The sequence below is a fragment of the Congzhengia sp. genome (assembly GCF_037235575.1).
GTDB classification, from domain to species: Bacteria; Bacillota; Clostridia; order UBA1381; family UBA9506; genus Congzhengia; species Congzhengia minquanensis.
This window is the reverse complement of the sequence record NZ_JAXUNN010000030.1, coordinates 172,565-225,744: the sequence shown is the minus strand read 5'-3', so window position 1 is coordinate 225,744 and position 53,180 is coordinate 172,565. Positions and strand designations below refer to the sequence as shown.

The window sequence follows — 53,180 nt, the reverse complement described above, 5'->3', positions numbered from 1 at the left end:
GAATTCTTTTCTCAAAGAATCTTCAAGCCTGCACTGTTCATTTTTCAAGGTTCTGTGTGTTACCTCTTTTTTGTCTTTTCTTGAGGCGACTTTTATAATTATACTCGGATTTTACGTTGTTTGCAACTATTTTAACGTCGATTTAACGCGATTTTTAAAATATATGGCATATTATCTTTTATTTTCTCTCTTTTTCGCTATATTTACTTCTTTTTTCTCGGTTTTCATAAACAGCACAAAAAAACACTTCTTTTAGTATTTTCCGTTCGCTTTGCCACTATATATTGATAAAAATTATACTCTAATATGAAGCCAGTCTCCCTTTTTAACTTTTCTTGAATATAAAAATGCCCGGGAGAAGAAATCCAGACTGAGACCGATTGCCATTGCAACATGACCGTTTCCGGTTATTTTCGCCAGTATCCATGTGCCGAAAATTCTACCGCCCCAAAGGGCTACAGCACTGGTTATGGCAGTATATCGCACATCGCCGGCCCCCTTTAGCACGCCAGTCATCGCCTGCATATATCCTACCGCAAACGATTCCACTGCAAAAAGCCGCACAAAAAAGACAGCTTCTTGAATCACTTCTGTTTCATTTGTATATAGCTTAACTAACAATGGTGCGCCGAAGAAAAATAGTACGCCAATAACGCTGAAAACCGACCATATGATGAACTTGTTTGCCTTTACGATTTCTTCTGCATCGTCTAAACTGTTTGATCCCAGTGCCTGAGAAATCAGCGCTGTGGTGGCCACAGAAATGGCCTGAGACGGAACACAAATGATTCCGTTCAGGTTCGCCCCGATTTGATATCCCGCCTGAAAAACCGTTCCAAAAGTTATCAGTACGGTCTGCAGCATTACAAATCCACCCTGGAACAAGAACTGTTCCACAGCCGACGGAACTGCAACATGAATGATGCGCAGAATGGTTTCCTTTTTCAGTTTTAAGTTCCAGCGGCGGGGAAGAATTGGTTTTTTGGTCGCGAATATGTAAATTGTCAGGCAGATAACGGCAATATACCGCACAGAAACAAAGGCAATTCCGGCGCCAGTTAGCCCCATAGCCGGTATATTCAGCCATGATACGCCGTAAATGAGAATTGGTGTTAAAATGACATTTGAAATATTTAACGAAGCGGTGCCCACCAGCGAAGTTTTATTGTCCCCTGTTCCCCGCTGTGCCGATCCGACGATTGTGGTGAATGCCGTAGCTGGCATGCTGGCCATGCAATATGGCATATACAAATACATATGATCTAAAACCGACTGTTCTGCACCGCCGAAAAACAAACCGATAATTTGTTTTTTCAGCACCAGAAGAATAATCATAATGGTGACACTAATCATGATGTTGAGCTTTAGCGACTGATCAAACACGTCTTTTACACCATCTTTATCTCCTGCGCCCCAAATCCGTCCGACGACAATTGTTGAGCCAACAGACAGCCCCACATACATACATTGCAGCCACCCCACCAAATTTGCGCACATGGTTGCTGCGGTAAGCTCGGCTTTGCCCAATCTGCCTACGATGGCGGTGGAAATAATGCCGGCGACAACGAGCAAAAATTGCTCGATTAGGCAAGGTATTGCGATTTTAATTAGTTCCGCTGTTTTTACCGGTGCGTTTCGTTTCATGATAAACTCCGCTTCCCTTTCCCGGACACAAAAGATCCGTCAAACAGGTCGTTTCATTGCGCTGCCCAAATCATACGCTACCTATTTTACTACGCAAACCATACTTTGTCAACCCATTCCTGCGTATCCGCACTAAAAGTGATATTTTTCATCAAAGGTTCCACATTGTCTAAATCTCTCCAAACCATTACTTTGGCGGAATCTGGCGTGGCAGAAAGGTTTTTCACCTGAACGTTTACGTCCTTTGCGTTTGCCGCATCCGTTATGGAAATACCCACGAGTTCCGGTCCGCTGTACAGTGCTGTGACAACCTTACCGGTTACAGCGGTTTCAAAGCCAACGCAAACCTGAGCTGAATGGCTTGTTTCATCAACAGTTACAGAACTGCGTTTTGTAAAGCTTAGGCCGTTAAATCTGAGCGTTCCGGCAACACTTTCCTTCCGCACCGTCACAGTATGCGTTCCGGCAGTAAGGAACAGCGGTTCGGGAGCATTGAATTTTGTAACTGTGGAGGCACTCGTTGGACGATATATTACTTCGGGATTGCTGTCCACCGTTACCCGCACACCCGAGGAAGCATTAGAATGATAAAAACCAAAATCATATAATCCGTCCTCAGGAACTGTAACGGAATATGTCCAGCCCTGGTTACCGCTTGCACTGTCTAAAACCACGTTGCGGACTACAAAATCTTCATAGCCCTTGGCGGTTTTATCCATCTGCGCCCCCTGGGTATATTGATGTGCAAACCACCATCCGTCTGTCGTAACATTTGAAGAAATGAAGTCCCACGCAGGAATTACCCGCTCGCCGCTTGATACGTCTGCATATAACGGACCATCTACCCGACGGAGTTCAATTTGGCTGGAAAGATTGGCCGTATAACCCTCTAAGCTTTCTAAAATAAAGGTATGCTGTCCGGCATCAAGCTGCATTGGAACCGCAAGCTTTTTATCCTGCGCCGATTTCGCCGGTTCTGTGCTGTTCGACCCTGTGGCATAATACCATTTGTTGGTCACGTCAACACCATCAAAATATGCTTTATAGCTGCACTGCAATATAGTTGCATTTACATAAACAGTGTAATAGCCCTGGTCTGCAATATCAAATGTGATTAGGTAACAGGATGACGGATTCAATGTTCCTGCAGCTGCCTCAAGACTTCCGCTGCCGCTTAGCAACAGCCCGTTTGTCAAATCTGTTTTTGTTCTTGCTGCGCCTGCGGCAATTTGAACTGGCTCCTTGTGTTCACACAGGTTCAACTGGCCCAACACCACGCCGTCGGTTAGGGACTGAATGGTTAAAACGTGTGTTCCGGCAGTAAAGGATTTGCTTTCAAAAAGCACTCCCAGCTGCGAAAGAAGAACCGTTTCCGCCGCAGCGTCGTCTATTTTAACCGAAACCTGTGCGCCTTCCGGAATTGTTCCGCTGAGCAGTCTTAAATCAGCGGCAATTTCTGTGGTTTCAATGTTCCAAGATATGCTTTGCCCGTTATCGAGAGCCATTCCGTCTGCCCCGATAAGTCCGGTAAAATCGGAAGCAAGATTGGGAACAACCGTTGCCGGAAGCTCTGTTGCGTCCACAATGCCGGTTCCGGCACTTGCGGGTTCCGCCAACAGATATTTCAAATACATCCCACAGCCGTTTCCACTCTTATTGGTAACGGTCAGTGTCTGCTTGCCAGTGCCTAAATAAATTGCAGGCGTAGAAAGTGTATCGTTTTTTACCGCCGCTGTAGCACTGTAGGTATCGGAACCAAACCCTGCGCCGTTAATTGCGAAAAACAGCTTTCCTGTGAGATCTTCAGGTTCCCAATGGCCAGCGGCAATGTCAAATTTATAGTACCCAGGTGTTTGTACGTCAAGCGTATAGGAAGCATAGCTGCCATTATTGTTCATATAAACACCAATAAGGGTGCCTTCAGACGGAGAAGCAAGCTCCTGGCTTCTGTAATCGCCTACAAGGGTGTAGCCCTCAGATGGGATCACTGTACCGGTTGTGTCGTCGCTGTTTAAATGCGTTAACGTTAAGTTTGAATCTGTAATATATTGCGGCGGAATTGCTGTTTTTCCATCTATGGGAATTTCTGTTCTTAAAACGTCAACGAAATCTGCCGTAAGCTCGGTGTCTGGTGTAATAGAAAGCTCATAGGCAACACCGACCTCTAACATCACCGGCTGTGTTTTGCTATCGCCAATTTTAGCATATTTACTATTCTGGTCGTCAGCCCAGGTGCCTTTGTAAATTTCTGTGGTTTCCAATGTGGACTGGTTTCTTACCGTGGCAGATATCTTACCTGAAAATGTTTTTGGATGCTGCGTTGCAAAGATATAGGATCCGGTAACCGGAACGGTAAATTCAAAGTCCCTGGTCGCTCCCGCTGCAATTGCTTTTGCAGACGCATCTGATTCTATTCTTGTCAGGTTATTGTCCACAGTGACAACCTTGTCGTTATACTCTGTCAATTCCTCAATGGTGAAATGATAGAAATAAGACCCCAGGGTATTCATTTTATATGTAATTTCGTGGGGGCCTTCGGTCAGCGCCATATTAACAATGTGCCACTCGCGGGTTCCATCATCTGTAGTTCCGCCGTTTCCCTTTACTATAATCGTATCGCTCTTTGTGTAGACCTGTTCCCCGTCTAAAGCCAACACCATAGAGCCCGTTCGGTTGTTTGTACTTTCATCTGCTTTTGCATTATAAGAATAGAAACGCTGATCCACCATAACAGCGTAGTTTCCGGCTTTTTGAACATTTAGCTTATAAGTAACGGTCACACCGCCGTTTACGTGGATGTAACGGTCGTCCGTCCGCTTTGCTGTAAATGAATCGCTGTTGTAATCCGACACATACGTATAACCGGGCACTTTTGTGTTTGCGTTGTTAATCATGCCGTTGACATGTCCGGACGAACCAACATTCGCATATGCATTGTAATCGGAAGGATAAATGGCTTGCTTAGATCCATCTACGGAAATGGTGGTGCATCTGATATCAATGTAATTTATAACAGCATCTGCAACAGTTGGCGTAATTGCAATGGTACATTCTCCCGCTGGAAGTGTTGCTGAGACAGATGCTCCGCCTGCTGCGCCTACACGGATATAGCTGTAATTGTTTCCGCTCTGTTCTGATGTTTTGCCCGTGTTGAACAAAACGGTTTCCCCGCCCGCTGTTGGGGTAAAGGTAACAGTGTAGTCGTTTTTAGCTGCTGTTTGTGAAAAGAATACCACATAATCACCGGCTTCGGGAACCGTGAATATAAACTCCCGGGCCGTATCTTTTGTAAAAGATGTGTTTGTCGGAATAATTCTCACTGCGTTTCCAGCCGTTTCAATTTTACATTCGTCTGCTGCTGCGGCCATTGGTATGAGCAGTGACATTAAAATAACAGAAACAGCTAAAAAGGATGATAAACATTTTTGCATTGTCCTCATTTTTGTCTCCCTCTCTCTCTTGTAATGCGTCATTACATATTTATACGCTTTTATTGTATCATATTTGACTTGTAAAAGAAAGAATTTAATATAAAGATTTATTAATTTTGTTCAACTTATTAAAAAAAGGTCTTAAAATTTGTTTATTTTCACAATAAAAAAACGGCATAGTCTAAATAGACTATGCCGTTTATGTCAAAAAATAATGAATTATTTAATAACAGAAGATACAACGCCGGAACCAACTGTTCTGCCGCCTTCACGAATAGCGAAACGGAGTCCTTCTTCAATAGCGATAGGTGTAATCAGTTCAACTTCCATGGTTACATTGTCGCCAGGCATGCACATTTCAACGCCGTCGGGAAGCTTAATTACGCCTGTAACATCCGTTGTTCTGAAATAGAACTGCGGTCTGTAGTTGTTGAAGAACGGTGTATGACGTCCGCCTTCTTCCTTTGTCAGAACGTAAACTTCACCCTTAAACTGTGTGTGGGGATGAATGGTGCCGGGCTTTGCTAAAACCTGGCCTCTTTCGATTTCGTTCTTCTGAACGCCACGGAGAAGCGCGCCGATGTTGTCGCCTGCTTCAGCCTGGTCAAGAAGCTTTCTGAACATTTCGATACCGGTTACAACAACTTTTCTCGGCTCGTCAGCTAAACCTGTGATTTCAACTTCATCATTTAAGTTCAGTGTTCCTCTTTCAACTCTGCCTGTAGCAACCGTACCACGGCCTGTGATGGAGAATACGTCCTCGACAGGCATTAAGAACGGAAGACCAGAAGCACGTTCCGGTGTGGGAATGAAAGAGTCAACAGCGTCCATGAGCTTTAAGATGGGCTCATATTCAGGTGCATTGATATCTGTTGAATCGCTTTCTAAAACTGCTAAAGCAGAACCTGTGATGATCGGTGTGTCGTCACCCGGGAATTCATACTCTGTTAAAAGTTCACGAATTTCCATCTCAACGAGCTCTAACAGCTCAGGATCGTCAACCTGGTCAGCCTTGTTCATAAATACAACGATGTAAGGAACGCCAACCTGTCTTGCCAGCAGGATGTGCTCTCTTGTCTGAGGCATAACACCGTCTGCAGCGGAAACAACTAAGATAGCGCCGTCCATCTGTGCTGCGCCTGTGATCATGTTCTTAACATAGTCGGCGTGTCCCGGGCAGTCAACGTGAGCATAGTGTCTGTTTTCTGTTTCATACTCAACGTGAGCGGTGGAGATTGTAATACCTCTTTCTCTTTCTTCCGGTGCGCCGTCGATCTGGTCGTAAGCTTTAAAGTCTGCCGCGCCTCTTAAGCTGAGAACCTTTGTGATTGCAGCTGTCAATGTTGTCTTACCATGGTCAACGTGACCAATTGTACCAATGTTAACATGAGGCTTTGATCTCTCATATTTCGCTTTTGCCATTTTGTTTTCCTCCTAAATGTTTATTTTAGTTTTAGTTTTTTACTAGTTTTATTTTACAATTAAATACGAAAAAAATCAATAGAAAATTAATCTTTTTTCGTACGGGAGTTAATAATCTGTTCCTGAATGCTCTTGGGAACTTCCTCATAATGGCTGGGCTGCATGGTATACTGACCACGACCCTGTGTCCTGGAACGAAGTTCTGTTGCATAACCAAACATTTCAGAAAGCGGAACAAATGAATGAATCATCTGCGCACCGGGGCGTGCTTCCATACCCTGAATCTGTCCGCGACGTGAGTTTAAGTCGCCCATAACGTCACCCATATATTCCTCAGGAACAATGACGTCAACCTGCATGATAGGCTCTTTTAATACCGGATCTGCCTTTTTACAGCCGTCTTTAAAGCCCATGGACGCAGCAATTTTAAACGCCATTTCCGATGAGTCAACTTCGTGGTAAGAACCGTCGATTAAGGTAACCCTAACGTCAACTACATTGTAGCCTGCCAAAACACCGGTCTGCATTGCGCCCTGAATACCTGCGTCAACTGCCGGGATATATTCCTTCGGAATGGCACCGCCGACAATTTTATTCACGAATTCATATCCGCCGCCTGCCTCTAAGGGCTCTAACGTCATTACAACGTGACCATACTGGCCTTTACCACCGGACTGTCTTGCATATTTATGGTTCACTTCAACCGTTTTCCGAATGGTTTCCTTATAAGCAACCTGGGGCTTACCAACGTTCGCTTCTACCTTAAATTCGCGCATGAGCCTGTCAACGATAATTTCCAAGTGAAGCTCACCCATACCAGCGATGATGGTCTGTCCTGTTTCCTCGTCCGTATAGGTTTTAAAGGTCGGGTCTTCCTCTGCAAGCCTTGCCAGACCAATACCCATTTTTTCCTGGCCCTCTTTAGTTTTCGGTTCAATTGCAACACGGATAACCGGGTCGGGGAATTCCATGGATTCTAAGATAATCGGGTGGTTCGGGTCGCATAGCGTATCACCGGTTGTGGTGCTTTTTAAGCCGACAGCCGAAGCGATGTCGCCGGAGTAAACCTTATCAATATCTTTTCTGTCATTTGCGTGCATCTGCAGAATACGGCCAATACGTTCCTTCACATCTTTTGTGGAGTTTAAAACGTGCGAACCGGCATCCAGCGTTCCGGAATATACGCGGAAGAAGCACAGCTTACCAACAAACGGGTCAGCCATAATTTTAAATGCCAAGGCAGCAAACGGAGCATCGTCAGAAGATGGACTTTCCACTTCTTCGCCTGTGGCAGGATCTGTTCCCCGAATTGCAGGAACATCTGTCGGAGCCGGCATATAGTCCACAATTGCGTCTAAAAGCTTCTGCACACCCTTATTTTTATAGGCAGTACCGCAAAGAACAGGAACAATTTCGTTTGAAATTGTAGCCGAACGAAGAGCCTTTTTAATTTCGGGGATGGTTAAGTTGCCCTCCTCCAAATATTTTTCCATCAGCTCTTCGCTGGTTTCAGCAACAGCCTCTAAAAGGTTGATTCTGTATTCCTCGGCCTTGTCTTTCATATCCTCAGGGATTTCCTCCTCGCGGATATCTTTTCCAAGGTCGTCATAATAAACATATGCTTTGTTGTTTACAAGGTCAATCAGACCTTTGTACGTGTCTTCAGCGCCAATGGGGAGCTGAATCGGGACAGCGTTACATTTCAGCCTCGTTTTCATCATGTCTACAACATTGTAAAAATCTGCACCCATAATGTCCATTTTATTAACGAATGCCATACGCGGAACCTTATAGGTGTCAGCCTGACGCCAAACAGTTTCTGACTGAGGCTCAACGCCGCCTTTTGCACAGAAAACCGTTACGCTGCCGTCTAACACACGCAGAGAACGCTCAACTTCAACGGTGAAGTCAACGTGTCCCGGGGTATCGATAATATTAATTCTATGATCAAGCCAATGGCAGGTTGTAGCAGCGGAGGTAATGGTAATACCTCTTTCCTGCTCCTGTGCCATCCAGTCCATCGTTGCCGCACCTTCGTGGGTTTCACCGATTTTGTGGTTGACTCCTGTATAGAACAAAATTCTTTCTGTCGTGGTGGTTTTACCGGCGTCAATGTGAGCCATGATACCGATATTTCTTGTTTTTGCTAAAGAATATTCTCTTGCCACCAAATTTCCTCCTTTCTTCAAATAATACGTGAGTATTCACGCAATATTTTATCCAAAAATTTCACGGATACACGGCTTTGCCGTGAAAATTAATAATTTGTGATAATTTCCGCTTAAATTACCATCTGTAATGTGCAAAAGCTTTGTTTGCTTCTGCCATTTTGTGCGTATCTTCTCTCTTTTTCACAGAGGAACCTGTGTTGTTCACAGCGTCCATAATCTCTGCTGCCAGTCTTTCCCTCATGGTCTTTTCGCCCCTTGCGCGGCTATAAAGTGTGAGCCAACGCAGGCCCAGCGTCTGCCGTCTTTCCGGGCGAACTTCAATCGGAACCTGGTAGGTTGCACCGCCGACACGCCTTGCTTTTACTTCCAAAACAGGCATAATGTTCGCCATTGCAGCGTTAAACACCTCTAAAGGTTCTTTACCTGTCTTTTCTTTGATGATATCAAATGCACCGTACACAATTTTCTGTGCGGTACCTTTTTTACCGTCCAGCATGATATTGTTAATCAAACGAGTCACAACCGTGCTGTTGTAAACCGGGTCAGCCAATACTTCTCTTTTCGCAATAAAACTTCTTCTTGGCACCTTTCTTCCCTCCTTCATTATTTTTGTGAAATGAAATCACAGGTACTCAATGCAAACTTTTTGTTTGACATCGTCAGTGCAGTACAATATTACAGGAAATCTTTCATGAATAACGTACCGACACTTATGTGATTTTAGCGCAAATTATTTCTTTGCTTTTGCTTTTTTCGCGCCATACTTCGATCTCGCCTGGTTACGGTTTGCAACGCCCGCAGTATCCAATGTGCCGCGGATGATGTGGTATCTAACACCAGGGAGGTCTTTTACTCTGCCGCCTCTAATTAAAACAACGCTGTGTTCCTGTAAGTTGTGACCAACGCCGGGAATATAAGCAGATACTTCGATACCATTTGTAAGACGTACTCTGGCCATTTTACGAAGGGCCGAGTTCGGCTTTTTCGGTGTCATTGTTTTAACAGAAGTGCAAACGCCTCTTTTCTGAGGGGAGTTTAAGTTGGTAGTTTTCTTCTTCAGCGTGTTCAGGTTCTTTAAAAGAGCCGGCGCTGTATATTTTTTTACAGAAGTTTCCCTACCTTTTCTCACAAGCTGGTTAAACGTAGGCATGAAACGATTTCCTCCTTTCTTCAAATAATAAATCTATATTATAAAACATAATATATAGCATAAATCATTTTAGAAGCACGGCGCAGGCTGCACTCACATTAATTCCGAAATCCTTACCGAGCTTTGCCTTGGTTTCGCAAAACTCCACCGGAACCCCATGCTCGCTGCACAGCGCCACAAACGGCAGGCGAACATGGTCGTCTGCGTCGTTTGCAACAAAAGCCTTAGCCGCTTTTCCGTTTTTAATTGCATCTGTAGATTGCTTCAGTCCCACAAAAAACGGGGCGTTAAGCAAATCGGTCTGCATAAGTTTCGTCATTCCTTTCCTCTACAAACACCATTTCTTATTCTACCATATTGAAACTTTCGTGTCAATTAAAAATTTTAAAGAACTTCTTCATCTGCATCCGGAATTACATTGGAGCCGATATAGTCCATATTTCTCGACACAAAATCGCTGTCATACTCGTCAATGGATGCGATAATCGGCGTGTTCCGCTCAATCTGTGTATTCTGATATTTTGTCATGCCGGTGCCTGCGGGAACAAGCTTACCAATGATGACATTTTCTTTCAGGCCGACCAGCGGATCAACCCTGCCCTTGGTTGCGGCTTCCGTAAGAACCCTGGTGGTTTCCTGGAACGACGCAGCGGACAGGAACGAATCTGTCGTTAAGGCTGCCTTTGTGATTCCGAGAATAATTCTGGAGCACACAGCGGGCGTTTTGCCCTCTGCAATCAGCTGTTCGTTTACGGAATTGAACTCATTGATGTCCACCAACGAGCCGGACAGAAATTTCGTGTCGCCCGATTCTTCAATCCGCACCCTACGGAGCATCTGGCGCACAATAACCTCGATATGCCTGTCGTTAATGTCAACACCCTGCAGTCTGTAAACGCGCTGCACTTCTTTAATCAAATACTGCTGAACAGCGGTAACGTCTTTAATTCTTAAAATATCATGGGGATTAATGCTTCCCTCCGTAAGCTCGTCGCCCACAGAAAGCATGTCGCCCTCCAATACCTTAATTCGCGACCCATATGGAATTAAATAGGTCTTTGCATCTTTTGTTTCGTCGTTGGTTACAACAATTTCGCGTTTCTTTTTGTTTTCAACAATGCTAACCCTGCCTGCAATCTCTGTTAAAATTGCAAGGCCTTTGGGCTTTCTTGCCTCAAACAGCTCCTCAACGCGGGGAAGACCCTGTGTGATGTCGTCGCCGGCAACACCGCCGGTGTGGAACGTTCTCATGGTAAGCTGCGTGCCCGGCTCGCCGATAGACTGTGCCGCAATAATGCCCACCGCTTCACCTGCGGGCACAATTTTTCCGCTTGCCAAGTTGGAGCCGTAACATTTTGCACAGATACCAACCTTGGATTTACAGGTCAGCACGGAGCGGATCGTCGCTTTCGTTACGCCGGCTTTTACAATTTGAATCGCAAGCTTTTCGTCAATGAGTGTATCCGGCGTTGCTAAAATCTCTCCCGTTTCCGGATGGACAATGTTGCCCACCGGGAACCGGCCGGAAAGTCTGTCTTCTAAACTTTCAATTACCTCTTTGCCCTCGGTGATTGCCATAACCTCAATGCCGTCGGTGGTTCCGCAGTCCTCCTCGCGAATGATAACGTCCTGAGATACGTCAACCAAACGGCGGGTAAGGTAACCTGAGTCGGCGGTTCTTAGGGCCGTGTCGGCAAGACCTTTTCTTGCGCCGTGGGATGAAACGAAATATTCCAGCACATTTAAGCCCTCACGGAAGTTTGCTCTGATTGGGATCTCGATGATTTTACCGGAGGTATCGTTCATCAGTCCACGCATACCGGCCAGCTGACGAATCTGGTTTTTACTACCACGGGCGCCAGAGTCCGCCATCATAAAGATGGGGTTATACTGGTCTAAGTTGTCCATCAGGGCGTCTGTGACGTCGTCTATGGTTTTGGTCCAGGTTTCGATTACAAGCTTATAACGCTCTTCATCGGAAATCAGACCGCGGTTAAACTGTTTTGTAATTTTGTCCACACGGTCTTCCGCAGCGGCAAGCAGCGTCTTTTTCTTTTCCGGCACCTCAATGTCAGATACGCTGACAGTGATTGCGCCCCGGGTGGAATATTTAAAGCCCATTGCTTTAATGGTGTCAAGCACAACGGCTGTTTTGGTGAGGCCGTGAACCTGAATGCATTTGTCAATAATTTGTCCCAGCTGTTTTTTTCCGCAGAGGAAATCCACTTCCAAAACAAACTTGTTTTCCGCAAGTGTTCTGTCTACAAATCCCAAATCTTGGGGAAGGTATTCGTTAAAAATCAACCTACCTACTGTGCAGTCAATCATGCCGGAATCTCCGTCTTCGCTGGTCATGCGGACACGGATTGGCGCATGAAGCCCGACAACGCCGTTGGTGTAAGCCAAAAATGCTTCGTTAAAGGAGGAAAATACTTTTCCTTCTCCAACTTCACCCTGGTAACAGTCCTCCTCCGTAAAGGCGGCCGCCCGCTTTCCAACAGACTCAAGCTCGGCATTTTCTGCCAAAACGCTGGGCTTTCCGGGCACGGAGTACATGTAGTTTACAATCTGGCCCTCTTTAAAATTCTCAGAGTCACCGGGATCGGTAATTTTCACTTCTTTTGGTTTTACAAGTGTCAGGTAATAGCTGCCCAAAACCATGTCCTGGGTAGGAACGGTAACAGGACGGCCATCCTGGGGTTTTAACAGGTTGTTGGCGGAAAGCATTAAGAACCTTGCTTCTGCCTGCGCTTCCGGGGACAGCGGCACGTGAACCGCCATCTGGTCGCCATCGAAGTCTGCATTGTATGCCGTACATACCAGCGGGTGAAGCTTCAATGCCCTGCCCTCTACCAAAATCGGCTCGAATGCCTGAATACCTAATCTATGCAAGGTAGGCGCACGGTTTAACAGCACCGGATGGTCTTTGATAACGTCGTCTAAAACGTCCCATACCTCGGGTTTTAAGCGTTCCACCATGCGTTTTGCGCTCTTAATGTTGTGGGCAACACCGTCGTTTACAAGCTTTTTCATTACAAAAGGCTTAAACAGCTCAATTGCCATTTCTTTCGGCAGACCGCACTGGTAAATTTTCAGTTCCGGACCTACTACGATAACAGAACGGCCGGAATAGTCCACACGTTTTCCCAAAAGGTTCTGGCGGAAACGGCCCTGTTTTCCCTTCAGCATGTCGGAAAGAGACTTAAGCGGCCTGTTGCCCGGACCGGTTACGGGGCGGCCCCGTCTGCCGTTGTCAACCAGCGCGTCAACGGCTTCCTGCAGCATTCTTTTTTCATTTCTTACAATAATCTCAGGAGCGCCCAAATCCAACAATTTTTTCAAACGGTTGTTTCGGTTAATCACCCTTCTGTATAAATCGTTTAAATCGCTTGTCGCGAACCTGCCGCCGTCTAACTGAACCATAGGACGGATATCCGGCGGAATGACGGGAATCACGTCTAAAATCATCCACGACGGGTTGTTGCCCGAAAGCCGGAACGATTCCACAACCTCTAACCGTTTAATCAGACGAACTTTTTTCTGGCCCGAGGCGCCCTCTAAGTCCGTTTTAATTTCTTTGGAAAGGGCATCTAAGTCAATTTCATCTAAAAGCTCTTTAATTGCTTCCGCACCCATGCCGGCGCGGAACCGGTCGCCGTATTTTTCGCTGTATTCCCTGTATTCCTGTTCCGACAGGATTTGTTTCTTTTCCAGCTCTGTGCGTGCGCCGGGGTTAATAACCACATATGCCGCAAAATATAATACCTTTTCCAGCATTCTCGGCGTCATGTCCAGCAAAAGGCCCATGCGGGACGGAATTCCCTTAAAATACCAAATATGGGAAACCGGCGCCGCCAGCTCAATGTGACCCATCCGTTCACGACGGACGCGGGCACGGGTTACTTCAACGCCGCAGCGGTCGCAGACAATTCCCTTGTGACGAATTCGTTTATATTTACCGCAGTGGCACTCCCAGTCCTTTGTTGGGCCAAAGATACGCTCGCAGAACAGGCCGTCGCGTTCCGGCTTTAGCGTTCTGTAGTTGATTGTCTCCGGCTTTTTTACCTCACCGTGGGACCAACTTCTGATCATATCCGGCGATGCGAGACCTATTTTTATTGCATCAAATGTGTTTTCTGACAATCGTCTCATCTCCATTTACAAGAATTTGATTCAGCGTTTTTACAAAAGATCCGACTCGTCGTCGAAGAAGCCTGAATCATCATCTTCGTCATCAAACTCGTCTTCAAAATCATCCTCTTCGCTTACCGTTTCCTCTTCTTCCTCAATGAAAAGGGTTTCATCTTCCTCAATGTCCACACCGTCTAATTCCTCTTCCGCTTCCTCGGTGCTTTCTTCCTCGTCGTCCATGTCGAGGTTGATAAACGCTTTGTCGTCCCTTACGGTCATACCCAGGTTCGCCTCTTCTTCCTCCTCAGAGGAGTCTTTCAAGGTCACCTCGTTGCCGCCTTCGTCTAACACCCTCATGTCAAGACACAAGCTCTGAAGTTCCTTAATCAAAACCTTAAACGATTCCGGAATTCCCGGCTGGGGAACGCTGTCTCCTTTCACAATGGCCTCATACGTTTTCACACGTCCAACTATATCGTCCGATTTCACTGTTAGAATTTCCTGCAATGTATATGCCGCACCGTAAGCTTCCAGCGCCCAAACTTCCATTTCACCAAACCGCTGTCCGCCGAACTGGGCTTTACCGCCCAAAGGCTGCTGCGTAACCAATGAATATGGGCCGGTGGAACGTGCGTGGATTTTGTCGTCAACCAAGTGGCACAATTTTAAGATATACATAATGCCTACGGTTACCCGGTTATCAAACGGTTCGCCGGTTCTGCCGTCGTAAAGCACTGTTTTGCCGTCTGTGTCCAGCCCCGCCTCAATTAGTGTTGCCATAATATCTTCTTCTGTGGCGCCGTCTAAAACAGGGGTGGCAATTTTCCAGCCAAGCTCTTTGGCCGCGCGGCCCAGGTGAACCTCTAAAACCTGACCAATGTTCATTCGGGACGGAACGCCCAGCGGGTTTAACACAATTTCCAAAGGTGTGCCATCCGGTAAAAACGGCATGTCTTCTTCCGGAAGAATTCTGGAGATAACACCCTTGTTACCGTGGCGGCCAGCCATTTTGTCGCCCACAGAGATTTTACGTTTCTGTGCAATATAGCACCGAACCAGCTGATTTACGCCGGGAGGGAGCTCGTCGCCCTTGTCCCGGTCAAAGGTGATAACATCTACAATGATACCTGCTTCACCGTGGGGAACCCGCAGCGATGTGTCGCGCACTTCCCTTGCTTTTTCGCCAAAAATTGCACGGAGCAGACGTTCTTCCGCCGTGAGTTCTGTTTCGCCCTTTGGCGTAACCTTACCCACTAAAATGTCACCCGAACGGACTTCTGCGCCCACGCGGATAATGCCGCGCTCATTTAAATCTTTTAGTGCGTCCTCGCCTACGTTGGGAATGTCGCGGGTAATTTCTTCCGCACCCAGCTTGGTGTCTCGTGCTTCACACTCATATTCTTCTATATGGATGGAGGTTAAAATGTCATCACGAACAAGTTTTTCATTGATGAGCATTGCGTCCTCGTAGTTATAACCTTCCCAGGTCATGAAACCAATTAAAATGTTGCGGCCCAGCGCAATTTCGCCGTTGTTGGTAGACGGGCCGTCTGCAATGATGTCGCCCTTTTTCACCTTTTCACCAGCGGAAACAATGGGTTTTTGGTTGATGCAGGTTCCCTGGTTGGAACGGGTAAATTTAATCAGTTTATATTTATGAGAATTTCCGTTATCTTCTTTAATTACAATCTCGTCGGCGCTTACTTTAGAAACCACGCCGTCTTCTTTTGCCAAAACAACCACGCCGGAGTCTCTTGCCGCCTGGAATTCCATACCCGTTCCCACAATGGGGGAATCGGTGCGCAGAAGCGGAACCGCCTGGCGCTGCATGTTGGCGCCCATTAAGGCACGGTTTGCGTCGTCGTTTTCCAAAAATGGTATCATGGCCGTAGCAACCGAAACCACCTGTTTGGGCGATACGTCCATATAGTCAACCTTGCCCACTTCCACTTCCAAAATCTCATCGCGGTAGCGGACGGTGGCCTTTTTCGTCAGAAAATGCCCTTCTTCGTCCAGCGGTTCGTTGGCCTGGGCTACAATATATTCGTCCTCTACGTCCGCCGTCATATATTCAATCACATCTGTTACAATGCCCTTTTCCTTGTCAACCTTTCTGTAGGGTGCTTCAATAAACCCATGCTCATTAATTCTTGCATAGGTTGCCAGGGAAGAAATCAGGCCGATGTTCGGGCCTTCCGGTGTTTCAATGGGGCACATTCTCGAATAGTGGGAATAGTGCACGTCGCGGACCTCGAAGCCCGCACGCTCACGGGATAAACCGCCCGGCCCCAAAGCCGAAAGCCTTCTTTTATGTGTCAGCTCAGAGAGCGGGTTTAACTGGTCCATGAACTGGGACAGCTGGGACGAGCCAAAAAATTCTTTTATGGTTGCCACAATGGGGCGGATATTAATCAGCACCTGGGGCGTTACAATATCCAGGTCCTGAATGGTCATTCTCTCGCGGACAACACGCTCCATTCTGGAAAGGCCAATCCTAAACTGGTTCTGCAGCAGCTCACCTACACAGCGCAGCCGGCGGTTGCCCAAATGGTCAATGTCGTCGGTTGTTCCAATGCCATATAACAGTCCAATCTGATAGTTGATGGACGCCATAATATCGTCGATAATAATATGTTTCGGAACCAGCTCGTCGAGCCTTCTTTGCAGCTGGTCTTTTATTTCTTCTTCCGACTCAAAATTCTCTAAGATTTCGTCTAAAACCTTTTTGCTGACCTTTTCGTGCGTAATATCAGAAGCGTCAAATGAGATATAATCGTTAAGGTCTACCATGCCGTTTGAGAACACAACAACGGGTGCGCCGTTTACGTCTAAAATAACGCGGTTCACGCCGGCCTTTTCAATGTCCTCCGCCGCAGTCCTTGAAATAAACTGCCCGGCATCAATCATCACTTCGCCGGTTTCGGGGTTGGCAATGGGTTCTTTGGCTACCTGATTGGCAATTCTTGCGCTGATGGCAAGCTTTTTGTTAAACTTATACCGTCCAACACCGGCCAAATCGTAACGTTTCGGATCAAATAGCAGGCCAAACAGCAGGCTTTTTGAGCTTTCCACCGTGGGAGGCTCCCCCGGGCGGAGCTTTTTATAAATTTCAATCAGTGCATCGTCTGACGACTGAATTGCACTGCTTTTTTCCAATGTATTTAAAAGAGCTTCGGTTTCGCCAAACAAATCCAGAATTTCGCCGTCTGTTTCAACTCCCAGCGCCCGGATTAACACGGTGATGGGAATTTTTCTTGTTCTGTCAATACGCACTGACAAAACATCGTTTACGTCGTTTTCATATTCAAGCCAGGCTCCCCGATAGGGAATTACAGTTGAGGAATAGAGCTCTTTTCCTGTTTTATCATGCTCCATGGCATAATAAATTCCGGGCGAGCGCACCAGCTGGCTGACAATAACCCTCTCAGCGCCGTTGATAATAAAGGTACCCTGTTCCGTCATCAGCGGGAAATCACCCATGAATATTTCCTGTTCTTTGACCTCACCCGTTTCCTTGTTAATCAGACGCACCTTTGCTTTGAGCGGTGCCGCATAATTTGTGTCTCTTTCCTTACACTCTTCCACAGAATATTTGATTCTGTTTGTTTCAAGTTTATAGTCAATAAACTCTAAAATCAGATTTCCTGTATAATCGGTGATGGGAGAGATGTCGCGCAAGACTTCTTTCAAGCCTTCCTCCAAGAACCAGTTATATGAGTTTTTCTGCACCTCAATCAGGTTTGGCATTTCCAATACCTCATCGATTTTGGCATAACTCATTCTCTGATTTCTGCCCAACTGAATCGGATGTACCATAAGCTCAACCACCTCATTCAAATTTTTATCCGAGCCTTATCCGCGAAACTCAGGATTACAAAGGTTAAATTTATGTATTGTCATATTACAAAAATACAGTTTTAACCCCCCGGCAGTCACAACTGCCGAATTTAATGCATAATATACCATTTTGAGATTATAATGCATTTTATTATACTACCACAGTTCATTTTATAAGTCAAGCTTTTTTTGCAAATTTTGAAAAAATTTTTGACCCTTTTCGTTGACAGGCTTACTTTCTTCCTATATAATTGAAAAAAAGAAAAGGAGCATAAAAACGTGGAAACATTAATTAAAATCGTCACTTCTGTAAAAGACATAATTTTAGACCGCAGCCAGGCCGGAAAAATTACAGAAAAAGGTGCAGCGGATTTTGTAACCGCTGTAGATTTGAGCGTGCAGAACGAAATTAAGCAACAGCTGAAAATACAGTTTCCTGAAGCTGACTTTTTAGGCGAGGAGGATAAAACCAGCTCATTTGACCGCAGCAAAGCGGTGTTTGTGTTAGACCCTGTAGACGGGACGACAAACCTCATTCACGACTATCAAATGAGTGCGGTGTCCTTAGCGCTTGTTGAAAACGGCGTTGTCACAAAGGGTGTGGTTTATAATCCGTTTTCTGAAGAGCTGTTCACCGCAGAACGCGGCCGTGGGGCTTATTTGAACGGAATCCCCATTCACGTGTCCGGCGCCGCTGCGCTCTCAGATGCACTGATTTCCATAGGCACCTCCCCCTATGAAAAAGAGCGGGCGGACAAGCTGTTTAAATTATTGAAACACGTCTTTTTAAAAGCGCAGGATATACGCAGAAGCGGCAGTGCCGCACTAGATTTATGCTTTGTTGCGGCAGGCCGCACAGACGGCTATTTCGAGCAAAACTTAAAGCCATGGGACTTTGCCGCAGGTTCTTTAATTTTGCAGGAAGCCGGTGGGATTATCACAAATTTTTCAGGCGGCGACATCAATATTTTTTCAAACTGTGATATTTTAGCGGCCACCGCAGGCTGTCACCATGAAATTTTGAAGGAAATTGCAACAATTTATTAATATTTTAAAAAAACATTGATTTTTTTTCATATTTTCTTTATAATGAGAAAAGAAAAAATAAGAAAGGAACTACAAAAAATGAAAAAAATAATATGCATTGCCATTGCTTTGGCTTTGAGCCTTTCGTTTGCCGCATGTAAAAAAGAAAGCGGCGGCACACCCTCCCAGGGTGCGCAGGAAGAAAACCTGTCCGGGTTGAACTCCCAGGTTTCTACGTCGCCGGAGGGAAATAACATTAAATATAATTTTGAAGAATACTTTTCCACTGTGCTCCCTCAAGGGATTAAAGCCGAGGATAGAAGTATTAACAGCGACGCCGGGTTCTTCACTGTTTACGACGACAGTCAGACCTATTTGGACGTAACGTATTATGAAACCGGCACCTCTGAACAGGAGGTTGCGCAAAAGGCAAAGGACATTGCCGCAAAAGGAACTGCATCTGAGGTTAGCCCCATTACGGTAAACGGAATTGCGTTTTATGGGGTAAGCATGCCGGACTATGGCAAAACGCAGTATATGGGCCACGTGAAAGGGTATGACGTAACCCTGTCTGTTTATGTGGATATAAACGACAGCGTTGTGCAGTCGTTCATTCAAAACACCGTGTTTACAAAAGAATAATTATAAAAACCTTCCTTGATTTTACCGTCTTTCCAGAAATTTTGCATTGATTTTATGCAGAATATCCATTATACTGGAAAACGAGTGATGCGCAAGGGAGGTTTTTGTTAATTTATGAAGAAATTTATTCTTGCGCTTGTTTTCATCCTATTGTCCAGCACAATGTTTGAAAATTCAAGAACAGTTGCGAATGCAAACGACACACTGTTTGAGACGCCCGTTTGTCTGACCGTGAACGGAAACTATATAAAATCTGACACCCCCGGCTACTTGGAGGGGGGCTACACAATGGTGCCCATCCGCGCCATAACTGAAGCCCTGCGGGCAGACAGAATTGACTGGAATGAGAAATCATCTACTGCGACCATCACACGGAAAAATACAACAATCGTGTTAAAGAAAAATAACAAGACAGCGGTGGTAAACGGAAAAAATGTGACAATGGACACGGCGTCTGTCATTAAGGCCGACCGGTTTTATGTTCCGGTGCGGTTTGTGGCGGAAACACTGAGCACAAAGGTGGGCTGGAATGCCTCCACCTATACGGTGAACATTACGGCGCAGGGCGTTACAGTGCCCGCCTCCATGATTGGGGACAGGGGATATACCGACAACGACATTTACTGGCTTTCTAGAATTGTGAACGCCGAAAGCCAGGGAGAACCCATGATTGGAAAAATTGCTGTGGCAAATGTGGTATTAAACCGCGTGAAAAGCCCGCTTTTTGCAAATAACATTTATGATGTAATTTTTGACAGGAATTACGGCGTTCAGTTCACCCCCATTTTGAACGGCACAATTTACAATACGCCATTGGGTGACAGCGTTGTAGCCGCGAAGCGCGCTTTGCGAGGTGAAAACTATGCATCGGAAAGCCTGTATTTTTTAAATCCGAGAATTGCCACAAGCTCTTGGATTATTAACAACCGAACATTTTTCAGAAGAATTGGCAATCATGATTTTTATCTATAAGTTGTAATATTTTTTCACTTTTTTAACAGATTATTAAAACATTGCTAAAAGCTATTGACAAATAAAGTGAAAATGTTAAAATATAATTAGCACTCGGAGTTCGAGAGTGCTAATTATATTTTTTTTGGAGGTTTTCAAGATGGCGAAAAAAGCATTTAAGTCAGAGTCGAAGCGGCTTTTAGACATGATGATTCATTCCATCTACACTCATAAGGAAATTTTTCTGCGGGAATTAGTGTCCAATGCCAGTGACTCTATCGACAAACTCTATTATATCGCCCTGACGGACGATAACATTACCTTTAATAAAGATGATTATTATATCCGGATCGAAACAGACGAAAAAAACCGTACGCTGACCATTTCAGATACCGGTATCGGCATGTCCAAAGAAGAGCTGGAGGAGAATTTAGGAACCATTGCCAAAAGCGGTTCGTTTGATTTTAAATCCGATTTGGAGCATGAGGAAGACCACGATATTATCGGCCAGTTTGGCGTTGGCTTTTATTCCGCGTTCATGGTAGCGGACAAGGTTACTGTCATTAGTAAAAAATACGGTGAGGAAGACGCATACAAATGGGAGTCTGAGGGTGCCGACGGCTATACCGTTACCAAATCTGCAAAAGACGAGGTTGGAACCAAAATTATACTTACTTTAAAACCCAATGCCGACGAAGAAAATTACGACGAATTTTTAAGTGAATATACCATCAGGCGCATCATCAAAAAATATTCCGACTACATTCGTTACCCCATTAAAATGATGGTGAAGAAAAGCCGTCCAAAACCGGGAACAGAGGGTGAGGGCAAAACGCCGGAATATGAGGATTATTTTGAAGATGAAACCTTAAACTCCATGGTACCTATTTGGAGGAAGAATAAATCAGAGCTGAAGGACGAAGATTATAACAACTTTTATAAAGAAAAGTTCTTTGACTATGACAATCCTGCCGCTGTGATTCATACCAGCGCAGACGGCATTACCAGCTACAAGGCGCTGATGTTCCTGCCTGCCAGGGCGCCTTACGACTACTATTCAAAAGATTTTGAAAAGGGCCTTGCCCTTTACGCCAACGGCGTTTTAATTATGGACAAGTGTGCAGATTTACTTCCCGACTGTTTTAGCTTTGTGAAGGGACTTGTGGATTCTGCCGACCTCTCTTTGAACATTTCCAGGGAAATGCTGCAGCACGACCGTCAGCTTCAAATTATTGCAAAAAATTTGCAGAAAAAAATCAAGAGCGAGCTAATAAAGCTGATGAAAGACGACCGGGAAACGTATGAAAAGTTTTATTCCGGTTTTGGCCGCCAGCTAAAGTTCTCTGTTTATAACGAATTTGGCCGGGAGAAGGAGCTTGTTCAGGATTTAATTTTGTTCTATTCCATCAAAGAAAAGAAACTGGTTTCTTTAAAAGAATACATTGAAAAAAAGCCGGAAGACCAGAAATTCATTTACTATGCCTGTGGAGAAAGCAACGAGAAAATTGAAAAGCTGCCCCAGACAGAGCTGGTAAAAGACAAGGGATATGACATTCTCTGCTTTACCGACGATATTGACGAATTTGCAATTAAAATGCTGGGCAAATATGAAGAAAAAGAATTTAAATCGGTATCATCCGGCGATTTAGGCTTTGAAACAGAAGCAAAGCAGGAAGAAAGCGAAGAAAACAAAGAAATTTTTCTCTTTATGAAAGATGCATTGGGCGACAAAGTGAAAGACGTGAAAGCTTCAACCCGGTTAAAATCTCACCCGGTGTGCATTACCAGCGGCGGCGAGCTTTCCATTGAAATGGAAAAGGTGCTTAATTCCATGCCGGCAGACCAAAAGGTGAAAGCAGAGCGGGTTCTGGAAATTAACGTTGACCACCCGGTGTTTGAAAAAATTAAGGAACTGTTTGCTTCTGACAAAGAGAAGCTGAAAAAATATGCCGACGTTTTATATGGCAGCGCACTTCTCATTGAAGGCTTAACTGTAGACGACCCCATTGAATTTTCTAACAATATTTGTGAATTAATCTAATAAAAAGAGGCCCCATCTTATCGGTGGGGTCTCTTTATGTTTCACGTGAAACATTATTTTTGTTTCATTTTTTCTTCATACTGCATTCTTGCACTGTTAATGGCCTCAATTTCTTCTTCTGTCAATTCATAATCGGAAAGTCCTTCAACAACAGGCTTTAAATAGGTCACAGTCTGCCCGCGGACATACATTCCATTTAATACAAATCCCGTGTCCCGTTCATCTAACAGCGCCACAGCAAAGCTTAACTTCGATTTATTTTCATGAAAAGCGTCATATTTTACCAAACCAATTTTTTTCACACAGGCGGAATCCTGCCGCTCCAAATAATTTATTTTTTCTTCGTAGCTTTTAAAATATCCTGCAATTTCATTGCATTTTTTATAATAGCTAACAATTGATTCCGTAATATCCTTTCCTGCCTTATCCTTTAAAACACGTTTCAGTTTACCGTTTGTCCGAACCGCCACAACAACACTCGCAATGGCAATAAAAATGGAAAGTACAGAAATATAAATTGCATAGGTTAAAATTAATGTTGTAGACACATCGTTTCCCAAAATATTCATTTGCTTATTCCCCTCAACCTTATCAGAACGCCAAATTTGCACTTTAAACTGTTTTTGTTTAAAATATGTATTAGGTATTAGTAATCCTCTGAAATTAGAATTTAGATAATATTTTAAAATCCCATTTTTTGTTATTTCTTAATTAATTGTATAATTCTTTCAAAATCTTCCGCAGAAGAATAAGGAATTTCAATTCTACCTTTATTTTTTTTATTCACAATTCTGATTTTTGTACCCAAGTCAGAAGAAAGAGATTCTTCCAGACTTTTTATATACCGAATCAGCTCTTCTTCCTCTTTTGAAACTGTTTTCGTCTTTTTTTCAACAAGAAGCGACTTAATATAGTTTTCCGTCTGACGTACGCTGAAATCTTCCTGTATAATTTTTGTCGCCACCATATTCATGAGCTTCTCATTCTCTAAAGCCAGAATTGACCTTGCGTGTCCCATAGAAAGTACGCCATCTTTTATAAACGCCTTAATACTGTCCGGCAAATTTAGTAATCGCACGCTGTTTGCCACTGCAGACCGGCTTTTGCCGATTTTTTTTGAAACGTCCTCCTGCGTCAGACCATAAACATCCATCAGTTCTTTAATCCCCAATGCTTCTTCAACTGCGTTTAGGTTCTCACGCTGTAAATTTTCAATGAGAGCTACTTCTTTTTCACTTTTTTCATCAAAATTTTTCACAATTGCAGGAATTTCTTTCAGCTTTGCAATTCTTGCCGCCCGCCATCTGCGTTCTCCGGCAATAATCGTATAAAATCCGTTTGAATTCAGCTTTACAACAATTGGCTGCAATACGCCATATTCTAAAATAGAGTCTGCCAGACTATTCAACTTTTCCTCATCAAAATCAGAACGCGGCTGTGTCTTGTTCGGCTCAATCTGCGTTATTTTAATAATTTTAACATCTTTTTCCCGCTCTGTAGTAGTTTCAACAACGCTTTCTGCGCTGAGCAGCGCGTCTAACCCTCTGCCAAGTCCCCGTTTTGCCATCTATTTATGCCTCCTGCACATTTTTCTTAATTACTTCCTTTGCCAGCGCTTTATATGCAAACGCCCCTTTTGAAAACTTATCATACGATAAAATTGGTTCCCCAAAGCTTGGCGCTTCACTCAACCGCACATTTCTCGGTATTACGGTTTTAAAAATCTTTTCCGGAAAGAATTTTTTTACCTCATCATATACCAAAGCAGATAAATTTGTGCGCTTGTCAAACATGGTCAGCAAAATCCCTTCAATTTCAAGCTGCTCATTAATATTCTGCTTTAAAGAAGATATTGTGTTTGTCAGCTGGCCAAGCCCCTCTAACGCATAATATTCACATTGAATGGGAATTATCACACTTTCTGCCGCGGCAAACGCATTTAACGTTAAAAGTCCTAAAGAAGGAGGGCAGTCAATCAAAATAAAATCAAACTCATTTTTGATTTGTTCCAAGGCGCTTTGAAGCAAAAATTCCCGCTTTTTAAAAGCAACCAGTTCAATTTCGGCACCTGCAAGATTCACATTAGACGGGCAAACCCACAAATTTTTATATTTTGTTTCTATAATTGCGTCTTTCAACTGAATTTCATTGATATAAACATCATATAACGAATGATCCACACGATCCTTGTCAATTCCAAAGCCGCTGGTAGCATTCCCCTGGGGATCACTATCAATCAACAGCACTTTTTTCTTTAAATCGCCCAAATATGCGCTAAGATTGACGGAAGTTGTTGTTTTTCCCACGCCGCCTTTCTGATTGGCAATTACGATGACTTTTCCCATTTTTGTAAAATACCTTTCTTTTTAAGATTGTAATTATTATTATACCATTGTTTGATCTGCATTTCAATCGTTTTATCAGAAAAGAATGTTTCACGTGAAACAAAAAAAAGAGAGACAACATTGTCTCTCTAAAAAAATATTGTTTACTTAGAAATTTCTAAAATTTTAACCTGATATTCACCGTTGGGAGATTCCACCGTTACCACTTCTTCCGGTTTTGCACCGATTAAAGCCCTTCCCAGAGGGGATTCATCAGATATTTTGTTCTGGTCCGGCGACGCTTCGGTAGATCCCACAATTTCATAAGAAACTTCTTCTTCAAAATCCATATCATAAATCTTGACCTTTGTTCCGACGGCAACCTTGCTGGTGTCAATTTCGTCCTCGTCAATCACCTTTGCATTTTTCAGCATTTTTTCAAGGTTCACAATTTTAACTTCCACTTCGCCCTGTTCTTTTTTTGCTTCATCATATTCCGCATTTTCAGAAAGGTCTCCAAAGCCTCTTGCCACTTTAATTTTTTCTGAAACTTCTTTTCTTTTTTCTGTTTTTAAATATTCAAGCTCTGCCTCAAGCTCTTTCAGTCTATTATAGGTAAGTACAATCTCTTTATCCATTTTCATTCTGCCTTTCTTCCCACATAAAATAACATTCATACTTATCTATGGGCGGATAAGCAACTTTTACTAAGATATTATAAGTGAAAAACAACGATTTGTCAATCATTATTTTCTGATATTCACAATTTTATAATTTTTATCTTTTAAAAAGACCGGAATTGTTATTTTGTCGATATTTGTCTGTTGAATTTTAAAATAAAACTCTGTGAAAGATAAATTTTTTATCACTCTGTTTTCCTTTAAAAATTCCTCCTCATTTGTCTTATACGATAATAAAATTTCACTGAATCCGCCCTTATAAATTTTATAAATATCAATAAGATTTACAGATTGAAAAAATCCTTCGTCTACAATTCTGTCTGCCTCGCAGTTAATGTAAATCTTATTATATTTTTTCACCTTATCATTTTTACCCTTGATATGAATAAAAATACCGTATTTTTCTCGGAATTCATTTGCTAAATTCTCAAATTTTCCCGGATTTGTTGTATATACGCTGATTGCCTTTACAATCCGAACGCATTTTAACATGTATTTTTTTACTTCTTTTGGATTGTTTGATATCAAAACCAGATCACATTCATTTAAATGATATCCTTTTTTTTCAGCAAAATAGGTTAAAAAGTCTTGAAACATTTCATAGAAAACGGCGCTTCCTTTCATAATTTGAAATTCACACCGCAAATAATACTGCAGTAAATGATCTTGTATATTTTGTACACAAATCGTTTGTACATCCATATCGTGTAAATATGCACAAATCCTTGTAAAATAACGTTTTTTTTGTTTTTCTTTCATCTTTGGCGGCAATGGTATTTTAATTACGTTCAAACCATTTTTACTGACCATATTTTTTCTAAATAATCTTTTGCAACCAAAACAGCGAAACAAAAGCAAATCAAATTTTGAAAATTTCTCTGCAGCAGTTATATAACAATTCTTCATAAAAAAAACACCTCAATATATTGATATAACTCAATATATTGAGGAAATCTTAAAATAATTCTAAATCTTCTTTGTGAAACAGTAAATTTAACACATCAACCAGCATGTTTGCCGATATTTTTGTTGGAAGGCCGTTTTGCTTTAAAAATTCTTCCCGCTTCAATTTGCTGTTTTCTTTTCCATAAAAGCCGGCCCGGTAAAGGTCCAGCTTTGTAATTTCATTTTTACAATCAAATTTGGTTTCTCCAAAAAGGGTAGCGCCCGAGCGCTGCAAAGCACCGATAATAACGTCTGCTTCCATTCCTTCAACGCCCAAAAGCCCTTCCTTTCCAGGTTCTGTTTTTCTCTTTTCTTTCCCTTTTAATTCCGGTATAAACGCATGATAAACCGTTTCACCGGCTGTACAGCTTTTGATAAAATTGCGGATTAAAAAGCCTGCCCTGTCAGAATCTGTAAGCACTACAATACCGTCTTTCTGTGCAAGCCGTTTCATCAAACGCTGCATTTCCTTATTTTTAAAAATACAAAATCCGCCGGTTACCAACACATTTGCGTTCACAACAGAATTGAGTTTTATTTTGTCATAAGCGCCTTCAACTACAATGGTTTCTTTTACAGTAATCATTTCATGCGGACGGGCAAAACAATATAGGTAAAACGGTCGCCCTCAACAGGACTGATAACCGTTGGCGTAACCGGTGTAGAAAAACTGAATTTCACCGTTTCATCGTCTACATTTTTAAATGCGTCAATTAAATATCGTGGATTAAATGCAATTTGCATGGGTTCGCCAATCATGTTCACACTGAACTTATCGTTCACTTTTCCCATAACGCTTTCGCAGTTGATAAACACACTGTCGTCTTCAATGTTTAACAGAACATAGGATTTGGCCGATTCACTGACAATCATCGCCGCCCTGTCGATGGAATTCAAAATTTTCTTTGTTTCCACCTCAATTACAAGGTTGTTTTTGTGGTCAGCAACCGATTTATAGTTTAAATATTCCCCGTCAATAATTCTGGAAACAAAGGTGCAGTTTTTCAAAGACATTTTTACGTTGTTTTTCGACAGGGAAATCTGAATATAATCTTCACTGTCGCCGATAATGGACAAAAGCTCTTTTGCATTTTTTCCCGGCAAAATAAATTTAATTTCCTTGTCTGTGTCTATTTCTTCTTTCCGAATTGCCACCCGATATCCGTCGCAACCTACCACGTGAATGGTTCCGTCTGAAATGTCAAAATAAACGCCGGTTAATACGGGCTTGTCCTCTTTGGTGCTGATGGCATAAACCGTCTGGCGCACCATATTCTTTAAATATGTTTCTTTTATCTCAAAACAATTTTCATCTTCCACTAACGGAAGCAGGGGAAAGTCTTCTGCTGAAGCGGTGGCAAAATCAAATTTTGCGTTGCCGCAGGCAATTTTAATTTGTTCCTTGTCATCAACCTCTAAATAAACGTCTTCTTCAAAATCAGGCAACTTTTTCACTGCCACGCTGAACAGGTTTGCTTTCACTACAACCATGCCTTTTTCTTTCACTTCGGCAGGAATGACACATTCCAGCCCTAAATCCATGTTATTGCCGACTAAATGAAAACAATCGTCCTTGGCTTCTAAATAGATCCCCTCCATAATGGGCAGCGTCGTTTTAACGGGAACGGCTTTTTCTACAATATTCACAGCCTCAATCAAATCGGTTCGTTTGCATTTTAAATTCATCTTCAAAAAATCCTCCGTTATATTAAAAAAATATATAATATTTTAGTAGTTATAGTAGTAGTGTCTGTTAATTCTGTGGAAAACCTCGTTTAAAGGCTGTATTTCGCGAAAAAGGCTTATGGATAAGTATGTTCTCAATCTGTGTATAAATTTAGACTATTCACAGGTCTTTCTGCACAATATGTAAAAAAATGTAATTTGTAAAATAATGAACAGGCAATTACATAACAGATAACAGTTTATACACAAAAAAACTGTGGATAACTTTTCTTCTTTTACTATTATTATACCATAAACTATTTGAAATTTAAAGTAAAATATGATAAAATAAATTAAATTTATGCAGAAAAGAGGAAAAACATGCAGGGCAGGGATATCATATTTTTTGATTTGGACGGAACACTGACGGACTCAAAAGAAGGCATTTTTAACTCAATACGGTATGCGTTGAACTTTTTTGACATAGAAGAAACTGACGACGAAAAGCTGAGCCTGTTTTTAGGGCCGCCTTTGGTTCAGGCATTTATGAAATATTATCAGATGAGCGAAGAAAACGCAGAGTTGGCTTTAGTGAAATACAGGGAGAATTTTGTCAAAAAAGGAATTTATCAGCTTTCTATGTATGACGGAATTGACCAAATGTTAAAAGCATTAAAAGAAAATCAAATGACGGTGTGCCTTGCCACCTCAAAACCGCTGAAATTTGCAGAGCAAATTGTAAAACGAATTGGGATAGCACCATATTTTGATTATTTGGCCGGGGCTACCATGGACGAAACGAGAAATGAAAAAGCAGATATTATTGACTATGTGATCACCCAAAACGGATTTCATAAAGACAGAATTTTAATGGTGGGCGACAGAGAAAATGATGTAAAAGGAGCGCATCAAAACCATGTGGAGGTCCTGGGCGTGCTATATGGCTATGGGAGCAGGCGTGAGCTTGAAACAGCCGGATGTATTCACTTTGCAAAAACAGTGGCAGAAACCAAAAGTTTTATATTACAGTAATGACTGAAACGGAAGTGGTTATTAATTTCCACTTCTTTTTTTTGTCACTTTATTGTTTTCATTACATATAATGGAAGCAGACGTTAGAAGGCGGAGGGGAGTGTTATGGCATTTTCTGATGTAGAGCTTTTGGCACGGACGATTTTGTGCGAAGCCGGAGGCGAAGGAGACACAGGAATGAAAGCTGTTGCAACTGTGATTATGAACAGGGCTACAGTAGGATATGGAGAATACGGCAGAGTAAACAATGGATTACGGGATGTGTTATACCAGCCGGGGCAGTTCGACTGCCTGCGGGAAACCATTGGCGGAAGATATAATCCGCAAAACATTTATAATATGCGGCCGGAACAAATTCACTATGATATTGCAAACTGGGCAATTGCAGGAAACAAAATCGGAACGGTTGCATTTTCGCTGTGGTATTACAACCCTTTTTCACCAAACTGCAGACCAAATTTTCCGTCAGATGTTGGTTTTTTTGTAATCAGAATTGGAAACCATTGTTTTTATAACCCGACGGAAGCTTATGCGCAGACATAATCAAAAATAGAAAGGATGTTTTCGATGATGGAAAGAAATAATTTTTTTAATTGCTCCGGCGGTCAAACCTGCCATATAGACGGCAATGGAACAATGCTGCCGCCGCAGCGGTCTGGAATGACCATTGGTTCAGGGACTACTACATATACCATGTCTGATTCTGCCAGAGACAGGATGATGCAAAACAACGATCCGGAAATTGTTCCGGCACAGACAGAAATGACAGAAACGCCGGAAAACCAGCAGTCAGGAACCATTACAACACCGCCCCAGGGTGATTTTGACACTCCTGCCTTTCAGGGATCTATGCAGCAGATTTTATCGGAAAACTTAGGCCAGTTTGTGATGATTGAATTTTTAATTGGAACACAGGCCATGACGGAAAAAATGGGGATTTTATATTCCGTTGGCAGAGGATTTGTTGTGCTGTATGAGGAACTGCAAAACAGATATATTGTGTGCGACATTTTCTCTATTAAGTTTGTTACATTCTACGAGCCTGGCGTAAGACCGAGAGGATATAACAACGGCACGCAGGCAAACAGCGTAATGCGAAGCACAAATAGAAAATTTGTTTAAATAAACGAAAAGTATTATATTTTTCTATTTGCTCCATCCCCTTATTGCAGAGTATTCAATTTTTTGTCTGCGATAAGGGGATTACAGCATAAGCAGTAACGTAATTTTTTTCAGATTTGCTAAAAAATTATAATGCATTCAGGTAATTTTTTGCGTCGAATTTTGCTAATTTAATATGATGACGGTTTACCGTATATGACATATATAACGCACCGTTTCCATATTGAACAAATGGATAAAAGCAGCTTTCCTTCATTTTTGCCTGTAACACAATGCTGCTGTCTTTAATGTTGTTGCAATTAATGTGGACAATGCCGATATGTTCCCTGTCAATGGGTGCATGAAACAGATATAAATGATTGCCATATTCAATAAAATCTGCCCGTGACTGACAGTCCTCTATCAGCACCGGTTTTTCCCATATTTTTTCTTTTAAATGATAAACGGTTAAAAAACCATATGGTGACTCGTCTTTTTGTCTGACAAAATAATAGCATTTATCATCCTTCACATAGGTGGCGTTTTCCCATTTCGATTCATTAACAAAATCAGGCTGTGCAACAAACTCCCATGTTTCCAAATCTTTGCTTTTTATAATAAACGTATGATCTCCGCTGTATGCGCCTGTGTAATAATAAACTTCGCCGTTTTCCGTTCTTGATGAAATTTTTTGCATAATGCCAATATCAGAATACATTTTTTTATATCCTAAATTTTTTTCGGCAAATATCGTTTGAATACCGGAATAACTAAAATCACAAATTAAATCATCGATTTTAAGTTTATTAATCTTTATTTCACTGAATGTTTTTTCAGAGGTGTTAAAAGTACGGTATAGTCTGTAATAATTTCCCGATAGCATGGCTGTCCACATCAGATAGATTGTTTCGTCATCTTTATGCATTAAAATTGTATCATATACGGCATCAACGGTTTTCCCTCCAAAGGTATCACCAGCAGCTTGCAGGTCTATATATGTCTTATTTTCCACATCATCTGCCGGACAATATACAAGACGGGCAGTATGATATTTTGGATCCTCCGCCTCATTGTTTTGACTTGCATAGTAAGTCATATATATCACGTTTTTTATAAAAGCAAAACTGGACACATGTACCATCATATCCCCATTTTTTTTGAAATCTGATAAAAAGTTTTTTTCAATTTCTTTCGCAAAACAATTACTTTTTTCCTTTATGTCGTATGATATGTCAGCTCTTAAAATATTGGAATAATCAAGAATTGGTCCGCTTTCTATTATTTTATGTTCTTTTGTCGTATGAATATCAGGAAGAAATAAATTTTTTGTTTGCATTATGTTAAATATTCCTCTTTTCTTTTATAAAATAAAATATAATTGAAGAAAGCGCAATGCTTTCATTTATGAATCCAATCCATGAATGTACAAAAATGTCATATATCATAAACATAATTGATACTGGTACGGATATTATTTTTGTGATTTTCGGTTTCTTACACCACAGAGATAGAGTAACACATGAAGATGCCGTTATCGGTAATAGATTAACAGCAGTTTTATAAGTGATAAGTCCCGGTACCCAATTCAGAATAATAAAGACGAGCGGCCAAATTATATGATTTGCCCATTTTTTATTCTCTCTATTTACAAAAACGAGTTCTCTGAAAATTCCTACAAAGTTTGGTATCATTCCGCCGTATGCCCCTAAAAATAAATAATGAACCGACCAAAAAAAATCAGCACATAATTTGCATACCAGTAAATGCTTGCGATTTTGCTGTTGATAAAGCATAAAAAGAAATATCATTGCCGCTATACCAAAAATTTGAGTTATTATGATCATTTCTATGTTGTTCTCCGTTCGGCTTAAAAATGTTCGTAAAAATGGTTTAAAATGATTGCTATATTTATTAATTCATTCTATAATGAAAGTATATAGGAGTTTTAACAGAAGAACAATGCCGTATATTGGATAAAAATAACACTATATTGCAAAATGCAATTCATTACCAGAAAGGAACATTTATTGATGAATACTCGATATGAAGAATATTTCGGTTTTAAGAGTAATTTGCCGTTTACACTTTACGTTGGGTTGGAAAGAACACCGGAAAATTGCAGCAATGAAGCAAATTGGCATGAAAATCTGGAAATTCAAGTGTGTGAAGAAGGTGAAGGAACCGTATTGCTGGACGGGGAAAAACATCATTTTCTTACAAACGATATTGTAGTAGTGAACTCAAACGTAATACACCATACCGGAACGGAAAATAACTTAAAATATTCCTGTCTTATTATTGACACAAAATTTTGTGAACAGGCGGATATAGATCACACGGCCTTTCTATTTGAACCTCATTTTAAGAGTAAAACATTTATAGACTTATTGAATAATTTACAAACAATATATAACAATAATAGGGATATCTGCAGAGTTGCCAAATCAAAAGAAATTGTTTTGAAAATATTAATTGAATTGTGTGAACATCACATTTCAAAAGTTAATAAATCAATGCAAAAAAAATCGCTGGAAACGGTTAGACAAACAATAAATTATATCAGACAGAACTATAACAGAACGCTTTCGTTAGATGAAATATCAAAAAATGTTTTAATGGATAAATATAGTATATCGCGGGAATTTAAAAAAATAACAGCGCAGACGATATTTCAATATATCAATAATTATCGCTGTAAAAGGGCAGCAGAGCTTATTCTAAGCGGCAAAACCGTGCAAGAAGCTGCTTTCATGTGCGGCTTTCATAATATGTCTTATTTTACAAAAGTGTTTAAACAATATATGAGAGAGCTCCCTTCTAAATATAAAAAATAATTATTTCGGTTATACCGAAAAGTTATTTCAATTAATACAAAAAAGGCGCGTTTTGTTTCATTTAACGAAAATCACGCCTTTTATGCCTGCAATGAATTTATTATTTTATTTTTTTCAATAAAATTTCTTTTTGGTTGTCTTTCGGGTGGTCAATCACATGGTCTAACAAAAAGGATAACGCCTTGCCAATTTGTTTTCCTTCAAGTCCTAAAGCTTTTAAATCATTGCCGTTAACTGCAAGATGTTTTAATGAAAAAGACTCCTTGTCTTCTTTTATTTGACGGTAAAGCCGCTCAATTTCATCATATGTTTCAAGGCGCGGAGCGGTAAGCGCAAAATTCTGTGCTTTGCAGTCCGCCCTCTTTAAATTGATCAGGTCTAAAAAAATGTCGTCCCCAACGTCATTTACCGCGCGCTTAATATATTTTTTTTCCGGCAAAATCTGTCTGTCATGAAATTTTATCAGCCGCAGTATTTTACTTTTATCTGCGTTGCTGAACTTATACCTGTTACAAAAATCCTCCGCAAGCGCGACGCTTAACTTCGCATGATTGCGAAAGCTGTCGCTCCCATCAGGATTTTTTCCCTTTGTACCGGGCTTTCCCCAGTCATGCATCAAAGCGCTGAACCGAAGGTAGGATTTTTTCTCCAAAAACTGTGCCGCCGTTAAACTGTGGGTTCCCACGTCATAAATGTGCCATTTAATGTTTTGGGGCGTATTAAAGCATTTGCATAGTTCAGGCATAATGAACCGCAAAATTCCAACATCATAAAGCGTTTTTATTTGTTCCAAATGGTCAGACAACAAAATTTTTGTAATCTCTGCAATCACCCGTTCCGCACTTAAATTTTGAACCAAAGCGGCGTTTTTTTGAATGGAAGCCAGAGTTTTTTCTTCAATTTTAAAATCTTTTTGTGCAGCAAAGCGCACAGCCCGCAGCATTCTGAGTGCGTCTTCTAAAAACCTTGTGTCAGGGTCGCCGACACATTTTATGCATTTGTTTTTCAAATCCTTAGCGCCGCCAAAGGGGTCAATAAATCCCTCTGTTTCATTATATGCCATGGCGTTCACCGTAAAATCCCGGCGGGCAAGATCCTCTGTAATGGATTTTGTAAAGGTCACATGCTCCGGCCGGCGGTGGTCTTTATAATCACCGTCACAGCGGAACGTGGTCACCTCAAAAATTCCGCCGTCTAATAAAATACTGACGGTTCCGTGCTGAATTCCCGTGTCAACTGTTTTTTGAAACAGCCGTTTCATGTCTTCAGGAAGTGCCGAGGTGCAGATGTCCCAGTCTGATGGAACTGTATTTAACAGGCTGTCCCGAACGCAGCCGCCGACGGCATAGGCGAAAAATCCGTTTTTTATGAACGTGTTAATAATGCGGTTCACCGTGTTTGGCATCTTTATTTTCGTTGCGCCCGCCTCCTTTTTCTTTTATCATATCCATTATATAGAAAATCAAAACACAGGTCAAGGGGCCAGACGTGAAATAAATAATTGAAAAATATTGACAGTTTGCCAAAAAGATTGTATAATAAAAGTGTGTTTTTATATTAAGGTAGTATAAAAGTGCTTTTTAAACAATAATAGGAGAAGGAGGTAAAGTTATAGGAAATGAATGATTTAACACTAATCATAATATGTGCTGCCGCACTTGTTTTGATTATTGTTGCGTGGGTTATCGCATTTAAAATGGGCGACGCTTCCAGAAAAAAGAAAGACGAAGCAGAAATCGGTTCTGCTGAAGCAGAAGCAAAACGGATTATTGAAGCTGCCAAAAAAGAAGGCGAAAGCAAGAAAAAAGAAGCCATTTTAGAGGCAAAAGAAGAAAACCATAAATCAAGACAAGAGCTTGATAAGGAAATAAAAGACAGGCGCAACGAGATTTCAAGGCAGGAGCGGAGAATTCAGCAAAAGGAAGAAAATCTCGATAAAAAAACAGATGCCATCGAGAAAAAAGAAGAAGCTTTAAGCAAAAAGGATAAAGACCTTGATGCACTGCGGGAAGAAATTGAAAAGATAAAACAAAAAGAGTTAAACATGTTAGAGCAGCTTGCCGGTTTGTCGAAAGACGAAGCAAAACAGTATTTACTGGAAAAGCTTGAAAACGAAGTGAAGCACGAAGCGGCAATTATGGTGAAAGACATTGAAGCTCAGGCAAAAGAAAACGCCGAAAAAACAGCGAAAAACATTATTGCGGGCGCCATTCAGAAATGTGCGGCCGACCATGTTGCAGAAGCAACTGTTTCCGTCGTGAACCTGCCCAATGAGGAAATGAAGGGCAGAATTATCGGCCGAGAGGGACGTAACATCAGAACGCTGGAAACACTCACCGGAATTGATTTAATTATCGACGATACGCCGGAGGCGGTTATCCTTTCAGGGTTCGACCCGGTAAGGCGTGAAATTGCAAGACTATCGCTGGAAAAACTCATTGTTGACGGCAGAATTCACCCGGCAAGAATTGAGGAGATGTATGAAAAGGCGAAAAAAGAAGTTGAAACACAAATTAAGCAGGAGGGCGAAAATGCAACGTTTGAAACCGGCGTTCACGGCCTGCATCCTGAAATTATTAAACTTTTGGGCAAACTGCGGTTCCGCACCAGCTATGGACAAAATGTGCTGAAACATTCCATTGAGGTGTCCCACATAGCAGGCCTTATTGCAGGCGAGCTGGGAGCCGACATTACCATGGCAAAACGGGCAGGGCTTTTGCACGATTTGGGTAAGGCCGCCGACCACGAAATGGAAGGCTCACACGTTACCATTGGTGCAGACCTTGCGAAAAAATATAAAGAGAGCAAAGATATTGTCCACGCGATTATGGCGCACCACGGCGATATTGAAGCAACCACAGTGGTTGCAGTTATCGTTCAGGCGGCAGATGCAATTTCAGCAGCGCGGCCGGGTGCAAGAAGAGAAAATATCGAATCGTACATAAAGCGGCTTGAAAAGCTTGAGGAAATCGCAAATTCCTTTGAGGGCGTTGAAAAATCATTTGCAATCCAGGCTGGCAGAGAAGTCAGAATAATGGTTAGTCCTGAAAATATTAAGGACGACAGCATCACACTCATTGCCCGCGACATCGTTAAGAAAATCGAAAATGAACTGGAATATCCGGGGCAGATTAAAGTTAACGTAATTCGTGAAACAAGAGCAGTTGAGTACGCAAAATAGCGTTAAAAATTGAAATATATATAGAGTGATTAAGTGAAATAATTATACTCAATATAGATTTGGGCACCCCCGAAAATAACGGGGGTGCCGTTTTTTAAGTGTTTTTATATTAAATCAACCCATTGTTTGTTTTCAGAGGATAAAAGCAATGCATCTAAAATCTTTTGACATTTTAAACCGTCCGCAATGGTGGGTAAAAGTGAACATTCTTTACCGTTTAACAAGTCTATGAACATTTGCTCCTGGGAAATAGAGAATCTTTTGGGAACCTTAATCTCGTGCATTCCACAGCTTTCGGTATCAATCTCGCCCAAACAGACCTGTAAGATATCCGTCCGGGTTAAATCAAATGAAATTACGCCCTTCGTACCGAATATTTGATATTTGATTGTGTTGTTGTGACCGATTGCACATCTTGTGATGGAAAATGTACCAGTAACACCGTTTTCAAAATCAACAAGAAAGTTACAATAATCATCGGTTTCAACAGCTCCTAATTCCTTGCTGCCTTCTTTTGGACGTTCTTTTATAACAATGCCGCAAGTTGCACATACACGTTTCATTTCGCCAATTAAAAGCTGGGCCATATCAATCAAGTGCACGCCTAAATCACCTAAAACACCAGTTCCTGCATATTTTTTTATAAAACGCCATTCTAACCGACGGTCTTTTGAAAAGGCACTGGATTTTAAATACTCCACATTTACGCTAATAATTTTGCCAAGCATTCCTTTATCTAAAATTTCTTTTGCATACCGCACCGCAGGCATGAATCTGTAAGAAAAGCACATCATATTCGGCACGGTAGGATTGGCAGCAAAAGAGTTTAACTTACTTGCCTCACCAAAGTTAACCGACAGCGGTTTTTCAACATTTACCGCTTTACCAGCGGCAATAGCATCTTGTGCCATTTTTACGTGAAGATAATTCGGTGTACAAATTTCCACAGCATCCACTTTTTCACAGTTGATTAAATCCAAGTAGTTTTCAAATTGAAGTTCCGGTGGAATATGATATTTTTTACCTGTTTGACGCAGTCGTTTTTTATCAATGTCGCAAATGGCGCATAGCTGTCCGCCGTTGCTTTCTAAAATCTGAGGAATGTGTGTGCTGTTAGCAATTCCTCCAACTCCAATAATTCCAATATTTACCATTATACATCCTCCAGTTTATACAAGTTTTCATGTTTTTTCACACTTTCATCTGCGTCTTCATACTTATTGGATATATTTTCTAATGCATCAAAATATCCAAAAGAGGGGGTCGGTCCGTTTGAAGGTTTTGCCCATTCTATCGCATTTTTTAATATTTGAATGATATCTTTACGATAAAAAGTTGGGTATGCTTCGTGTCCGGGACGAAAATAAAATATTTTGCCAAGTCCCCGCTTATAGCAACAACCGCTTCTGAAAACCTCTCCACCGGAAAACCAGCTAATGAACACCAATTCATCAGGTGTTGGTATATCAAATCGTTCACCATACGTTTCTTCTTGCGGCAGATCAATATATTCCGGCAGGTTCCGCGAAATTGGGTGAGAAGGCTCAATAATCCAAATTCGTTCTTTTTCATCATTTTCACGCCACTTAGAGCGGCAGCACGTTCCCATTAACTTCACAAACGGCTTGGATAAATGTCCGGAGTGGAGCACAATCAGTCCCATGCCGGCTAATACCCGTTGCTTCACTCTCTCCGCCACAACATCAGAAACTTTTTCGTGGGCAATATGCCCCCACCAGATTAAAACGTCGGTGCTGTTTAAAACTTCATTTGAAAGCCCGTGATCCGGCATATCAAGAGTTGCAGTTCTAACTTGCATTGTTTCCTCACTTCGCAGAATTTGCGCAATTGCGCCGTGAATTCCTTGAGGATATATTTTTGTAATGGCCTCCTCTTTTTTTTCATGAATAAATTCATTCCAAACTGTAACATTAATTTTTGACATAAATAAACCTCCTTTTAACTGTATTATATAGTGATAAAAGCAACAATACAATGTATTTTACACGCTGAAAATTGTATTTTTCGCTTCTTTATGATTGATTTTCAGAAAAACTTGTGATACAGTAAAACTGAGGTGAATGAAATGAATTGTGTAAAAATGGAACAGCTTATTTCAATTGATTATCACATAATAAATGTTTTTGCAATGAACCAATGCTGGGAAAATAATCATGTGTTTGATACGGTGTTTCATACAGGGCGGCCTACATCAGCTCTTTTATATGTAGAAGACTGCACTGCAGAATATATCTTAGATAACAATAAGCGATTTTTTGTTAAAAAGGGCGAAATTGTGTATATTCCTCAGGGGGCAAAATATAAAACGGTTTTTCATCATACGATTAAGGGGAAAACATCATCTATGCTGATTGAATTTACTACCACAGATTTAAGTGGAATGCCATTTGTTTTCTGTTCCCATATTATGAAGCTATCAGATGTACAGGGGATCAATAAAACATTGTTTATAGAAATTATTAGCTTATATCTTTCGCCGGTCCAGTCACTTGCCATGATAAAGTCGATATTATACAAGTTTTTATCAGAATTAAGCGACGCACGTAGATTAAAAAATATTAATTCAAAAGAATTTTCACAGATTGCAAAAGGAATTCTTTACCTTGAAAACAACATATCTTTTGACAAAAGCATTGCAGAAATTGCTACTATGTGTCATGTAAGCACTAGCTGCTTCAGAAGACTCTTTAAAAAATATTCCGGGCTTTCCCCTGTACAATACCAAATTGGTGTGAAGGTAGATTATGCAAAAAAATTACTGCTGAGCAATACCATGACGGTAAGTGAAATATCAGAAAGACTTGGTTTTCAGGACCTGTCTTATTTTTGTAAATTCTTTAAAAAACAAACCGGCACGACAGCTAAGGAATATTTAGCACTGAACAAAAAATAAAACAGCTAAAAAAACCGATGCAGCATTTTGCTGCATCGGTAATATGAAGAATCATATATCATTTCATACCAAACATTTTTTCTTTTAAATCAAGATAATATAAATAGTTTTCAACGGAAACATCAGGAGGGCAGCGATGGTCGCAAAAAGGAATATATCCCCCGCGGGCAACCAGTCTTTCGACACTTTTTAAATAATCTTTTATGGCGTCTTTTCCCGCCTTTAACTGCATTTTATCAATGCCGCCCATAATCATCAGGTCACGGCCATATTCGTCTAACAGCTCTGCCGGGTGTGCGCAGCTGTTTACCTCATAAGGGAACAGGCAGTTAATTCCGCCCTCCAGCAAATACGGCAATATTGGCCTTACATCTCCGTCACAGTCCGTATACCAAACGTCAATGCCATATTCTTTCAGTTTTTTGTTAATTCTTTTATATCTGGGCATAACCACCTCTTTAAAGAAATTAACAGAAACAATCGGGCCGTTTTTATAGCAGATATCCTCCCAGCCAGAAGCAAAATCAAAGTCAAAATGAGGAAGCACTTGGTCTAAAAAGTCTTCTATGAGCACACAGCGCGTTTCCACCATATCCTCCACCATATCAGGATAATCGTAGCACGCATAGGCAGTGCCTTCAAATGTAAGCATGTCGCGGATTCTGCCGATCATAGAGCCGCAGTCAACGCCTAAGGCATAATCGCGGTCAGCAGGATGATTTTGTTTCAGCGCTGCAATATCCACTTTTCTTGCAGGGTCGTTGCGCACAAATTTTTCTTCCTTCACTCTTTTCCAGTCTTCGGGAGTGACAATGGAAGATTTCATGTAGTGCGGAATGGAGGCCGAGCCCTTTGTAACCTCTGCTAAAAGACCGTCGGTGTTTTGCATAATTACTGTTCTTTCGCGGTCTTCAATCACTTTTTCTTCAAAGGCTGGATGTAAGTCGCACACGCCGCCGATAATTTCGAAACGGTCAAAAGAGAAAAACTCTGCAGCCTGCTCGTTTGACCGAATTCCGTTGTCAACAAAAATATCCCAAAGATCAAAGTTTTCGTCCCAATATCCAAATTCCATGTTAAAGCATCTGTCAACGCTTTTATAATGCATTTGCCTGTTAAACCGCTCGCGGTCGGTCATGGTGCCGTTCCACTTGCTGCGAATATGTTTTATGGCCATTTTATGAACCTCCGGCATATTTCATTTTTATAATCCTTTTATACCACACCGGAGTTCAATTGTCAATTGTAATGCAGTTTTTTTCCGTTTTAAACAGCAGGTGGGGCATATCCATATTGTAATAATGCTTTACAATTTGCCCGCAAACTTTCATTCCGTTGCGCTTTGCCACGTTCTGTGAGGCAAGATTGTTGTCGCGGATTATAGAATATACCTCTTTTGCCCCAAGCACCTGAAAGGCATAATTTTTGCAGGCAATTGCGGCTTCTGTGGCATAGCCCTTGTGCCAAAACGCTTTTTGAAACAGATAGCCCACCTCTAAAACTTCCTTGTCATCGGCATTTTGCAGTGTCAGGCCGCACTGGCCAATCATTTCACCGGTTTCTTTTAAAACCACTGCCCAAAGTCCAAAGCCGTCTTTTTCATAACGGGTCAGGTTTTTATCGAGCCACGCGACAACTTCTTCATCAGAAAAAGCATGCTCATAGGCATACATCACCTCTGCGTCCTGAAGAATTTTACACAGAGCCGGAAAATCGTCCTTTGTCATTTCCCGCAAACTTAACCGCTGGGTTTCTAATATTGCTTTCATAACAGCTTCTCCCATTCACTTTCTTTAAACCCCACCAAAACGGTGTTTTCATTAATTAAAATTGGCCGTTTCACCAGCATTCCGTCGGTGGAGAGCAGTTTCAGCTGTTCCTCCTCGCTGAATTCAGGCAGTTTATCCTTTAGCTGCATGGACTTATACAAAAGCCCGCTGGTGTTAAAAAACCGTTTCAGCGGCAGGCCGCTTTGTTTGTGCCATTGGGAAAGCTCCTCATAGGTAGGGTTGTTTTGCTTAATGTCCCGCACATCAAACTCCAAACCGTGCTGCTCTAACCATTTTTCTGCTTTTTGACAGGTGGAGCATTTCGGGTAACAAATAAAATGAATCATAAAAACACCTCTTTTATAATATGAGAATGACCGGCACAATGCCGGTCACATTTTTCGTTTAACTAATGTCCGCTAAGTCGAGGAATTTGTGGCCGAATTCCGCAATGAATTCTTTTCTGGCCTGCAAATTGTCTCCAAGCAAAACATCAAACATTTCAAAGGTTTTTCCTGCGTCGTCATAGGTAACGCGAACCAGCCGCCTGGTTTCGGGGTTCATGGTGGTTTGCCACATCATCTCCGGCTCGTTTTCACCAAGCCCCTTTGAGCGCTGAATTTTATACTTTTTGCTGCCCAGCTTTTCGGTGATTTCCTGTTTTTCCATTTCGTTAAATGCAAAATAGGTGTCTTTGCCGCAGGTAATTTCAAACAGCGGGGATTCGGCGATATACACCTTCCCCTCCTTAATCAGCGTGGGCATTAAAACATAAATCATGGTAAGGATCAGCGTTCTGATCTGATAGCCGTCTACGTCGGCGTCGGTGCAGATGATAACCTTGCTCCAGCGCAGATTGTCCAAATCGAACGTGGACATGTCTTTCGAGTGCTTGCTTTTAATCTCAATGCCACACCCTAACACCTTCACCAAATCCGTAATGATGTCGTTTTTAAAAATTTTGCCGTAGTCCGCCTTTAGGCAGTTTAAAATCTTTCCGCGGACGGGAATAATCGCCTGAAATTCTGCGTCGCGTCCCTTTTTGCAGGAGCCTAAGGCAGAGTCACCCTCCACAATGTAAATTTCCCGCCGGTCAATGTCCTTCGTGCGGCAGTTAATGAACTTGCTAATGCGGTTGGTCATATCTAAAGTGCCGGTCAGGTTCTTTTTCGCCGCCACTCTTGCCTTTTCGGCACTTTCCCGGCTGCGCTTGTTAATTAAAACCTGCTGGGCAATTTTTTCCGCCGCCTCTTTGTTTTCAATGAGGCAAACCTCAATCTGCTCCCTTAAAACCTCTGTCATGGCCTCTTGAATGAACTTGTTGGTAATGGACTTTTTCGTCTGGTTTTCGTAGCTTGTAACGGTGGAAAAGGAGTTTGAAACGAGGATTAAGCTGTCGGATATGTCCACAAAGCTGATTTTGCTTTCACTTTTGTTATATTTGTTGTTGTTTTTTAAATATTTGTCCAAAACCGAAACAAAGGCGCTTTTCACCGCCTTGTCCGGCGCGCCGCCGTGCTCTAAAAAGCTGGAGTTGTGGTAATATTCAATCATATTAATCTCGTTGTTAAAGCAAAAGGCAAACTGCATTTTTACGTTATAGTCGGGTTTGTCCTCCCGGTCGCGCCCCCGTCGCTGTGCATCGAAGGTGAAAACAGGTGTAAATTCCTTTCCGGCAGAAATTTCTTTCACATAGTCCATAATGCCGTTTTCATATAGATATTCATACATATCCCAGCCGTCCGCCGTCTGGTTATACAAGATAAACTTAATACCGGAATTCACAACCGACTGGCGTTTTAACACGTCCTGAAAATATTCCAAAGGGATGTTAATGTCGGTGAATACCTCTGTATCGGGCCGCCATTTGATGGTGCTCCCCGTTTTTTTTGATTTTACCTCCTCAACCAAAAGCTCGCCTGCCGGGTTGCCCTTTTCAAAGTGCATGGAATATTTTTTTCCGCCATACTGCACATTCACGTCCATATAAGACGAGCTGTACTGTGTGGCGCAGGTGCCCAGACCGTTTAACCCTAAGCTGTATTCATAGTTTTCGCCGCTGTTGTTTTTATATTTTCCGCCGGCATAAAGCTCACAAAACACCAGCTCCCAGTTGTAGCGCTTCTCATTTTCATTATACCCCATAGGAATTCCGCGCCCGTTGTCCTTCACCTCGATCGACTTGTCCGCAAAGCGGGTAATCTCAATTTCCTTCCCAAACCCTTCTCTTGCTTCGTCAATTGCATTTGACAAAATCTCAAAAAACGAATGTTCACAGCCGTCAATCCCGTCGGAGCCAAAAATAACGCCGGGGCGAAGGCGCACACGGTCTGCGCCCTTTAAAGACGATATGCTGTTATCACCATACTTTTTTTTCATTCAGTTCAGCCTTTCAAAATTAATGAAACATTACGACTGTACGCTGTAATTCGGCGATTCCTTCGTAATGGAAATATCGTGAGGGTGGCTTTCTTTTAAGCCGGCCCCGGTAATTTTAATAAACTTTCCGTTTTTCTTTAAATCTTCAACAGTTTTTGTTCCGCAGTAGCCCATGCCGGAGCGCAGTCCGCCCATAAGCTGATAAATTGTGTCGGCCACTGCGCCTTTAAACGGGACGCGGCCCTCAACGCCTTCAGGAACCAGTTTTTTCGTGTTTGTCTGGAAATAGCGGTCTTTCGAGCCAACCTCCATGGCGGCAATGGAGCCCATGCCGCGGTAAACCTTAAATTTTCTGCCCTGATAAATTTCTTCATCTCCGGGGCTTTCCTCGCAGCCGGCAAACAGGCTGCCGATCATAATCACATTGGCCCCTGCCGCAATGGCCTTGGGTAAATCGCCGGAATATTTAATTCCGCCGTCTGCAATTGCAGGAATACCATATTTGTCTGCAACCTCATATACGTCTGAAATCGCCGTAATCTGCGGCACGCCAATGCCCGCAACAATTCTGGTGGTGCAGATGGAGCCGGGCCCAATGCCAACCTTCACTGCGTCTGCCCCCGCCTTAATTAGGCACTCCGCCGCTTCGCCCGTGGCAATGTTGCCTGCAATTAAAGAAATATCCGGATACTTATTTTTCACCAGTTCCACAGCTTTTATAATGTTTGCGCTGTGGCCGTGGGCCGAGTCTAACACAAAACAGTCTACCTTTGCGTCGTAAAGGGCGCCGGCCCGGTCTAACACGTCTTTTGTCACGCCCAGCGCCGCACCGACTAACAGCCTTCCGTTGGCATCTTTTGCGGAGTTGGGATATTTTACGCTTTTTTCAATGTCTTTAATGGTGATTAAACCCTTGAGCATGCCGCTGCCATCCACAATGGGCAGCTTTTCAATTTTGTGTTTTCTTAAAATTTCCTGCGCTTCCGTAAGCGTGGTGCCCTCCGGAGCAGTAACCAGGTTTTCCTTGGTCATCACTTCGCTGATTTTTCTTGAAAAATCGGTTTCAAACCGCAAATCCCGGTTGGTCAAAATGCCAACCAGCTTGCCGTTTTCGCAAATAGGAACGCCGGAAATCCGATATTTACCCATCAAATTGTCGGCGTCCTCCAATGTGCGCTCGGGCGTCAAATAGAACGGGTCGATGATAATGCCGTGTTCCGAACGTTTTACCTTGTCCACCTCGGTGGCCTGGGCCTCAATGGTCATGTTTTTATGAATAATGCCAATGCCGCCCTCCCTGGCCATTGCAATTGCCATTGCCGATTCTGTTACCGTGTCCATTGCCGCACTCATCAGCGGAATGTTGAGTTTAATATTTTTTGTAAGCTGCGTAGACAGCTCCACCATATCGGGGGTAACTTCACTTTTTTGAGGAACCAGCAATACGTCGTCGAATGTCAGCCCTTCTTTAATCACCTTGTTCATCATTTTGCACCCTTTCTCAATTTGTAGTCAGTTTTGTTTGAAAAAAGCTTATAACTCTACCTTTTTACCATATAGTATAACAAAGTTCAATGTCAAAATCAAGGAAAACTTTGCACTGCACGAAATTTAAAATTAAAGGAAATGTAATGAGATATTCACATTTTTGTGGTATGATAAAATAGATAAGTTATACAATGTGGAGGAATAACATGGAGCTACTTTCGCCGGCAGGGGACTTTGCGTCTTTAAAAACCGCGGTGCGGTGCGGCGCAGACGCCGTTTACATAGGGGGCAAGTGTTTCAGTGCCCGCAGAAATGCAAACAATTTTACAAACGAGGAAATTGCCGCAGCGGTAGATTTTTGTCATCTGCACAAGGTGAAGGTGTATGTAACCATTAACATCGTAATCAAAGAGGATGAATTTTCAGATGCGCTGTCCTTTGCCTCGTTCTTGGCAGAAACAGGCGCAGACGGTATTATCGTACAGGATTTGGGCCTTTTATGCGCCATAAGAAAGCTGTCGCCCGACATCAGGCTCAACGCCAGCACACAAATGACGGTTTGCTCAGCAGACGGTGTGAATTTGCTTCAAAAGCTGGGGGCAAACCGGGTGGTGCTGTCCCGGGAACTGTCGAAAGAAGAAATCGCATCAATAAATGCAAAAACCACGTTAGAGCTTGAGGCATTCGTCCACGGGGCCATGTGCATGAGCTGGTCCGGCCAGTGCTATTTAAGCAGCATTATTGGCGGAAGAAGCGGAAACAGGGGGCTTTGTGCCCAGCCCTGCCGCCTGCCCTATACGCTGTATCGGAACGGACAGGCCGTTACAAATGCGAAAAACTTGCTGTGCATGAAGGATTTGTGCCTGGCAGAGCACATGCACGAGTTTCAAACCATTGCAGATTCTGCCAAAATTGAAGGCAGAATGAAAAGCCCGGAATATGCCGGTGTGGTGACAAGGGTGTATAAACAGGCAATGGAGGGCGCGGCAGACAGGGCGGGAATTCAGGACATGCTGTCGTTTTTCTCCCGCGGCGGCTCGGGTAGCGGATATTTTCACGGCAGGGGCTTTGATAAGTTAATGGACTATACCGGAGCGGAAAAGGTCACTGCGTCGAAAGACTTGATTTCTGAAATTCAACAGACGGACATCGCCAAAAAAAGGACTGTTTCCTTTCGCCTTACGGCCCGGGAGGGGCTTCCCCTCGCGCTGGCGGCGGAATGTGACGGCTTTTCGGCAAATGCGGCAGGAGCGCCCTGTGAAAGGGCGAAAAGTGCTGCTTTTGATGAAATGCGTGCCAAAGAGCAAATCGGAAAGCTGGGAGACACGGCTTTTGTCTTGAAAGAAATCACTACAGACACAGAGGGGCAGCCCTTCGTGTCCGTATCCGCGCTGAACAGCTTGCGGCGGCAGGTGTGCGCAGACTTGCAGGAACAAATCTGCGCATCTTACCGGCGGAACGTGAACAAAATAACAGAAATCGGACAAATAGCCAAGCGGGAGACAAGGCCGCCCAAAGTTTGTGTTCAGGTGCGCACAAAAGAGCAGATGGAGGCAGCCGCCTCCTGCGGAATTAAAGCAAAATATCTGTCTTATGACTTGTTTCGCCGGTTTGGAACCGAGAAAGACGTCTGCGTGCTTCCGCCCCTGACCAAAGAGGGCGAAACACTGCATTTAGAAAGTGCGGCCCGGGTTATGGTGCAGAACATTGGCCAGATAGAGGCCGCCAAAGAAAAAATTATGTGCGGCGGGGAACGGCTAAACGTAACAAACAGCGAAACAATGAAAATATTATCTTCCATCGGAATGAAACGGGTAACGCTATCGCCGGAGCTGAACCTGAAGGAAATGAAGCAAATCACAGATCATTGCGCAGTGCCGGCAGAGGTCATAGCATATGGCAGGCTTTCGGTTATGCTTCTGGAAAACTGCGTCATCAAAAGCGCATACCGGTGCACAAAGGGAGAAGGATTTTTTGAGCTGTGCGACAGAAAGGGCGAGCGGTTTCCGGTTTTATGCGAGGGGTGCCGCAACGTGGTGTTAAACAGCGTGCCTCTTTACATGGCGGACAAATTAGACGATATTGTCTCGTTGAACGCCGGGGCAATTCGGCTGGTGTTCACGACGGAAACCGGGGACGAGGTAAAAAAAGTGCTTTCAGCGTATCAGGCGGGACTAAGGGGAAAAGCGTCCCGGGGTGTGTTTGATAAAATCACAAGGGGACATTTTTACCGCGGAGTTGAATAAGCCATGACGAAAACGGACAAACTTATTTTTTGGAGCGTGCTTTTATCGGCGGTTTTTCTTCTGCTGTTTTCAAATGTAATTTTTGCGAAAACAGGCCGTGAAACCATTGTAATTGAACTTGGCGGGAAAGAATATGCCCGGTATCAGCAAGACGCTTTAAGCCAGCCTAAAACACTTGAAATTCAAACGGAATTCGGCTATAATAAAATAGAAGTTTCTAAAAAGGGTGCAAGGGTAATAGATTCGGACTGCAAAGACAGACAGTGTATCGGCGAAATCCAAAAATCCGGAGAAATGATTGTCTGCCTGCCCCACAGGCTGATTGTGAAAATCGAAGGAAGCGGGGAGGTGGACGGCGTTGCATACTAAAAGAACGGCGGTTTTTGCCCTGTTCTGCGCCTTGGCGTTGGTTTTGGGATATTTTGAAAACCTGATTCCTGCGTTTTTGGTAGTGCCTGGCGGCAAAATCGGCCTGGCAAACATTGTTACCATGGTGGTGTTTTGCCTGATGGGTGCAAAGCCGGCGCTTGCCTTTGGCGTTCTACGGTGCTTTTTGTCCTCTGTGTTATACAGCGGATTTTTTGCCTTTTTTTACGGCTGTGCAGGAACAGTTTTGTCTGTTTTATCCATGGCAGCGGCAAAAACGGTGTTAAGGGACAAGGTTTCCGAAATCGGGCTATCCATCATTGGCGCTGCGTTTTTTAATTTGGGACAGCTTGCCGTTTGCGCCGCCGTGCTGGAAAGCCTTGGGGTGTTCCGCTATTTTCCGGCGCTTTTACTGGTTTCGGCCGTTGCCGGAAGCCTCACCGGATATGCGGCAAACCGAATTATACCCCTCTGCATGGAAAAGAATTTTAAAAGCAAGAATGGAGACAACAATATATGGAAATAATACTTGCGTCGGGGTCGCCCAGAAGAAAAGAGCTGTTAGGCGCAATGGGACTTACCTTTTCCGTGCGGACAAGCTGCGCGGACGAGACCATAGAGGAAGGGCTGCCGCCCTTTTTTGTTGTGGAACAGCTCTCTTTGTTAAAAGCGTCTTCTGTTGCCTCAATTGTGAAAAGTGAGGGCAAAGAGGCTGTTATCATCGGGGCGGACACCATTGTGGTGTCAGAAGGAACCATTTTAACAAAACCAAGCGATGAAGAAGATGCAAAGGCTATTTTATCCGCCCTGGCGGGGAAATGGCACAGCGTTTTAACCGGCGTTACGGTTATGAACACAAAAAACGCCAAAAGCGAGTCCTTTTATGTGGAGACAAAGGTGCATTTTATTGCGTTAACAAAAGAACAAATCGACGCCTATGTGAAAACAGGCGAACCAATGGACAAGGCCGGCGCCTATGGCATTCAGGGCAGGGGCGCTCTGTTTGTGGACAAATTAGACGGCGACTATTTTAACGTAGTGGGGCTGCCTGTTTGCAAACTGGCCCAGGTTTTAAAAGCGGAGTTTGACATAGACTGTATGGCGTAATACAAATTGAAATCCCTCAGCAGCAAAACCTTACATAAATTATGAGGGAGGAATTTTCGTTGACAAAATATATTGGTGTGGATCTGGGAACAGCAAATACGCTGGTTTACTGCAAGGGGAAGGGAATTGTGCTGAAAGAGCCGTCGGTTGTGGCGGTAGAAAGCGAAAGCGGCAGGGTTTTGGCCGTTGGCAGGGAAGCCAAAAACATGATTGGCAGAACGCCGGACGAGGTGATGGTTATCCGTCCCATGAAAGGCGGCGTAATTGCAGATTTTGATGTGACGCAGGCCATGTTAAAAGCCTTTATCGAACGCTCCTGCCCCGGCGGTGTAATGCGCCCCCATGTCACCATCTGCGTGCCTTTTGGCGTGACGGAGGTTGAGCGCCGGGCGGTGTTAGAGGCGGTAATGCGCTCCGGCGGCAAAAACGCCTATGTGATTGAAGAGCCAATGGCGGCGGCACTGGGAGCGGAGCTTCCCGTGAGCGAGGCCACCGGCAGCATGGTGGTGGACATTGGCGGCGGCACCTGCGAGGTGGCGGTGGTGTCGTTCGGAGGAATTGTGGCCAGCACCTCCATCCGCTATGCAGGCGACAAAATGGATGCAGATATTGCAGAGTATGTAAAAAATATATATAATCTTATGATTGGGGAGCGGACGGCGGAAGATATTAAAATCAGCATCGGAACCGCCCATCCCTCCTGTGAGGAAAAGAGCATATCCGTAATGGGGCGCGATTTGGCTTCCGGCCTGCCGAGGCTCCTCACCATTACCTCGTCCGAGGTGCGGGGTGCCATTGCGGGGACCATCAGCAAGGTGATCGGCGCGGTGCGGGACACGCTGGAAAATACGCCGCCGGAGCTTGCCGCAGACATTGTCAGCCGCGGCATTGTGCTGACGGGCGGCGGCGCAAAGCTGCCCGGCCTGGATTTGCTGATTCAGGAAAAGACGGGCATTGATGTTACCGTGTCAGAAAATGCAGAAGACTGTGTGGCCGTTGGGGCGGGAATGGCCTTATCTGTTCTTGCTGACAGAAGTCAAAACGGCGCCCGCAAACAAAAAAGGGGGCTGTTCGGCCGCAAATAAAGGGGATGACAGAAGGAATGAAAAAGCGTGAAAAAAAACGGTTGATTGTTGTTTTGGTTCTGACGGCGCTGATATTCGTATTTATGGGCGTGTCCTATTCGCTGACCAGCGCGGGGAGGGCCAATCCGCTAAGCAGCGCCGCGCAGTTTATTTTCAGCCCGGTGCAAAGCGTGTTCTCCAAAGCGGGCAGAAGCGTCGGCGGTTTTTTTGAAGCGCTTTCAAATGTTTATACCTACAGGGAAGAAAACGAACGGTTAAAAACAGAAATAGATGTGTTAAAACAGGAAACCCGGTCGATTGAGTCGTTAAAACAGGAAAACGAGCGGCTGCGGGAACTTTTGAATTTTAAGGAAACCAGCACGGAATATGATATGGTGGGCTGTGAGGTCATTGCCAAAGACGCAGGAAACTGGTTTGGTACCTTTAAGGTGGATAAGGGCACAAGCAGCGGCATTCAAAAAGACGACGTGGCGGTGCTGCGCCGGGCGCTGGTGGGCAAGGTGACAGAGGTGGGCGACAACTGGGCGGAAATTACTTCCATTATCGAGCCGGAAAGCTCTGTGGGCGCCTTAGTGACAAGAACGCAGGACATTGCCATTGCAGAAGGGGATTTGGGCCTAAAGGACAAAGGCAAGCTAAAGCTTTCGTTCATTGCCGACAGCGCCGGGCTGGTTGCCGGCGACTCCATAGAAACCTCAGGCATTGGGGGCGTTTATCCGAAAGGGTTATTAATTGGAACCGTCAGCGAAATTTTAACGGACAGCGCCAAAAACACCAACTATGCGGTTGTAGATACAGAAGTGGATTTTGAGCGGATCCGTGAGGTAATGGTAATTAAATCGAAACAGTAAAGCAGGGAGAGGCACAAAAAATGAGGGTTTTAAACAGGTTTCAACCGAAAACAGATTTTATGGGCAGCGCGGTGCAATATCTGCTCGCCGTCGTTTTCGTTTTGTTTTTAATCGTCGTTCAAACCACCATTGTCCATGCCGCCGCGGTGTTTCATGTAGTTCCGGGACTTGTTTTTGTGTTTTGCATGTGTTACAGTATAAAAAAAGGAGGTCTGCCAGCCGTTGTGCTCAGCGCGGCCTGCGGATTTTTGCTGGATATGCTGAATGGAAGGCCTCAGGGGCTTGACGCACTTTTGTACCTATACATATCGCTGGGGTGCGTTACATTGCATGACTGTCTTTACAACAAGTCCTTAAAGGTGTTAACGGCGGGGGTTCTTGCAGCGTCTGTTGTCTATGGCGCGGCGACATTTGGGCTGAACTTTCTTTTGTGGGGGGAAACGCGGATTGGCTTTGCATTTACCCATAAAATCATTCCCGAGGCGCTGTATAATTGCATTGTTACACCGATTCTATATCCGTTTGTGTGTAAATGCTCGGTAAGCAAAGATTCGAGGAGGAGTGTTTGCCGTGAATAGAAACTTAAAAAAAAGCACGCGCAGGCGCTATTTTGTGCTGTATGTCTTTGCCGCGGTGTTTTTTGTGATGATTTTTACAAGATTGTTTTCCCTGCAATTAAAAAGTGGGAAGCAATATCGCAGCGTGTCGGACGCAAGACTGTCTCTATCCGTGCCGGTAATTGCCCCGCGGGGTGAGATTACTGACCGTTACGGCAGGCCCTTTGTGACCAACCGCACCGGATATTTTGTTGTGCTGGAAAAAGTAAACGAAACAACCCAGGAACGACATGCATCTATCTTAAATGTGCTGAAAATTCTCACAGAAAAGGGCAGCACGGCGGAATATGAAGATAGTCTGCCCATTTCTTTTGATTCTCCTTTCCGGTTTCAATATCCCAAGGAAGAAAAAAATAAGGCCGAGCAGGAAAAAAAGTTTAAAACGGAAAATGGATTTGATGAAAACAGCACGGCAGCGGACGTAATGAACGCGCTGAGCGAAAAATATAAAATTGACGAAAATTACTCAAACAAAGAAAAACGGCTAATTGCAGGCGTAAGGTTTGGAATGGAGAAAAACGGGTTTTCCGTGTCCGCGCCCTATACCATTTTAGAAGACGCCGACATGGAAACAGTGACAAAAATTAAAGAGCACGCCGACCTGTTTCCCAGCGTTGCCGTGCATGAGCGGCCTGTGCGTGAATATCTCTACCCCCAAACCGCCACCCACATTTTAGGCAGGGTGGGCAAAATCAGCAGTACGGAGTATGACCAGCTGAAAAACAGCGGCTACGGCAGGAATGATTATATCGGAAAACAGGGCGCTGAAAAGGCCTTTGAACAATATCTGCGCGGCACAGACGGCGTGAGCAGCATTGAGCGGAAAATTGACGGTGAGTCGACGAACTTTATCGAATCGGTAGACCCCATACCGGGAAATACCGTAATTTTAACGTTGGATTTGGATTTGCAGCTGGCCGCAGAACAAACACTTAAGAAAACAGTGGAAGAGACAAAATCCTCCGCTTCTTCAAAAAACGGCGGGTCGGTGGTGGCGGTAGACGTAAACTCCGGCGAAATTTTAGCCACCGCGTCTTATCCCACCTATGATATTACAGAATTCAGCGAAAAATATAATGAAATGGCAGAGGATCCATCAAAGCCTATGTTTAACCGCGCTCTCTCCGGGCTTTATGAGCCGGGCTCAACGTTTAAGCCCATCACCACCATTGCAGCAATCGACAGCGGCGTGCTGAAACCGGACGAAATAATGGAAACCAAGGGCGAATATAAATATCTTGACCGCACATTTAAGTGCAATATTTTCAGAACAAAGGGCATAACTCATGGCACAATCAACGTTTCTGAGGCCATTGGCGTGTCCTGCAACTATTTCTTCTATGAGGTTGGAAGACGCACAGGAATTGAAAAAATTGCCGAAACGGCTGAAAAGTTTGGGTTAGGCAGTCTCACCGGCGTTGAGCTTTCCGGCGAAGAGGCAAAGGGAAAAATCGCAACGCCGGAAAACAGGGAGCAAAACGGCGGGAAATGGTATCCGGGGGACGTGCTACAGGCCGCTATCGGTCAGTCGGACAACTTGTTTTCTCCCTTAGCATTGGCAAACTACACAGCCACGTTGGCCAACGGGGGAACAAACTATAAAACAAAGCTTTTAAAGGCTGTGAAATCAGAAACAGATGAAACCATTTTAAAATCGGCGCAGCCCCAAATTAACCAGATGGCAGGCGCGTCGAAAGAGGCGCTGACCGCAGTGAAGGACGGAATGCTAAAGGTAACGGAACCGGGGGGAACGGCCTATTCCGTGTTTGCAGGCCTTCCCGTGTCTGTTGCGGGCAAAACAGGATCGGCCCAGGTACCCGGCGGCACAAACGGCCTGTTTGTCGGCTATGCCCCTGCGGAAAATCCACAGATTGCCGTCAGCGTGGTGCTGGAAAACGGCGATTCGGGAACCAAGGCGGCAAGGGTCGCCCGGGAAGTATTGGAAAGCTACTTTGAAAAACCGAAAACTGACGATAAAAAACCAACAGAAGAAAAACCATATACGCTTCTTCCGTAACATAAATTTTTAACGTGAAACAGAAAGGACATGCTGCAAATGATTATTTTAAAAGGAAGCCCGAAAGGAATTTCCGTTTCGGTAGACGATACAGATTTTGAAACAGGCCGCGCAGAGCTGATAGAAAAGCTTT

Annotated in this window: 45 protein-coding genes (1 of these 45 cut by a window edge); 19 read left to right on the top strand and 26 right to left on the bottom strand. The window is 43.3% G+C overall.

All coding sequences use genetic code 11. The annotated features are described in order from the left end of the window. Positions 1 to 294: 294 nt before the first annotated feature. From WIG73_RS07085 to rpoB, 9 genes are all read right to left on the bottom strand, one after another. On the bottom strand, positions 295 to 1,644 hold the full coding sequence (locus WIG73_RS07085) for an MATE family efflux transporter (RefSeq protein ID WP_337399879.1): 1,350 nt from the start codon (positions 1,642 to 1,644) through the stop codon (positions 295 to 297). Between the two features lie 89 nt (positions 1,645 to 1,733). After that, a complete protein-coding gene (locus tag WIG73_RS07080) occupies positions 1,734 to 5,084 on the bottom strand; it encodes a hypothetical protein (RefSeq protein ID WP_337399878.1) in 3,351 nt (1,116 codons plus the stop codon). Positions 5,085 to 5,294: 210 nt separating this feature from the next. Further along, positions 5,295 to 6,497 carry an elongation factor Tu gene (tuf, locus tag WIG73_RS07075; protein ID WP_177679773.1) on the bottom strand — a complete coding sequence of 401 codons (1,203 nt, stop codon included), beginning with the start codon at positions 6,495 to 6,497 and terminating at the stop codon, positions 5,295 to 5,297. A gap of 86 nt (positions 6,498 to 6,583) precedes the next feature. Continuing rightward, positions 6,584 to 8,665 carry an elongation factor G gene (fusA, locus tag WIG73_RS07070; RefSeq protein WP_337399877.1) on the bottom strand — a complete coding sequence of 694 codons (2,082 nt, stop codon included), beginning with the start codon at positions 8,663 to 8,665 and terminating at the stop codon, positions 6,584 to 6,586. 118 nt (positions 8,666 to 8,783) lie between these two features. Beyond that, entirely contained in the window at positions 8,784 to 9,254 is a 471-nt protein-coding gene (rpsG, locus tag WIG73_RS07065; RefSeq protein ID WP_177679775.1) for a 30S ribosomal protein S7, read from the bottom strand. Between the two features lie 144 nt (positions 9,255 to 9,398). Beyond that, the gene (rpsL, locus tag WIG73_RS07060; protein WP_177679776.1) at positions 9,399 to 9,818 is read right to left on the bottom strand and encodes a 30S ribosomal protein S12; all 420 of its coding nucleotides are present in this window, start codon (positions 9,816 to 9,818) and stop codon (positions 9,399 to 9,401) included. A 64-nt stretch (positions 9,819 to 9,882) separates the two neighbouring features. After that, positions 9,883 to 10,137, bottom strand: a complete 255-nt coding sequence (locus WIG73_RS07055; RefSeq protein WP_249313419.1) for a ribosomal L7Ae/L30e/S12e/Gadd45 family protein — start codon at positions 10,135 to 10,137, stop codon at positions 9,883 to 9,885. Positions 10,138 to 10,202: 65 nt separating this feature from the next. Beyond that, complete coding sequence (gene rpoC, locus WIG73_RS07050) at positions 10,203 to 13,961, bottom strand: DNA-directed RNA polymerase subunit beta' (protein ID WP_337399876.1); 3,759 nt, start codon at positions 13,959 to 13,961, stop codon at positions 10,203 to 10,205. Between the two features lie 39 nt (positions 13,962 to 14,000). Continuing rightward, positions 14,001 to 17,765, bottom strand: coding sequence for a DNA-directed RNA polymerase subunit beta (rpoB, locus tag WIG73_RS07045; protein WP_249313420.1), 3,765 nt, complete (start codon positions 17,763 to 17,765; stop codon positions 14,001 to 14,003). A gap of 300 nt (positions 17,766 to 18,065) precedes the next feature. Here rpoB and WIG73_RS07040 point away from each other — a divergent pair, with 300 nt between their 5' ends. From WIG73_RS07040 to htpG, 4 genes are all read left to right on the top strand, one after another. Next, positions 18,066 to 18,833 carry an inositol monophosphatase family protein gene (locus WIG73_RS07040; protein WP_337399875.1) on the top strand — a complete coding sequence of 256 codons (768 nt, stop codon included), beginning with the start codon at positions 18,066 to 18,068 and terminating at the stop codon, positions 18,831 to 18,833. A gap of 78 nt (positions 18,834 to 18,911) precedes the next feature. Then, entirely contained in the window at positions 18,912 to 19,454 is a 543-nt protein-coding gene (locus WIG73_RS07035) for a hypothetical protein (protein WP_249313422.1), read from the top strand. Between the two features lie 114 nt (positions 19,455 to 19,568). After that, complete coding sequence (locus WIG73_RS07030) at positions 19,569 to 20,426, top strand: stalk domain-containing protein (RefSeq protein WP_337399874.1); 858 nt, start codon at positions 19,569 to 19,571, stop codon at positions 20,424 to 20,426. A gap of 139 nt (positions 20,427 to 20,565) precedes the next feature. After that, the gene (gene htpG, locus WIG73_RS07025; protein WP_337399872.1) at positions 20,566 to 22,446 is read left to right on the top strand and encodes a molecular chaperone HtpG; all 1,881 of its coding nucleotides are present in this window, start codon (positions 20,566 to 20,568) and stop codon (positions 22,444 to 22,446) included. A gap of 53 nt (positions 22,447 to 22,499) precedes the next feature. Here the strand turns inward: htpG and WIG73_RS07020 are convergent, their stop codons facing one another. The 7 genes from WIG73_RS07020 to dnaN all read right to left on the bottom strand — a co-directional run bounded on the left by WIG73_RS07020 (position 22,500) and on the right by dnaN (position 28,081). Next, complete coding sequence (locus tag WIG73_RS07020) at positions 22,500 to 23,015, bottom strand: DUF4446 family protein (protein WP_337399871.1); 516 nt, start codon at positions 23,013 to 23,015, stop codon at positions 22,500 to 22,502. Positions 23,016 to 23,146: 131 nt separating this feature from the next. Beyond that, positions 23,147 to 24,013 carry a ParB/RepB/Spo0J family partition protein gene (locus tag WIG73_RS07015; protein ID WP_337399869.1) on the bottom strand — a complete coding sequence of 289 codons (867 nt, stop codon included), beginning with the start codon at positions 24,011 to 24,013 and terminating at the stop codon, positions 23,147 to 23,149. 4 nt (positions 24,014 to 24,017) lie between these two features. Further along, complete coding sequence (locus tag WIG73_RS07010) at positions 24,018 to 24,791, bottom strand: AAA family ATPase (protein ID WP_337399868.1); 774 nt, start codon at positions 24,789 to 24,791, stop codon at positions 24,018 to 24,020. Positions 24,792 to 24,934: 143 nt separating this feature from the next. Continuing rightward, the gene (gene greA / locus WIG73_RS07005; RefSeq protein ID WP_337399866.1) at positions 24,935 to 25,414 is read right to left on the bottom strand and encodes a transcription elongation factor GreA; all 480 of its coding nucleotides are present in this window, start codon (positions 25,412 to 25,414) and stop codon (positions 24,935 to 24,937) included. 102 nt (positions 25,415 to 25,516) lie between these two features. Continuing rightward, positions 25,517 to 26,356, bottom strand: a complete 840-nt coding sequence (locus WIG73_RS07000; protein WP_337399865.1) for a hypothetical protein — start codon at positions 26,354 to 26,356, stop codon at positions 25,517 to 25,519. Between the two features lie 49 nt (positions 26,357 to 26,405). Next, entirely contained in the window at positions 26,406 to 26,981 is a 576-nt protein-coding gene (locus WIG73_RS06995; protein ID WP_337399864.1) for a DUF4093 domain-containing protein, read from the bottom strand. After that, positions 26,978 to 28,081, bottom strand: coding sequence for a DNA polymerase III subunit beta (dnaN, locus tag WIG73_RS06990; RefSeq protein ID WP_337399863.1), 1,104 nt, complete (start codon positions 28,079 to 28,081; stop codon positions 26,978 to 26,980). The genes WIG73_RS06995 and dnaN overlap by 4 nt, the downstream gene beginning before the upstream one ends. 360 nt (positions 28,082 to 28,441) lie before the next feature. Between dnaN and WIG73_RS06985 the strand changes: the two genes are divergently transcribed. The 3 genes from WIG73_RS06985 to WIG73_RS06975 all read left to right on the top strand — a co-directional run bounded on the left by WIG73_RS06985 (position 28,442) and on the right by WIG73_RS06975 (position 30,214). After that, on the top strand, positions 28,442 to 29,092 hold the full coding sequence (locus WIG73_RS06985; protein ID WP_337399862.1) for an HAD hydrolase-like protein: 651 nt from the start codon (positions 28,442 to 28,444) through the stop codon (positions 29,090 to 29,092). Positions 29,093 to 29,197: 105 nt separating this feature from the next. Next, positions 29,198 to 29,635 carry a cell wall hydrolase gene (locus tag WIG73_RS06980; protein ID WP_177680096.1) on the top strand — a complete coding sequence of 146 codons (438 nt, stop codon included), beginning with the start codon at positions 29,198 to 29,200 and terminating at the stop codon, positions 29,633 to 29,635. A gap of 24 nt (positions 29,636 to 29,659) precedes the next feature. Further along, a complete protein-coding gene (locus WIG73_RS06975; RefSeq protein WP_177680097.1) occupies positions 29,660 to 30,214 on the top strand; it encodes a hypothetical protein in 555 nt (184 codons plus the stop codon). A 127-nt stretch (positions 30,215 to 30,341) separates the two neighbouring features. Here WIG73_RS06975 and WIG73_RS06970 read toward each other — a convergent pair whose 3' ends face one another. Together WIG73_RS06970 and WIG73_RS06965 are read right to left on the bottom strand one after the other, a co-directional pair. Further along, a complete protein-coding gene (locus tag WIG73_RS06970) occupies positions 30,342 to 31,337 on the bottom strand; it encodes a sialidase family protein (protein ID WP_337399861.1) in 996 nt (331 codons plus the stop codon). 196 nt (positions 31,338 to 31,533) lie between these two features. Then, complete coding sequence (locus WIG73_RS06965; RefSeq protein WP_337399860.1) at positions 31,534 to 32,037, bottom strand: YgjV family protein; 504 nt, start codon at positions 32,035 to 32,037, stop codon at positions 31,534 to 31,536. A gap of 186 nt (positions 32,038 to 32,223) precedes the next feature. Here WIG73_RS06965 and WIG73_RS06960 point away from each other — a divergent pair, with 186 nt between their 5' ends. Further along, positions 32,224 to 33,027 carry an AraC family transcriptional regulator gene (locus WIG73_RS06960; protein WP_337399858.1) on the top strand — a complete coding sequence of 268 codons (804 nt, stop codon included), beginning with the start codon at positions 32,224 to 32,226 and terminating at the stop codon, positions 33,025 to 33,027. Between the two features lie 100 nt (positions 33,028 to 33,127). On the opposite strand, the gene WIG73_RS06955 is transcribed toward WIG73_RS06960, so the two are convergent. Beyond that, positions 33,128 to 34,432 carry an HD domain-containing protein gene (locus WIG73_RS06955; RefSeq protein WP_337399857.1) on the bottom strand — a complete coding sequence of 435 codons (1,305 nt, stop codon included), beginning with the start codon at positions 34,430 to 34,432 and terminating at the stop codon, positions 33,128 to 33,130. Between the two features lie 213 nt (positions 34,433 to 34,645). Between WIG73_RS06955 and rny the strand changes: the two genes are divergently transcribed. Beyond that, positions 34,646 to 36,208 carry a ribonuclease Y gene (rny, locus tag WIG73_RS06950; RefSeq protein WP_249313438.1) on the top strand — a complete coding sequence of 521 codons (1,563 nt, stop codon included), beginning with the start codon at positions 34,646 to 34,648 and terminating at the stop codon, positions 36,206 to 36,208. 104 nt (positions 36,209 to 36,312) lie between these two features. On the opposite strand, the gene WIG73_RS06945 is transcribed toward rny, so the two are convergent. After that, positions 36,313 to 37,362 carry a Gfo/Idh/MocA family oxidoreductase gene (locus WIG73_RS06945; RefSeq protein ID WP_249313439.1) on the bottom strand — a complete coding sequence of 350 codons (1,050 nt, stop codon included), beginning with the start codon at positions 37,360 to 37,362 and terminating at the stop codon, positions 36,313 to 36,315. Further along, positions 37,362 to 38,153: a ThuA domain-containing protein gene (locus tag WIG73_RS06940; RefSeq protein ID WP_177678491.1), complete on the bottom strand. Its 792-nt coding sequence runs from the start codon at positions 38,151 to 38,153 to the stop codon at positions 37,362 to 37,364. Before WIG73_RS06940 ends, WIG73_RS06945 begins: the two co-directional genes overlap by 1 nt. A 141-nt stretch (positions 38,154 to 38,294) precedes the next feature. Here WIG73_RS06940 and WIG73_RS06935 point away from each other — a divergent pair, with 141 nt between their 5' ends. Beyond that, positions 38,295 to 39,122 carry an AraC family transcriptional regulator gene (locus WIG73_RS06935; RefSeq protein WP_337399856.1) on the top strand — a complete coding sequence of 276 codons (828 nt, stop codon included), beginning with the start codon at positions 38,295 to 38,297 and terminating at the stop codon, positions 39,120 to 39,122. A gap of 58 nt (positions 39,123 to 39,180) precedes the next feature. Here the strand turns inward: WIG73_RS06935 and WIG73_RS06930 are convergent, their stop codons facing one another. From WIG73_RS06930 to guaB, 5 genes are all read right to left on the bottom strand, one after another. After that, positions 39,181 to 40,299, bottom strand: a complete 1,119-nt coding sequence (locus WIG73_RS06930) for a uroporphyrinogen decarboxylase family protein (protein ID WP_337399854.1) — start codon at positions 40,297 to 40,299, stop codon at positions 39,181 to 39,183. A 55-nt stretch (positions 40,300 to 40,354) separates the two neighbouring features. Continuing rightward, positions 40,355 to 40,891 (bottom strand): GNAT family N-acetyltransferase, encoded by a 537-nt coding sequence (locus WIG73_RS06925; RefSeq protein ID WP_337399852.1) that lies wholly within the window; start codon positions 40,889 to 40,891, stop codon positions 40,355 to 40,357. Continuing rightward, complete coding sequence (locus WIG73_RS06920; protein ID WP_249313644.1) at positions 40,888 to 41,235, bottom strand: arsenate reductase family protein; 348 nt, start codon at positions 41,233 to 41,235, stop codon at positions 40,888 to 40,890. The genes WIG73_RS06925 and WIG73_RS06920 overlap by 4 nt, the downstream gene beginning before the upstream one ends. Before the next feature lie 61 nt (positions 41,236 to 41,296). Further along, positions 41,297 to 43,270, bottom strand: a complete 1,974-nt coding sequence (locus tag WIG73_RS06915) for a toprim domain-containing protein (RefSeq protein WP_337399850.1) — start codon at positions 43,268 to 43,270, stop codon at positions 41,297 to 41,299. A gap of 30 nt (positions 43,271 to 43,300) precedes the next feature. Next, on the bottom strand, positions 43,301 to 44,755 hold the full coding sequence (gene guaB / locus WIG73_RS06910) for an IMP dehydrogenase (protein ID WP_337399885.1): 1,455 nt from the start codon (positions 44,753 to 44,755) through the stop codon (positions 43,301 to 43,303). Between the two features lie 209 nt (positions 44,756 to 44,964). Here guaB and WIG73_RS06905 point away from each other — a divergent pair, with 209 nt between their 5' ends. The 9 genes in view from WIG73_RS06905 to WIG73_RS06865 are tightly spaced (at most 41 nt apart) and all read left to right on the top strand, a layout consistent with a single transcriptional unit that may run on beyond the window. Beyond that, positions 44,965 to 47,004 carry a DUF3656 domain-containing protein gene (locus WIG73_RS06905; protein WP_337399848.1) on the top strand — a complete coding sequence of 680 codons (2,040 nt, stop codon included), beginning with the start codon at positions 44,965 to 44,967 and terminating at the stop codon, positions 47,002 to 47,004. A 3-nt stretch (positions 47,005 to 47,007) separates the two neighbouring features. After that, a complete protein-coding gene (locus tag WIG73_RS06900; protein WP_177680771.1) occupies positions 47,008 to 47,373 on the top strand; it encodes a NusG domain II-containing protein in 366 nt (121 codons plus the stop codon). Beyond that, positions 47,363 to 47,896: a Gx transporter family protein gene (locus WIG73_RS06895; protein ID WP_337399847.1), complete on the top strand. Its 534-nt coding sequence runs from the start codon at positions 47,363 to 47,365 to the stop codon at positions 47,894 to 47,896. The genes WIG73_RS06900 and WIG73_RS06895 overlap by 11 nt, the downstream gene beginning before the upstream one ends. Further along, positions 47,887 to 48,477 carry a Maf family protein gene (locus WIG73_RS06890; RefSeq protein WP_249313447.1) on the top strand — a complete coding sequence of 197 codons (591 nt, stop codon included), beginning with the start codon at positions 47,887 to 47,889 and terminating at the stop codon, positions 48,475 to 48,477. Before WIG73_RS06895 ends, WIG73_RS06890 begins: the two co-directional genes overlap by 10 nt. A gap of 41 nt (positions 48,478 to 48,518) precedes the next feature. Next, positions 48,519 to 49,562 carry a rod shape-determining protein gene (locus WIG73_RS06885; protein ID WP_249313448.1) on the top strand — a complete coding sequence of 348 codons (1,044 nt, stop codon included), beginning with the start codon at positions 48,519 to 48,521 and terminating at the stop codon, positions 49,560 to 49,562. 17 nt (positions 49,563 to 49,579) lie between these two features. Continuing rightward, a complete protein-coding gene (gene mreC, locus WIG73_RS06880; RefSeq protein ID WP_177680779.1) occupies positions 49,580 to 50,413 on the top strand; it encodes a rod shape-determining protein MreC in 834 nt (277 codons plus the stop codon). A 20-nt stretch (positions 50,414 to 50,433) separates the two neighbouring features. Beyond that, the gene (gene mreD, locus WIG73_RS06875; RefSeq protein ID WP_249313449.1) at positions 50,434 to 50,991 is read left to right on the top strand and encodes a rod shape-determining protein MreD; all 558 of its coding nucleotides are present in this window, start codon (positions 50,434 to 50,436) and stop codon (positions 50,989 to 50,991) included. Further along, complete coding sequence (locus WIG73_RS06870; RefSeq protein WP_337399844.1) at positions 50,984 to 53,047, top strand: penicillin-binding transpeptidase domain-containing protein; 2,064 nt, start codon at positions 50,984 to 50,986, stop codon at positions 53,045 to 53,047. The genes mreD and WIG73_RS06870 overlap by 8 nt, the downstream gene beginning before the upstream one ends. Before the next feature lie 39 nt (positions 53,048 to 53,086). Next, on the top strand, positions 53,087 to 53,180 hold the 5' portion of the coding sequence (locus tag WIG73_RS06865; protein WP_337399843.1) for a septum site-determining protein MinC. The gene runs 530 nt beyond the window's last position; the window shows 94 of its 624 coding nt (coding positions 1-94); its start codon is at positions 53,087 to 53,089; its stop codon lies beyond the right edge, outside the window.

Bases quoted from the DNA above. Each gene is read 5' to 3' on its own strand.
- WIG73_RS06885 (WP_249313448.1), top strand. From the start codon at position 48,519: ATGAGGGAGGAATTTTCGTTGACAAAATATATTGGTGTGGATCTGGGA.
- WIG73_RS06995 (WP_337399864.1), bottom strand. From the start codon at position 26,981: ATGATTACTGTAAAAGAAACCATTGTAGTTGAAGGCGCTTATGACAAA.
- WIG73_RS06935 (WP_337399856.1), top strand. From the start codon at position 38,295: ATGAATTGTGTAAAAATGGAACAGCTTATTTCAATTGATTATCACATA.
- WIG73_RS06890 (WP_249313447.1), top strand. From the start codon at position 47,887: ATGGAAATAATACTTGCGTCGGGGTCGCCCAGAAGAAAAGAGCTGTTA.
- WIG73_RS06945 (WP_249313439.1), bottom strand. From the start codon at position 37,362: ATGGTAAATATTGGAATTATTGGAGTTGGAGGAATTGCTAACAGCACA.
- WIG73_RS07080 (WP_337399878.1), bottom strand. From the start codon at position 5,084: ATGAGGACAATGCAAAAATGTTTATCATCCTTTTTAGCTGTTTCTGTT.
- WIG73_RS06955 (WP_337399857.1), bottom strand. From the start codon at position 34,432: ATGCCAAACACGGTGAACCGCATTATTAACACGTTCATAAAAAACGGA.
- WIG73_RS06905 (WP_337399848.1), top strand. From the start codon at position 44,965: ATGGAGCTACTTTCGCCGGCAGGGGACTTTGCGTCTTTAAAAACCGCG.
- WIG73_RS06975 (WP_177680097.1), top strand. From the start codon at position 29,660: ATGATGGAAAGAAATAATTTTTTTAATTGCTCCGGCGGTCAAACCTGC.
- rpsL (WP_177679776.1), bottom strand. From the start codon at position 9,818: ATGCCTACGTTTAACCAGCTTGTGAGAAAAGGTAGGGAAACTTCTGTA.
- rpoB (WP_249313420.1), bottom strand. From the start codon at position 17,765: ATGGTACATCCGATTCAGTTGGGCAGAAATCAGAGAATGAGTTATGCC.
- WIG73_RS06970 (WP_337399861.1), bottom strand. From the start codon at position 31,337: ATGATGGTACATGTGTCCAGTTTTGCTTTTATAAAAAACGTGATATAT.
- mreC (WP_177680779.1), top strand. From the start codon at position 49,580: ATGAAAAAGCGTGAAAAAAAACGGTTGATTGTTGTTTTGGTTCTGACG.
- WIG73_RS06925 (WP_337399852.1), bottom strand. From the start codon at position 40,891: ATGAAAGCAATATTAGAAACCCAGCGGTTAAGTTTGCGGGAAATGACA.
- WIG73_RS06960 (WP_337399858.1), top strand. From the start codon at position 32,224: ATGAATACTCGATATGAAGAATATTTCGGTTTTAAGAGTAATTTGCCG.
- mreD (WP_249313449.1), top strand. From the start codon at position 50,434: ATGAGGGTTTTAAACAGGTTTCAACCGAAAACAGATTTTATGGGCAGC.
- WIG73_RS06985 (WP_337399862.1), top strand. From the start codon at position 28,442: ATGCAGGGCAGGGATATCATATTTTTTGATTTGGACGGAACACTGACG.
- guaB (WP_337399885.1), bottom strand. From the start codon at position 44,755: ATGAACAAGGTGATTAAAGAAGGGCTGACATTCGACGACGTATTGCTG.
- WIG73_RS07030 (WP_337399874.1), top strand. From the start codon at position 19,569: ATGAAGAAATTTATTCTTGCGCTTGTTTTCATCCTATTGTCCAGCACA.
- WIG73_RS06940 (WP_177678491.1), bottom strand. From the start codon at position 38,153: ATGTCAAAAATTAATGTTACAGTTTGGAATGAATTTATTCATGAAAAA.
- WIG73_RS06965 (WP_337399860.1), bottom strand. From the start codon at position 32,037: ATGATCATAATAACTCAAATTTTTGGTATAGCGGCAATGATATTTCTT.
- rny (WP_249313438.1), top strand. From the start codon at position 34,646: ATGAATGATTTAACACTAATCATAATATGTGCTGCCGCACTTGTTTTG.
- WIG73_RS07000 (WP_337399865.1), bottom strand. From the start codon at position 26,356: ATGAAGAATTGTTATATAACTGCTGCAGAGAAATTTTCAAAATTTGAT.
- WIG73_RS06915 (WP_337399850.1), bottom strand. From the start codon at position 43,270: ATGAAAAAAAAGTATGGTGATAACAGCATATCGTCTTTAAAGGGCGCA.
- WIG73_RS07020 (WP_337399871.1), bottom strand. From the start codon at position 23,015: ATGAATATTTTGGGAAACGATGTGTCTACAACATTAATTTTAACCTAT.
- WIG73_RS06930 (WP_337399854.1), bottom strand. From the start codon at position 40,299: ATGGCCATAAAACATATTCGCAGCAAGTGGAACGGCACCATGACCGAC.
- WIG73_RS07015 (WP_337399869.1), bottom strand. From the start codon at position 24,013: ATGGCAAAACGGGGACTTGGCAGAGGGTTAGACGCGCTGCTCAGCGCA.
- WIG73_RS07055 (WP_249313419.1), bottom strand. From the start codon at position 10,137: ATGACGAAACTTATGCAGACCGATTTGCTTAACGCCCCGTTTTTTGTG.
- WIG73_RS07035 (WP_249313422.1), top strand. From the start codon at position 18,912: ATGAAAAAAATAATATGCATTGCCATTGCTTTGGCTTTGAGCCTTTCG.
- tuf (WP_177679773.1), bottom strand. From the start codon at position 6,497: ATGGCAAAAGCGAAATATGAGAGATCAAAGCCTCATGTTAACATTGGT.
- WIG73_RS07085 (WP_337399879.1), bottom strand. From the start codon at position 1,644: ATGAAACGAAACGCACCGGTAAAAACAGCGGAACTAATTAAAATCGCA.
- greA (WP_337399866.1), bottom strand. From the start codon at position 25,414: ATGAAAATGGATAAAGAGATTGTACTTACCTATAATAGACTGAAAGAG.
- WIG73_RS06900 (WP_177680771.1), top strand. From the start codon at position 47,008: ATGACGAAAACGGACAAACTTATTTTTTGGAGCGTGCTTTTATCGGCG.
- WIG73_RS07010 (WP_337399868.1), bottom strand. From the start codon at position 24,791: ATGGGAAAAGTCATCGTAATTGCCAATCAGAAAGGCGGCGTGGGAAAA.
- dnaN (WP_337399863.1), bottom strand. From the start codon at position 28,081: ATGAATTTAAAATGCAAACGAACCGATTTGATTGAGGCTGTGAATATT.
- WIG73_RS06980 (WP_177680096.1), top strand. From the start codon at position 29,198: ATGGCATTTTCTGATGTAGAGCTTTTGGCACGGACGATTTTGTGCGAA.
- htpG (WP_337399872.1), top strand. From the start codon at position 20,566: ATGGCGAAAAAAGCATTTAAGTCAGAGTCGAAGCGGCTTTTAGACATG.